General features: G+C 35.4%; 56 protein-coding genes and 5 pseudogenes. 35 read left to right on the top strand and 26 right to left on the bottom strand.

Annotated elements, in window-relative coordinates; all coding sequences use genetic code 11:
- Together BM012_RS07530 and BM012_RS07525 are read left to right on the top strand one after the other, a co-directional pair.
- Positions 1 to 309 (top strand): annotated as a pseudogene (locus tag BM012_RS07530) (hypothetical protein); the annotation flags it as partial.
- A gap of 112 nt (positions 310 to 421) precedes the next feature.
- A complete protein-coding gene (locus tag BM012_RS07525) occupies positions 422 to 853 on the top strand; it encodes a hypothetical protein (RefSeq protein WP_061804496.1) in 432 nt (143 codons plus the stop codon).
- Positions 854 to 1061: 208 nt separating this feature from the next.
- On the opposite strand, the gene BM012_RS07520 is transcribed toward BM012_RS07525, so the two are convergent.
- Positions 1062 to 1616, bottom strand: a complete 555-nt coding sequence (locus tag BM012_RS07520; protein ID WP_061804497.1) for a MerR family transcriptional regulator — start codon at positions 1614 to 1616, stop codon at positions 1062 to 1064.
- A gap of 1094 nt (positions 1617 to 2710) precedes the next feature.
- On the opposite strand from BM012_RS07520, the gene BM012_RS07515 reads away from it, so the two are divergent.
- From BM012_RS07515 to BM012_RS07485, 7 genes are all read left to right on the top strand, one after another.
- Positions 2711 to 3895: a ParM/StbA family protein gene (locus BM012_RS07515; protein ID WP_061804498.1), complete on the top strand. Its 1185-nt coding sequence runs from the start codon at positions 2711 to 2713 to the stop codon at positions 3893 to 3895.
- 4 nt (positions 3896 to 3899) lie between these two features.
- Positions 3900 to 4304: a hypothetical protein gene (locus BM012_RS07510; RefSeq protein ID WP_074842801.1), complete on the top strand. Its 405-nt coding sequence runs from the start codon at positions 3900 to 3902 to the stop codon at positions 4302 to 4304.
- A 73-nt stretch (positions 4305 to 4377) separates the two neighbouring features.
- Complete coding sequence (locus BM012_RS07505) at positions 4378 to 4632, top strand: hypothetical protein (RefSeq protein ID WP_061804500.1); 255 nt, start codon at positions 4378 to 4380, stop codon at positions 4630 to 4632.
- A 116-nt stretch (positions 4633 to 4748) separates the two neighbouring features.
- Complete coding sequence (locus BM012_RS07500; protein ID WP_061804501.1) at positions 4749 to 5381, top strand: HAD-IA family hydrolase; 633 nt, start codon at positions 4749 to 4751, stop codon at positions 5379 to 5381.
- Between the two features lie 36 nt (positions 5382 to 5417).
- Positions 5418 to 6395: an alpha/beta hydrolase gene (locus BM012_RS07495; protein ID WP_061804502.1), complete on the top strand. Its 978-nt coding sequence runs from the start codon at positions 5418 to 5420 to the stop codon at positions 6393 to 6395.
- A 5-nt stretch (positions 6396 to 6400) separates the two neighbouring features.
- Positions 6401 to 7777, top strand: coding sequence for a sensor histidine kinase (locus BM012_RS07490; protein WP_061804503.1), 1377 nt, complete (start codon positions 6401 to 6403; stop codon positions 7775 to 7777).
- Positions 7764 to 8342, top strand: coding sequence for a response regulator (locus tag BM012_RS07485; RefSeq protein WP_061804504.1), 579 nt, complete (start codon positions 7764 to 7766; stop codon positions 8340 to 8342). The genes BM012_RS07490 and BM012_RS07485 overlap by 14 nt, the downstream gene beginning before the upstream one ends.
- A 180-nt stretch (positions 8343 to 8522) precedes the next feature.
- On the opposite strand, the gene BM012_RS07480 is transcribed toward BM012_RS07485, so the two are convergent.
- Entirely contained in the window at positions 8523 to 8933 is a 411-nt protein-coding gene (locus BM012_RS07480; RefSeq protein WP_061804505.1) for a helix-turn-helix domain-containing protein, read from the bottom strand.
- 137 nt (positions 8934 to 9070) lie between these two features.
- Between BM012_RS07480 and BM012_RS07475 the strand changes: the two genes are divergently transcribed.
- From BM012_RS07475 to BM012_RS27040, 10 genes are all read left to right on the top strand, one after another.
- Positions 9071 to 9328: a helix-turn-helix domain-containing protein gene (locus BM012_RS07475; RefSeq protein WP_139210320.1), complete on the top strand. Its 258-nt coding sequence runs from the start codon at positions 9071 to 9073 to the stop codon at positions 9326 to 9328.
- Positions 9297 to 9545: a hypothetical protein gene (locus BM012_RS07470; protein ID WP_061804506.1), complete on the top strand. Its 249-nt coding sequence runs from the start codon at positions 9297 to 9299 to the stop codon at positions 9543 to 9545. Before BM012_RS07475 ends, BM012_RS07470 begins: the two co-directional genes overlap by 32 nt.
- 445 nt (positions 9546 to 9990) lie before the next feature.
- Positions 9991 to 10455, top strand: a complete 465-nt coding sequence (locus BM012_RS07465; protein ID WP_061804507.1) for a hypothetical protein — start codon at positions 9991 to 9993, stop codon at positions 10453 to 10455.
- 20 nt (positions 10456 to 10475) lie between these two features.
- Positions 10476 to 10727: a hypothetical protein gene (locus tag BM012_RS07460; RefSeq protein WP_167360138.1), complete on the top strand. Its 252-nt coding sequence runs from the start codon at positions 10476 to 10478 to the stop codon at positions 10725 to 10727.
- 20 nt (positions 10728 to 10747) lie between these two features.
- Positions 10748 to 11035 carry a hypothetical protein gene (locus BM012_RS07455; protein WP_019392498.1) on the top strand — a complete coding sequence of 96 codons (288 nt, stop codon included), beginning with the start codon at positions 10748 to 10750 and terminating at the stop codon, positions 11033 to 11035.
- 99 nt (positions 11036 to 11134) lie between these two features.
- Complete coding sequence (locus BM012_RS07450) at positions 11135 to 12271, top strand: hypothetical protein (RefSeq protein ID WP_061804509.1); 1137 nt, start codon at positions 11135 to 11137, stop codon at positions 12269 to 12271.
- A gap of 31 nt (positions 12272 to 12302) precedes the next feature.
- Positions 12303 to 12428 (top strand): hypothetical protein, encoded by a 126-nt coding sequence (locus tag BM012_RS27045; RefSeq protein ID WP_268801477.1) that lies wholly within the window; start codon positions 12303 to 12305, stop codon positions 12426 to 12428.
- Positions 12425 to 13108: a type IV secretory system conjugative DNA transfer family protein gene (locus BM012_RS07445; protein WP_061804510.1), complete on the top strand. Its 684-nt coding sequence runs from the start codon at positions 12425 to 12427 to the stop codon at positions 13106 to 13108. The genes BM012_RS27045 and BM012_RS07445 overlap by 4 nt, the downstream gene beginning before the upstream one ends.
- 731 nt (positions 13109 to 13839) lie before the next feature.
- The gene (gene ltrA, locus BM012_RS07435) at positions 13840 to 15669 is read left to right on the top strand and encodes a group II intron reverse transcriptase/maturase (protein WP_061805215.1); all 1830 of its coding nucleotides are present in this window, start codon (positions 13840 to 13842) and stop codon (positions 15667 to 15669) included.
- Between the two features lie 449 nt (positions 15670 to 16118).
- On the top strand, positions 16119 to 16250 hold the full coding sequence (locus BM012_RS27040) for a hypothetical protein (RefSeq protein ID WP_268801496.1): 132 nt from the start codon (positions 16119 to 16121) through the stop codon (positions 16248 to 16250).
- A gap of 273 nt (positions 16251 to 16523) precedes the next feature.
- Here BM012_RS27040 and BM012_RS07430 read toward each other — a convergent pair whose 3' ends face one another.
- Positions 16524 to 16697, bottom strand: coding sequence for a hypothetical protein (locus tag BM012_RS07430; protein ID WP_019395509.1), 174 nt, complete (start codon positions 16695 to 16697; stop codon positions 16524 to 16526).
- A gap of 279 nt (positions 16698 to 16976) precedes the next feature.
- Between BM012_RS07430 and BM012_RS07425 the strand changes: the two genes are divergently transcribed.
- From BM012_RS07425 to BM012_RS26680, 3 genes are all read left to right on the top strand, one after another.
- Positions 16977 to 17675: an endonuclease V gene (locus BM012_RS07425; protein WP_061805931.1), complete on the top strand. Its 699-nt coding sequence runs from the start codon at positions 16977 to 16979 to the stop codon at positions 17673 to 17675.
- Positions 17676 to 17883: 208 nt separating this feature from the next.
- Positions 17884 to 19146, top strand: coding sequence for a glycoside hydrolase family 18 protein (locus tag BM012_RS07420; RefSeq protein ID WP_061805930.1), 1263 nt, complete (start codon positions 17884 to 17886; stop codon positions 19144 to 19146).
- Positions 19147 to 19269: 123 nt separating this feature from the next.
- Complete coding sequence (locus BM012_RS26680; RefSeq protein WP_201030252.1) at positions 19270 to 19569, top strand: hypothetical protein; 300 nt, start codon at positions 19270 to 19272, stop codon at positions 19567 to 19569.
- A 69-nt stretch (positions 19570 to 19638) separates the two neighbouring features.
- Here the strand turns inward: BM012_RS26680 and BM012_RS07410 are convergent.
- Positions 19639 to 20088, bottom strand: a pseudogene (locus BM012_RS07410) (DUF1648 domain-containing protein).
- Between the two features lie 187 nt (positions 20089 to 20275).
- Between BM012_RS07410 and BM012_RS07405 the strand changes: the two are divergent.
- Positions 20276 to 20695 (top strand): VOC family protein, encoded by a 420-nt coding sequence (locus tag BM012_RS07405; protein ID WP_061805928.1) that lies wholly within the window; start codon positions 20276 to 20278, stop codon positions 20693 to 20695.
- A gap of 22 nt (positions 20696 to 20717) precedes the next feature.
- On the opposite strand, the gene murI is transcribed toward BM012_RS07405, so the two are convergent.
- The 9 genes and pseudogenes from murI to BM012_RS07360 form a co-directional block, all read right to left on the bottom strand.
- Positions 20718 to 21521 carry a glutamate racemase gene (gene murI / locus BM012_RS07400; RefSeq protein ID WP_061805927.1) on the bottom strand — a complete coding sequence of 268 codons (804 nt, stop codon included), beginning with the start codon at positions 21519 to 21521 and terminating at the stop codon, positions 20718 to 20720.
- Between the two features lie 134 nt (positions 21522 to 21655).
- Positions 21656 to 22837 (bottom strand): ABC transporter permease, encoded by a 1182-nt coding sequence (locus tag BM012_RS07395; RefSeq protein WP_061805926.1) that lies wholly within the window; start codon positions 22835 to 22837, stop codon positions 21656 to 21658.
- Positions 22834 to 23543: pseudogene (locus BM012_RS07390) on the bottom strand (ABC transporter ATP-binding protein). Before BM012_RS07390 ends, BM012_RS07395 begins: the two are co-directional and overlap by 4 nt.
- Before the next feature lie 92 nt (positions 23544 to 23635).
- A complete protein-coding gene (locus BM012_RS07385; RefSeq protein ID WP_040057838.1) occupies positions 23636 to 24178 on the bottom strand; it encodes a chromate transporter in 543 nt (180 codons plus the stop codon).
- A 22-nt stretch (positions 24179 to 24200) separates the two neighbouring features.
- Positions 24201 to 24812, bottom strand: coding sequence for a chromate transporter (locus BM012_RS07380; RefSeq protein ID WP_061805945.1), 612 nt, complete (start codon positions 24810 to 24812; stop codon positions 24201 to 24203).
- A 552-nt stretch (positions 24813 to 25364) separates the two neighbouring features.
- Entirely contained in the window at positions 25365 to 26027 is a 663-nt protein-coding gene (locus BM012_RS07375) for a CAP domain-containing protein (RefSeq protein ID WP_061805925.1), read from the bottom strand.
- A 143-nt stretch (positions 26028 to 26170) separates the two neighbouring features.
- Positions 26171 to 26371 (bottom strand): hypothetical protein, encoded by a 201-nt coding sequence (locus BM012_RS07370; RefSeq protein ID WP_061805924.1) that lies wholly within the window; start codon positions 26369 to 26371, stop codon positions 26171 to 26173.
- A gap of 230 nt (positions 26372 to 26601) precedes the next feature.
- Complete coding sequence (locus BM012_RS07365; RefSeq protein WP_061805923.1) at positions 26602 to 26928, bottom strand: AzlD domain-containing protein; 327 nt, start codon at positions 26926 to 26928, stop codon at positions 26602 to 26604.
- Positions 26925 to 27650, bottom strand: coding sequence for an AzlC family ABC transporter permease (locus BM012_RS07360; protein WP_061805922.1), 726 nt, complete (start codon positions 27648 to 27650; stop codon positions 26925 to 26927). The genes BM012_RS07365 and BM012_RS07360 overlap by 4 nt, the downstream gene beginning before the upstream one ends.
- 96 nt (positions 27651 to 27746) lie before the next feature.
- Between BM012_RS07360 and BM012_RS07355 the strand changes: the two genes are divergently transcribed.
- Positions 27747 to 28295 (top strand): helix-turn-helix domain-containing protein, encoded by a 549-nt coding sequence (locus tag BM012_RS07355; RefSeq protein WP_061805921.1) that lies wholly within the window; start codon positions 27747 to 27749, stop codon positions 28293 to 28295.
- Positions 28296 to 28359: 64 nt separating this feature from the next.
- Here the strand turns inward: BM012_RS07355 and BM012_RS07350 are convergent, their stop codons facing one another.
- Complete coding sequence (locus tag BM012_RS07350) at positions 28360 to 28557, bottom strand: hypothetical protein (RefSeq protein WP_061805920.1); 198 nt, start codon at positions 28555 to 28557, stop codon at positions 28360 to 28362.
- A 208-nt stretch (positions 28558 to 28765) separates the two neighbouring features.
- Positions 28766 to 29278 carry a DUF3231 family protein gene (locus BM012_RS07345; RefSeq protein WP_061805919.1) on the bottom strand — a complete coding sequence of 171 codons (513 nt, stop codon included), beginning with the start codon at positions 29276 to 29278 and terminating at the stop codon, positions 28766 to 28768.
- A gap of 330 nt (positions 29279 to 29608) precedes the next feature.
- On the opposite strand from BM012_RS07345, the gene BM012_RS07340 reads away from it, so the two are divergent.
- Both BM012_RS07340 and BM012_RS07335 read left to right on the top strand, forming a co-directional pair.
- Positions 29609 to 30841 carry a cytochrome P450 gene (locus BM012_RS07340; protein ID WP_061805918.1) on the top strand — a complete coding sequence of 411 codons (1233 nt, stop codon included), beginning with the start codon at positions 29609 to 29611 and terminating at the stop codon, positions 30839 to 30841.
- A 160-nt stretch (positions 30842 to 31001) separates the two neighbouring features.
- Complete coding sequence (locus tag BM012_RS07335) at positions 31002 to 31565, top strand: PadR family transcriptional regulator (RefSeq protein WP_061805917.1); 564 nt, start codon at positions 31002 to 31004, stop codon at positions 31563 to 31565.
- 59 nt (positions 31566 to 31624) lie between these two features.
- Here the strand turns inward: BM012_RS07335 and BM012_RS07330 are convergent, their stop codons facing one another.
- Positions 31625 to 32275, bottom strand: a complete 651-nt coding sequence (locus BM012_RS07330) for a response regulator (RefSeq protein WP_061805916.1) — start codon at positions 32273 to 32275, stop codon at positions 31625 to 31627.
- Positions 32276 to 32278: 3 nt separating this feature from the next.
- The gene (locus tag BM012_RS07325; RefSeq protein WP_061805915.1) at positions 32279 to 33094 is read right to left on the bottom strand and encodes a sensor histidine kinase; all 816 of its coding nucleotides are present in this window, start codon (positions 33092 to 33094) and stop codon (positions 32279 to 32281) included.
- 158 nt (positions 33095 to 33252) lie between these two features.
- Between BM012_RS07325 and BM012_RS07320 the strand changes: the two genes are divergently transcribed.
- Both BM012_RS07320 and BM012_RS07315 read left to right on the top strand, forming a co-directional pair.
- Positions 33253 to 34821, top strand: a complete 1569-nt coding sequence (locus BM012_RS07320; protein ID WP_061805914.1) for a copper resistance CopC/CopD family protein — start codon at positions 33253 to 33255, stop codon at positions 34819 to 34821.
- A gap of 22 nt (positions 34822 to 34843) precedes the next feature.
- The gene (locus BM012_RS07315; protein WP_061805913.1) at positions 34844 to 35464 is read left to right on the top strand and encodes a YcnI family copper-binding membrane protein; all 621 of its coding nucleotides are present in this window, start codon (positions 34844 to 34846) and stop codon (positions 35462 to 35464) included.
- Between the two features lie 38 nt (positions 35465 to 35502).
- On the opposite strand, the gene BM012_RS07310 is transcribed toward BM012_RS07315, so the two are convergent.
- Entirely contained in the window at positions 35503 to 36081 is a 579-nt protein-coding gene (locus BM012_RS07310; protein WP_061805912.1) for a phosphatase PAP2 family protein, read from the bottom strand.
- Positions 36082 to 36289: 208 nt separating this feature from the next.
- Here BM012_RS07310 and BM012_RS26340 point away from each other — a divergent pair, with 208 nt between their 5' ends.
- Entirely contained in the window at positions 36290 to 36448 is a 159-nt protein-coding gene (locus BM012_RS26340) for a hypothetical protein (protein WP_161939332.1), read from the top strand.
- Positions 36449 to 36531: 83 nt separating this feature from the next.
- Here BM012_RS26340 and BM012_RS27165 read toward each other — a convergent pair whose 3' ends face one another.
- The 5 genes and pseudogenes from BM012_RS27165 to BM012_RS07290 form a co-directional block, all read right to left on the bottom strand.
- Positions 36532 to 36723: an iron-sulfur cluster biosynthesis family protein gene (locus tag BM012_RS27165; RefSeq protein ID WP_328586485.1), complete on the bottom strand. Its 192-nt coding sequence runs from the start codon at positions 36721 to 36723 to the stop codon at positions 36532 to 36534.
- Positions 36724 to 36852: a hypothetical protein gene (locus BM012_RS27035; protein WP_268801495.1), complete on the bottom strand. Its 129-nt coding sequence runs from the start codon at positions 36850 to 36852 to the stop codon at positions 36724 to 36726.
- 95 nt (positions 36853 to 36947) lie between these two features.
- Positions 36948 to 37694: pseudogene (locus BM012_RS07300) on the bottom strand (alpha/beta hydrolase).
- Between the two features lie 63 nt (positions 37695 to 37757).
- On the bottom strand, positions 37758 to 38972 hold the full coding sequence (locus BM012_RS07295) for an MFS transporter (RefSeq protein WP_061805911.1): 1215 nt from the start codon (positions 38970 to 38972) through the stop codon (positions 37758 to 37760).
- A 263-nt stretch (positions 38973 to 39235) separates the two neighbouring features.
- The gene (locus tag BM012_RS07290) at positions 39236 to 39787 is read right to left on the bottom strand and encodes a site-specific integrase (protein ID WP_082802646.1); all 552 of its coding nucleotides are present in this window, start codon (positions 39785 to 39787) and stop codon (positions 39236 to 39238) included.
- Between the two features lie 45 nt (positions 39788 to 39832).
- Here BM012_RS07290 and BM012_RS26745 point away from each other — a divergent pair.
- From BM012_RS26745 to BM012_RS07265, 5 genes and pseudogenes are all read left to right on the top strand, one after another.
- Positions 39833 to 39970 (top strand): annotated as a pseudogene (locus BM012_RS26745) (epimerase); the annotation flags it as partial.
- Positions 39971 to 40042: 72 nt separating this feature from the next.
- Positions 40043 to 40516 (top strand): hypothetical protein, encoded by a 474-nt coding sequence (locus tag BM012_RS07285; protein WP_061805909.1) that lies wholly within the window; start codon positions 40043 to 40045, stop codon positions 40514 to 40516.
- Positions 40517 to 41746: 1230 nt separating this feature from the next.
- Entirely contained in the window at positions 41747 to 42196 is a 450-nt protein-coding gene (locus BM012_RS07275; RefSeq protein ID WP_061805908.1) for a terminase small subunit, read from the top strand.
- 112 nt (positions 42197 to 42308) lie between these two features.
- A complete protein-coding gene (locus tag BM012_RS07270; RefSeq protein ID WP_407719651.1) occupies positions 42309 to 42722 on the top strand; it encodes a phage terminase large subunit in 414 nt (137 codons plus the stop codon).
- 280 nt (positions 42723 to 43002) lie between these two features.
- Complete coding sequence (locus BM012_RS07265; protein WP_061805906.1) at positions 43003 to 44547, top strand: multicopper oxidase family protein; 1545 nt, start codon at positions 43003 to 43005, stop codon at positions 44545 to 44547.
- 261 nt (positions 44548 to 44808) lie between these two features.
- Here the strand turns inward: BM012_RS07265 and cotJC are convergent, their stop codons facing one another.
- The 3 genes from cotJC to BM012_RS07250 are packed head-to-tail and all read right to left on the bottom strand — an operon-like array spanning position 44809 to position 45901.
- Entirely contained in the window at positions 44809 to 45378 is a 570-nt protein-coding gene (cotJC, locus tag BM012_RS07260; RefSeq protein WP_061805905.1) for a spore coat protein CotJC, read from the bottom strand.
- A gap of 20 nt (positions 45379 to 45398) precedes the next feature.
- Positions 45399 to 45659, bottom strand: coding sequence for a spore coat protein CotJB (locus BM012_RS07255; protein ID WP_061805904.1), 261 nt, complete (start codon positions 45657 to 45659; stop codon positions 45399 to 45401).
- Positions 45656 to 45901, bottom strand: a complete 246-nt coding sequence (locus BM012_RS07250) for a spore coat associated protein CotJA (protein ID WP_061805903.1) — start codon at positions 45899 to 45901, stop codon at positions 45656 to 45658. The genes BM012_RS07255 and BM012_RS07250 overlap by 4 nt, the downstream gene beginning before the upstream one ends.
- A gap of 500 nt (positions 45902 to 46401) precedes the next feature.
- Here BM012_RS07250 and BM012_RS27215 point away from each other — a divergent pair, with 500 nt between their 5' ends.
- Complete coding sequence (locus BM012_RS27215) at positions 46402 to 46521, top strand: IS3 family transposase (protein WP_113754736.1); 120 nt, start codon at positions 46402 to 46404, stop codon at positions 46519 to 46521.
- Positions 46522 to 46595: the final 74 nt, after the last annotated feature.

The following is a 46595-nucleotide window of genomic DNA, read 5'->3' as shown; positions in this document are numbered from 1 at the left end:
ATTGCTTATGAATCTATTCATGCTTTATTTACATACATAAAAACGCGTTCTATGAGCTTTGAAGAGCAATGTAAGTTGGTGTATCGTATTGCTTTAAATAAATTTAATGAACTTGTGCAAACAGCAGATCAAAAAGATAAAGAAGAGTATGGAGTTGTAACTCCTCGTAAAATTGTGCGTAAAGAAATGCTTCCGGATTGGTTTCAAGAACAACAAGAAAAAGTAAAAGAAAGCACTCTTTCCATAAATGATGAATCACAAGAAGATGAAATGGCCAGAATGAAGGCTATTTTAGCACATTATTCTTAAACAAAATGTAAAATTACTGTGTTAGTAACAGACAGTAAACCTTGAATTTAAAGTCATGCTATTAAAGTGAAGGTTTGTTGAAGACGAATTCTTATATTTAAGGAGACAAGAAATGAAGGCAAATATACTTCTTAAATTTTTGATGTTGGTATTAGGAATAACATTCATTCTTTTTGGCTGTTCAACATCGGATGAATGGGAAGAAGAAGTTTCTAAGTCTCCCCCTCTGAGTGGAACTTCTTTTCTTACAAGCCATTCGCCAACTCTAGTACATACCATCGACTTTCAGGAAATGAGTACCAGAACTATAGATGAGAAGGATAAAAAGATAACCTATGGATACTCTTCCCTACGGATTTATTACGGAGAATATGGTAGCAAGTTGGTGAAATATAAAGAACTTACAGGGTTTGATTTAACGACAGTTGATAATTTTGAGGTTAAATGGCAAGGGGATAGTCAAGTTATGATTAATGTGTACCGAAAAGCCAAAAATGGAACTATATTTAAAGACGAGACTATTCGTTTAGACACTTCAATTTAGTCCCTGAATAACGGGGGAATTCAGAAATAAAAGCTATAATAGAGCAATGTTAGGCAATTGAGAGTTTTAATAAAGCAAGGATTTTAAAACAATCAACCTTTTTTGTGAAAAGTTAATCAATCCTATTAAATAAGAGCATGTTTGGGTTTGCCTTTTCCCAAAATATGCCCTTATTTTTACCTATAAGATTTTCTTTCTACACGCCTTCTTAAGAAAACAATCGAGCGAAAAACCCCTTCTTTTTAGTTGCAGCTACTTCAGATTTTGATTGTTGGGTTTCTTTAACTACGTCCAGAAGTTGTTGGTCCCTCTTTTCTAAGGAGTTCTGTATGTACTCTTGTTGTTTTTCTAATCTATTAATTAGTGCCTGGTTAAATTCTTCTTGTCTCTTTAAATGTTCCTTAATAACCTCTAGTTCCAACATAACGGGATCCTCTGGTGTCCTTGCAGGTTTTAAAGGATCATCACCAGTAGAAAGATAATGATTAATTTGTTTAATGGAATAACCTTGTTCCCTACTTAGTTTCTTAATTAATAATAACTGTTCAATTGAAGACTTATCAAAATAATGATACCCATTTTCTCCTTGTAAAGTAGGAATGTGATTTTTTAGTTCTTTCATCCAGTTGCGGACAACATGTACACTTTCATCAATCTTTTGAGCAGCTTCTTTAATAGTTAGTTTTATATCACCAGAGTTATCATCAATGTTATCTGAAGTTGGGTTTTCACTTTCCCTTAGGTTTTCGTTATCTGTTTTCACCTTTGTCTTCACCTACCTATAGAGATAATAAACTTATTTTATAAGAATTTAAAGTTAAGTTTCAACTTTCCTTACCCTTTTCCTCCCTCTTGTTTCTACTTAGTAGCTAATAGTAACTATGATATAAAAGGTTTATCCAAATAATGATATCCACTTTCTCTTTGTAAAGATAGAATATGATTCTTTAATTCTTCCATTCCACTCCTAAACACTTGTACACTTTCATCAATATTCTAAGCGCCTTCTTTAGTGATTAGTTTGTTATTACCAAAGTTATCCTTGAGGTTTTGTAAAGTTGGGTTTTCACTTTCCCTTAGGTTTTCACCACATATCTTCACCTTTGTTTACACCTACCTATAGAGATGATAACCCTATTTTACGAAGATTTAAAGTTAAGTTTCAACTTAACTCAACTTTTTCCTTCTGAATGTTACTATTCAATAATTAATAATAACATTTAGATAAAAAACTTATCAAAACGTTGATAGTTATCTTTTGATAATGTTGAGATATAAGTTTTTAATTCATTTTCCGGTAATATGTACACTTTTATCAATCATTTGGGCGGTTTCTTTAATAATTAATTTGATATCACTAAAGTTATCCTTAATGTTACATAAATGTAGGTTTTAACTTGCACTTAAGTTTTTATTATTTATAATTACCTTTGTTTACACTTATCTATAGAGTTTATAAGTATGTTTTATAAGGGTTTGAAGTTAAGTTTTAACTCTCCTTAATGTTTACACTAACTTATAACTACTTAGGTTTAAATTCACTATAGTTATTTAAAATCTTCTCTGTGAATAAAATTTTAAATGAAGAGTCATTATGCATTAATTTTATATAAAAAAGAAAATTAAAATTTACTAAAAATATATAATTTATATTTAAAATAAGTGTTTTGTACATTTTTATCTGAGTTTATATAATAATATATTAGTATTTATACAATTATTATATAAAAATTACTTCGTTTTATATTTTTGTTTTTAAATTATAAAAAAGGTATAAAAAATATATTTAAAATATTAAATATGTATGTATTTTATGCTACAATATATGAGAAAATAAAAAAGGAGTGGGATTTAATAATGAAATTGATCCTTGCTAATGATATCGGAAACGATAAAATGAAGATTCTTGAACCAGGCATGAAAGAGGTAGTGAAAGTTCCAAGTGCTTATAAAAGAATTAATCGAAAACCTTCAGTCCATGAAAATGATGTAAAAAAGAACGTAGCAAATCTCATTGACCAATTACTCGTACATATTTCAAGCTCATCCATTCGTCGTGATGGTTTATATATGATTGGAGAACGAGCAATTCAAACTACAGAAGGCGTAAGTAATATGGATATTGCCGTTCATGAAAAGCATAGTAGTGATTTACCTTTAATTAATACGTTAGGTTATGTGGCAGGAAGAGCTGTGCAAAAACATTATGATGCGGAAGGGAACCTTCCTCAATCCTTAAAAGCCGAAGTGGGTATGAGTAGTGCCATCCCAGCCAGTCAACACAATATAGAGACAGCGAGACAGTTAGAAGAGCGTTTTATGGAAACTTCTCATGTGGTCATTGTGTATGTAGGTCAAGAACAGGTAACCGTAGAATTAAACTTCTCACAAGTAAAGGTTACCAAAGAAGGTATTCCGGCGTTATATGCAATCTTTGAAGGACCAAATGATATGTTTAAAGAGTTTTGCAAAGAGTATGGAATGAAGAAAATCGATGGATCGCATTTCACAAACTCCAAAATTATGCATATCGATATTGGAAGTGGTACAACCGAGTACATTTATTCTGTGGGTGTAAATCCTCAACCAGAGCAGTGTACAGGAGAACGACGTGGAGTAGGGCATGCGGTCGAAGAAGCAATTCAATTAATGAAAGAAGAACGTAAAGGCCTTAATATTAATCGTCAGCAATTTGCGAAATATATTGAGCGACCAGATGAGTATCCTAAAGATCATGACTTAGCTGTTCATTACTTGCGTGAGGCTCGTATCAATCAAGTGGATTTCATTTTGGAAGATGTAGAACGTAAATACACAACAACACTCTCTAGTGAACCAGAATATCTAGCTTGCTATGGAGGAGGCTCCATCGAATTTAAAGAGGATATGTATAAATACTTAAAAGAATTTGCGGACTCTGTGGATGCGAAAGTCCTTTGGATCCCCGAACAATATGCTGTTGATATGAACGTGAAAGGATTAGATATCTTAAATCGCAACATGCTATTTACAGAAGAATACAAAGAAACTGTGGTGATGTAAAGGTATGACGAACGAAAAAAAAAGAAAAACACAGTATAACTGGAAGTTTAAAAGCAATGAAACCGATGAATTTTATGAGTGGTTTGAAAATCAAGATAACATTGCGCTTTCTTTACGTAAGATGGTGTATCATATGATTGAGCTATATGGGACGGAGAGCATTTTAAATCATCATGTCGATAAAGAAATGAGTCGGGATATGTTTATCTTAGAGGCCCTTAGAGGAAAAGATACCTTAACGGTAAAAGAAAGTATACTTTCGGGGGGATCTCTAGGAAAAGGTTCGTCTGCCTCTGAGAACCTGTATTCCTCTGTACAAAATGAACGTCCAATAAATGAAGAACCGAATAAACCAGAAACCAAAAGTAAAGTCAATTATCAAGAGGTTAACCCAAAATCGATTTTTTGATAACTTTTAGGGAATGAATGTTAAGCCTCTCATGGACCATGGGAGGCTTATTTCATTAAAGGGGGATGAGAAGGTGGAAGCTGTTAATCGCAGGATAAAACCGATTTTTGTATGCACCATCGTTCTACTATGTCTAATTGGGTTCTTTTTTTTCTTTAAATATGCTCTTTTGAAGATTTTAGGTTTGTTATTGCTTATTGGGATCTTTCTGATTGGTTCCTATCTTGTGTTTTGTATTCTGTTTGAAATTATAGGGTGTTTGGCTGTTTTGGCATTACCATTAATTGTGATTCTTATTGTTATAGGAGCCTTTGTTTACTTTATGTAATAGAAATAATTTGAATTTAAAAAATTGAAATCTATTGTATTACAGTTCATTACCTTAATTTGATATAATTGAAAAATAAGACCTATTTAACTGTAAACAATTTGGAAAGGGTTAATATGGATAAAACTATACTTTTTAATTTTAATGGTACTCTTTTAAATACTAAACATTTGGCTATTAATATATTTAACGAAATTGCAGGAAAGTATGAATACAGGAAGATTGCTGAGGAGGAAATTCCATATCTAAGTACATTGTCTGTACGTGATAGGTGTAGAGTATTGAATATACCAATATATAAGATGCCTATAGCAGGTATGAAAATAAAACAGAGATACCAACAATATCTCCCCGATTTAGAACCAGTAAAGGGGATTCATGGTGTTATAGTTCAATTAAAGAAAATGGGTTTTCAATTGGGTTTTTTGACTACGAATTCTCGAGATACAACTAGTAGGTTTTTAATAAATAATTCTATGGATATATTCGACTATGCCCATTATTCATTCAATCCATTTTCTAAGAAAGGGGAAATATCCTTTTTCTTAAAAGTTCATAATTTAAAAGCCGAGGATATTATTTATATAGGTGATGAACTAAGGGATATTAAGGCTGCTAAGCAAAATCAATTATATTGTATAGCAGTATCTTGGGGATATGATTCTAAAGAACTTCTAGAAGCAGGAGAGCCAAATCATATTGCCGATAGGCCACAAGATATATTAAATATTTTGCAAAGTAAATTCTAATTATATAGGCTAAGAAAAGAGTTAGGGGTAATGAATTTGTTTATTTCAAAATTAATTGATCATTATGCTTTATATGATTTACATAGGAGGCGTAGTGCAAATTCTCAATTTTCTTCTGTGATTAATGAAGTACCTTCTATAAAGGATAGGGAGAGCTTTTATCAATCATTTAAAACGGATGTAAATTATGATATCCAATATTCCAAAGAAGGATATGATGTAGGAAGCTTTAGTTTTCCAAGTCTATTTTCATCAGGCGATACACCTAATGACCTTGTAAATGGAGAAGTATTTCTTAATAACCATCATGATGAAGTGCCTAACGTGATTTTTATACACGGTTGGCGTATGAGTTCATTTGACAGAATAAAAAAAATATTCCATGAACGGATTGCCGAAGAATTGAAATGGAATATGTATTATTTTACGTTACCTTACCATTTCGAGAGGGAACCAGAAACATCACTTTATAGTGGCGAGTTTATGATAAGTGCTAATATCTCTAGAACTATTGATTCGACTAGGCAAGCCGTAAAAGATCTTAGGGCGCTTATTCAATGGATTAAAAAGAATAAAAAAGGGCCAGTCGTATTAATTGGCGTTAGTCTTGGGGGATTTATTACAAATTTGGTGGCTACTCTTGAGTCAGAAATTGATATTTTAACTTCCATTTTCTATGCTAATCGACTTTCTTATTCGATATGGAATACTATACCTGGAAAGTTTATACGAAAAGATTTAGAAGAGCATGGTGTAAACTATGAAGATTTAACCTCATACTGGAAGATAACGGATCCTAGTCAAGCTGTGCCCAAAATGAAAAAAGATAACATTTTGCTTATTTCCGCCAAGTACGATCAGTATGTTCACATTGAGGATGCAGATCACTTATGGGAAGCATGGGGGAGACCTCCAAGATACATCTATAAAGGTGGACATGCCGGTATTGTTTTAAATCGAAAAAGAATTGCAGTAGATACCCTTTCTTTTATTCAAAATAAGCTGAAGAGGTAGATAGTATGCTCATACTTGTAATACTGCTCTGGTTAATGGGAGCAATACTCCTTATTAGAAATCCTAAAAATGAAAAAATCAGATGGGCAAGTTATATTGGCTTTTTCGGAGGATTTGGTGGAGTAGGTGTTTTACTGGGAAAAGGTACAGAACGTCCAGAGTGGGCTCTGGTATTGGATGGTATATTTACTTCGATTGGACACTATTGGACTCCCTATGCCATTTTAATATTTGGACTAATATATTCTGACACAATAAGTAATCCTAAACATAAAAATTTGTATAAATGGTTGTTATTGATTCCGCCTATTATTATGTATTTTACCTTTCCTATATATCCAGAGTTTAGGGTGAACTTTGATGTACTATCTATTTGGATTGTTCCTTATGTCCTGATATCTAACTTTCTATTAGTCTATTCGGCTTGGAAAGAAACAAGGCTAACGATAAAGAGACAAAAGGCATTAACTGCTTTATTAATAGTACCCATGACTACATTTGCTGTTACCACTAATATTATCCTTGAAGCGTTTGGTTTTGTTGGGATATGGAAATACAATACATTGGTAATAATCCTTCAGTTCTTTGTGTTTTTTTATTTTGCTATTAGATACGGTATTTTAGGAGTACAAATTAGAGTAGAAAAAGAAAGACGTGATACTACCATGAAAGCCGTAGTATCGGGAACAGCTCTCTTGAATCACACTATAAAAAATGAAATAGCAAAGATTGATTTCTTAGTAAGCCAATTACGAGATCATATTCCTGAAAATGAGAAAGTCGCTGAAAATATTGATTTAACGTTGAATTCAACACAGCATGTTTTGGAGTTATCTACCCGAATCCAAAGTAAGTTGAATATTATGGATCTTAAAGAATCTACTTTTTGGTTGAATAGTATTGTGGAACGTACTCTTGAGCTATTAAAGCCTTATATAACGTCAGATATATCAATTATTAAGCAATACGAAACAAATGTTAAACTCGCGGGAGATGTTATACATATACAAGAAGCATTTATGAACATTATTAAAAATGCCATAGAGGCTATGGGTAAAGGTGGGTCTTTAATTATTAAGGTTTATCAAAGCCGTAATAAAGTTTATATAGATTTTAAAGATAATGGAAAAGGTATAGAGCAAGATCAAGTTCCACTTGTATTAGATCCCTTTTACTCTACAAAAAGACGAGTTGGAAATTATGGATTAGGTCTAACTTATTGTTATAACGTGATCCAGAAACATGATGGTGACATTTCAATAAAGAGCCAAGTTAATCAGGGTACAACAATTACTTTAATGTTTCCTTCAAAAAGAATTAGAAGTATGAACAAGCATCATAATTCACAATCAATGGAGGAGAAAGTCCATGTGTCCAATTAAGCTAATGGTTGTAGAAGATGATCCCGTATGGATGAAATGTGTATGTGAGTATGTAGAAAAAGAAGAGGATATTACTGTAGTTAAACAAGCTTACACAAAAGAGCAAGCTATCCAAGTTAATAACGAACAAGTAGATATAGTTCTAATGGATTTAAGCCTTACAAAAGATGAAGCAGATTTGAGTGGGATTGAAGTAGCAAGAAAATTATATAGTAAAGGCATGAGGAAAATTATAATGTTAACTTCATGGGAAGAAACGGACACTATTTTAGAATCCTTTGATATAGGAGCCATTAATTATGTAACCAAAACGTCCTATAGGGATATTCCTAAAGCTGTAAGAGATGCATATGAGGGGAAGGTAAGCTTACATTCAGATGTATCACCTATCCTTGTTAAAGAGTTAAAGAAAGAAAGGAAAATAAAAGTCTTAACTCCTACGGAACGAGATGTATACGAATTAAAAGAGAAGGGTTTAAGTCGAAAACAAATTGCTGAAAAACTATATAAGTCAGTTGAAACCGTAAAGAAACAACTGAAAGTAATAAGAAGCAAGATAAATTAACATTCTTTGTTGATTTGTCTTGCTTCTTTGATTTGATAATAAAAGGATTTTAGTGAAATGAGAAAAGGGGGGGTATTATTTTAACCCTCCCTTAATTTGGATAATACCCTTATTATGTAAGTAATCTTACTTATTCATTATCGAATTAAACAGTTCAGTTAAAAGCTTTTGTTATAGTTATTATTTATTATTAGCTATGGAACTGAGAAACATTGTCAGATGTTTCTTTTGAGTAGAATTTAACTCATTAATGATTCTCAATAAAGGCATATAGTTAATGACTAGATTTTCTATAAGTTCAGTATCACCTACGGATAGCCTATCTAAAATAATATTAGACTTTTCTTTAGATTCATCCGTCACCTTTAGATTTTTATTATATTCTGGGGGCAGTACATCATATAATCCCACTCCTAAGACATCACAGATATCTATCATGGAGTCAAATGTAACAAATCTTTCTCCACGTTCAAGACCACTAATAGTACTCTGAGAAGTTTTAGATAATCTTCCTAACTCTGCAGTAGTCATATTAAGGCTTTTTCTGTAACTTTTAACCTTCTTACCAATGTGATTTTTAAGTTCATCCATAATTATCTACTCACTTTAACATTTTCTTTTATTTTAACAAAAGGAAAGGGTATTTGTTAAAATACCCTCATATTAATAATTTATTTAAAAAACCTATTTACAAATTATTTGTTATTGAATATACTGTAATCAAGGAGGTGGAAAACATTAACATAATCAGGGTGAAGAGAGTGAGAAAAGGGTGGACTCAGTTAGAACTAGCCGAAGTATCAGGGGTTCCTCAATGTACAATCTCTCAAATTGAACGAGGAAGTCGAAGGTACCCTACGTATGATACGATTCGTAAAATCGCTAAAGCATTGGATTTGCCGTTGGAGGATTTCTCCTTCATGGAAGACCATAATGAAAAAGGGGCGGTGAAAGATGAAGACAGCGAAGCGACTAGCATTCTATGATATAGCTGGGGCTCGAGCTCAAAGTGCTAAAACCTTCGATGGAAAAGTGTATAAACTACAGGGAGCTGTTGCTGTTGAACATGAAACAGGAAGTATTAAGAGAGTAGCTGATATTTATTATGATATTCGTTCCGTCCGGGACCATAATCAACGCATTATGGCGAAGAGACGACATAAGGAAGAAGAACTCAAAGAAGTATCTCACAAAAGTAGTTAACCACTATTCTTTTTGTTCTAAATGGAACACATACAAGCGATTCTAAAACGTGCCGAAAGCACAAAATGATCCTCGACAATTGGATACAGCGTGCCTCCCCTTAACCGATCACAAGGGGATTCAGGTATACGATGATGATAAGGTTCGGTGAAGGCGTCCTCAAACTCACCGGTGATCGATGTGAAATTATTACAGTGTATCTCACTACCAGGGGATGCATAAGGTTCTTCGTACATGCCAAAACGTTGTGCATTGTTGGGCTTGGTGATTTTCATCATGCATGCCAACATAGGGTTAACCCTTTCCAGCCATAATAAGGGATATATTTTCCTTTCCTTTCCTTGTTATACTGAAAAGACAGAGACTGAGCTTATCCAAAAATCTTTCGGTAGGTTTTAGAATCGCTTAGTATGTCTGAATATTTAGAACAAAGGAGAATGAAAACATGAACCGTAAGTACGGGTTGATTTCACTCATTGCAGGTTTAGTCTTAGTCCTTGGCATAGGATCAGTATTTGTGTTTTCTCAAGGTTCAAGTGAAGTGAAGGGAAATGGAAACATTGAAGAATTGAGTCCTCAAGCTATGAAGAAGTTTATGAAAGAGAATGGAACAGGATTTGTTATCTATACATTTGATGAAGAGAATAGAGATACGTATCTTTATAGCGTGAAAAAAGCAATGGAAAACAATAATGTAGAAGGAAAGGAGCTTAATAGTCATCATCCTAGCTTTGATGGATCAAGGGATCAAATATATTATGGGGTGAGGCAACAGACTGATACTTTAGCTGTTTACAAAGACGGTGAGATGAAAAAACAAATTAACTTAGATAAATATGAACCTTCTCAACTAGAAGCTGAACTCGACCACTTCATTCAAGTGTCCAAAGAAACATATTTTACAGACTAATTTCTTCCTTTATGAAAGGAGTGAGGCGATTGTCCATAACACAAAAGGATTTAAAGAAATCCAAAGATCTCGTAGAAAAATTATTAAAAGTCCAAGGTCATAAATATAATGATTGGCTTCATCAACAACATCAAACGTTTATTGAAGACAATCAAGACTTAATTTTAGAGGCGTTAAGTGCTTTTACAGAACCCGATGGAGAGGAGGAGACATCTAAAAAAGATGCTCCTTCTAATGTTTCTTCTCATGAAAACCCAGTAGTTCATAATTAAGAGGAAAAGGGGAGTATAGAATGATTGATCTATTAAGCCAAATGAACGACTTGTCACTTGGTGCTGCCGATGGTATGAGTGGATTAATTGAAAGTGGAAAGTCTACCTTAAAGTGGGGACAACGTTTAGGACTTATTTGTGCAGCGATCGCATTTGCAATCGGAGGTTACTTGTTAATGCTTGGTGGTGACCGAGGGCGCCAAAAATGTATTGGATGGTTTATTGGTGGGGCTGTTGGTCTGGTGATTGTGATGGGAGCTTTAGGTATTGCGCAAGGGGTAGACAGCAACATTAAATTTGGAGGATAACCGAACTTATCATCATTTATAAAAAAGAGATGAGGAAGCTATGCTGCTAATAGGTATAGCTTTTTTTCATCTCTTTTTTTCATAAAAAGGAGGAAAAACATGTTTTTCGTGATGTTCCTGAAAAGTGAAACGAAAGAGGTTCTTACGTTTCAGAAAATCTCTTTTCAAGAAGCGTGTGAGAGAACACATGAATTAGAGCGTAAATATCGTCAACAAGAGAAAATAGCTTCAATTGACTTCCACGTACTGAATGAGGAAAACCAAGAGTTATATGCCGGCACGTATCAACTAGGCTCTCACTTTGCGATGAATTTACTCGATCACATCAAAAAACAGTTATCTAAAATGAATTTAAAACCACAACAAGAAGCCATCAAACAATTTTTTCTCAAAAAGCTATATCATGAAGTACCTTATCGTTTACATCCCGAAGCCATTGAGTTTCCAGAAGAGGAAGAAGTTGAATCCACTCTAATGACCGGAACTTCCTCGAAAGGAGGGTATACCTCAAAGCTTTCCCGTCTTCATCGAAAGATGATTTATGGAGGAAGTGCTTTATCCGTTTTACTTCTATCCATAGGGTGTTGGACGACGGTTTCAGCTTCTCAACAACAAAGTGATGAAGTGGTGCAACTCCAACAAAAATTGAGAGAAGAAGAAAAGTTAACAAACTTATATGAAACAGCTCTTCTAGGAGATACAGAAAAGGCTATAGAACAGCTTTCCAAAGAGAAAGGAAAGCAAGGTTCAAAAGTTCAACAAGAGGTCTATATGGGCCTTCTGTTAGAAGAAAAAAAGTATAAGGAAGCTGTGAAGGTAGGAGGTAAAAAGAAAGTAGAAGATCTATTATTAGAGAAAGGCGACGTGCAACAGCTAAAAGCATTCCAAGAACTTTTTCCTTCTGCTACAGGGACGTTTGATGTGGCCTATCTTGAGCAACGATGGGAAGATGTGTTATCCCAAAAGGGTGTAAGGATGACCGAAAAGCGTCAACGAATGAAAGGATATGCTCTTCTACGAACAGGTAAGGTAGAAGAAGCGAAGAAACAGGTCAACCACCTTCAAGATGAGCGCATTCATCAAAAGATTAAACAGTACGAACAGGTTCACCAAGAAATAAAGGATCTTCAAAAACAGATAGAGGGGGAGCAGCAAAAGGAACCAAAGGATGCAGGGGAAATTCAATCTTTAACGGAGGAGAAACAGAAGAAAGAGCGTACATTAAGTAGTATATAGATAAATCTGTTTAAATAAGGAGGAATAGAACATGGAATCCTACGAAGGATGGATTAGAGAACTAGATGGAAAAGTGATCAAAGTGAATCCTGAACTGAAACATATCCTCCACTCTCTTTGTTTAGAGGGAAATGATGAAAAGGAGGAACGGAGATGAGAGAATCGACCTCCATCAAATATAAAATAGCTAAAAAACAAGTACTCCTTCCAATGGGTGCTTGTTTTTTTATTCTCATCGTGTTGGGTGTCAATTTTATATTTAATATGATCTTAGATGTGCTGAAAACGAGTTTTAGTGATGTGTTGGATCCTCAACCGTTTCATCCATCCATTAAGGACGCCTATACGTTTCATTTTCTTGATTACCCTTATGTATATGGAGCTATAGGATTAGGAGCCACTCTTTTGACGGCCAAACTTATTTATAATATCCGTTCTAACTTTAAGGATTTAAACAGAAATCAAAAAGGGTCGAGTCGTTTTACAACACTAGAGGAGTTACAGAAACAATATCGAGCTGTACCAGAAAAAGGGAAACGATATTCCGGTGGAGGAGGGGTTCCTATTTCTCGCATGGATAAAGTTAAATTAGTTTCCAACTGGAAAACGTACAGTAAGGTAAAAGGCATTCAAAAATTATTACAGGCTCATCAGTTATTTAAGAAAACACCCTATGTACTGATTGATGATAGTCCCGTGAATAATTTAATCATAGGGATTACCCGAAGTGGGAAAGGCGAAACGTTTGTCTTTCCGGCCATCGATGTATACTCGAGAGCTGAGAAACAGCCTTCTCTCATCAACAATGATCCCAAGGGCGGTGCGACACGTTCCTAAGTGAAAAGCTTAGGCATTATTGAACTCATTAAGTTCAATAATGAACTGTTATTCCGAGAAGTCAAATGAGGGGGTAACGCCCTGAAGGGCTTCCTCTAATCCTCCGACATGCGGTTAGATTAGCAAGAATCTGACGGTAGGAAGCTCGGTGAAGTCGGCTGAGAGCTGTCGTAAATCTAATGATACGAAAGCTGTCCAGAGGTGGATGGTATAGCCTATAGGCCGGGAGTCTACAAAACACTTATGGTTAGAATGCATAATAAAGCAGTCACGAGCTCTGAAAATGCAGACGAATCTCTGATGGTACGGGTCTATATCGGGAGCATATCGAAAGGTATGCTGACACAAATAGTGTCGCTACTGTGGGCTAGTAAAACTCTCCTTTATGAACGTCCATATATTGTTATAGGCAATATCAAGGTAGCAGGCTCATAGGGGAAACCTAACAGTGTATATGTACAGATAGGAATAATGGAACGTGGTAAGCTACTAACGCTGAAGACTTGCTTCTTGCGAAGCGTTTCTAGGGAAAGTACTAATGAGATTAGTTAGTTATATAACCTAGATTTATAGTAGTGAAGGTGGTGGCACAGTACCTGTGAAACGTCTAATGAACGTGGAGGGATAGCCACTAGTCAATTGAAGGCTAATTAAGTTACCTACGGTTAACATGGATTCGAGTAAGACTAAGAGATGTAGTATTTCTCCTCATCGAAAGGAGGCTACAGCCCATGTTGAAGAAAACCAAGATAAGACATAGTGAATATTACAATATGCAAGATAAATATGACCAGTTATATTCTTCTAGTCTTAACGGTAACAATTTTTATAAGTTAATGGATATCATCGGTTCAGAAGAAAATATTAGATTAGCGTATCGAAATATAAAAACCAATAAGGGTAGTAAGACCGCAGGTGTTGATGGATTAACAATTAAGGATATCTGGCTTCTTAATGATATTCAAATCATTAGAGAAGTCCGTAAAAGATTGAGGCGTTATCAACCACAAGCTGTCAAACGCGTGTATATACCTAAAGAAGGAAGCGACAGTATGCGCCCATTAGGTATTCCTACAATATGGGATAGACTTGTGCAGCAATGTATCTTACAAGCTCTTGAACCTATTTGTGAAGCCAAGTTTCATAATCACAGCTATGGATTTAGACCGAATAGGAACGCCCATCATGCGCTCAGTAGGATGGTCAGCTTAATAAATATAGGAAGACAGCATTATTGTGTAGATATAGATATTAAAGGATTTTTTGATAACGTCAATCATGGCAAATTACTAAAACAATTATGGACATTGGGTATTCGAGATAAACCACTTTTATGTGTTGTATCCAAAATTCTTAAGTCGGAAATTGAAGGAGAAGGAATTCCTAGAAAAGGGACACCACAAGGTGGCATATTATCACCTCTATTATCCAACATTGTTTTAAATGAATTGGATTGGTGGGTTAGTAATCAATGGGAAACCTATAAACCTAAGAACTGCAAGAACCCTATCGGTTTCAGGTCATATGCACGACAGTATACGAACTTAAAAGCCGGTTTTATCGTAAGATACGCGGATGATTTCAAGATTATGTGCAAAACATACCAGGATGCCCAAAGATACTTTCATGCGACCATTGATTTCTTAAACAAAAGGTTAGGTCTTGAAATCAATAAAAGGAAATCTAAAGTCGTCAATCTTAAAAAGAATGCCTCTACTTTTTTAGGATTTAAAGTTAAATTAGTTCAACAGAACAAAGCAAAGTATGGGTTTGTGGCTAAAAGTAGTATGTCAGATAAAGCCGTGGTAAAGGCTAAACAAATCTTAAAAAGTAGAATCAAAGAAATACAGAAACATCCTATACCTGAGAGTGTCTTGAAGTTCAATCTTACCCTTATAGGAATACAGAATTACTATAAATACGCTACTAAGATTTATATAGATTTAACTAAAATTAACTACACTCTACTTAAATCCATGAAATCCAGGCTGAAAAGTAACGGAGAAATTATTCGATTTGATAGTACACCGAAGAAATTTCAAGCAAGAGCAAAAGGAATTAAACCCAATTCAAAAGTGTATTCTGTTTGTCATACCCCTTTACTTCCAGTTACAGGGATACATCACAAAAATCCATGGAATTTCTCTCAAAACATATGTAGTTACACCAAGTTAGGGAGAGCTAAGATTCATAGGAATCTAAAAACGATACCTAAAGAGGTCTTATATCAAGTTATGACGGGATATTCTAAGAATCGGAGCATTGAATACAACGATAACAGGATATCAAAATATATCGCCCAATATGGAAGATGTTATGTAACCAACGAAGTTATAGGAATAGATAGAGTACACTGTCATCATGAGGTTCCTTTGAAAAATGGAGGGTCTGATAAATACACTAACTTAGTCATAGTTGATAAATATATACATCATCTTATCCATATGACAAATGAAAAGAAAATCAGAGCTTCGCTCCTCTTATTGAAATTAAAATCAAAGCAACTAGACAAATTGAATAATCTCCGAATTAAAGCTGGTAATGAACCGATAATTTTATAAGTTAACTTGTAACTATTAGCTAGAGATGATGGGACGCCGTATGACGGGAAACTGTCACGTACGGTGTTAGGTGGGGGAAAAGGTGGAGATAATATCAAATCCTTACCTATCACGCACAACTACATGCCAAAACGTTTGATGTCTTATGTCTTGATCAACTCCACGTCTAAAGAGTTTGAGTACATGAACTAATCGTTACGTTACAAGAACAGAGATACGATGTTGAGATTTTATCCCATTACCCCTTGAAACAAAAAAGAGCAGCAAGCTATTATTCATCGCTCACTGCAGGGAAGAGTTGACTATTGAGAAAAGTAAAGCTATGTCGAACAATTTAATAATAACACATATTTCCTTTGAAGGAATAATTTAAAAAATAAACTATAAAAGAGAGTGAAGATTTAGGGAACAACTTTATATTATTCAGATGAATCGAAAAGGATATCTAGATGGCACAACCAGCACACACAGAAAGTGATTACTTTGGAACGGAGTGTGAAGATCCAGCCATAGGAGAGATGAAGTTAAAAGAAGAGTTAGAGAAGTATTTAGAGGTCGTTTATGATGTCAAATTTCCTTAAGCAAAATAAGAAAGAGCCCGTAGCTGGTACTACGAACTCTCAAATAAGGTCTATGCATTCCTAATTAATTTAATATTATCGCATTAATCTCTAAAAATCAAGGAAGTTGCTCATAGAGTTAAATGTCTTAGTTTCTACTCAAAACAGGGATTATGAAGAGTGGAAAGATATGAGGAGAAAAGGAATCGGTGGCTCAGATACCGCTGTCATTGCAGGACTAAGCATATGTTTTTGATGATTGCAGAAAAAGAGAGCACAAGCGCTCTCTTCTCTCTAACGACGATGTTCAACAAGGTCAATTACCCCTAATACAACGTGAGCTAAGCCAAAACCAAAAACCGTATTTGCGATCATCTTATTAGATCCACGGTTTTGTTTCAGTGCATAACCAGTAGCTGTTACAGCTGTACCTAATACAGTTGGAATCATACCTTCACGAATATCCATGGTTATTTCCCTCCGCATCGAAGTTAGTTAAGGTGTATAAGCACCAATTTTATTATGTTCTTACTGGATAAAAATATGTAATGGTAATGGAAAAAGAAATATTTATTTACATATTTGCAATAGGAAGTAAGAGGATTTAGCTCTCCAAAGAACTTTTTCTATGAAAAATTCTCAAATATCAGTGATTTGAAAAAGGGATTCTAATTGTATATATCCAGTGTAGAATAGTAAAATTAAAACGTAAAGACATAGAGGAAATAAAAGGGAGAGGGCAAAAAGATGAAAAAGGAAAATGAAGGGTTAATAAAACAGTTTACTAAGATTCAGGAGGAGCTGCTCCCTCAAGTTAAATTAGAAAACAACTTTCATAAAGAGGAGATAAGTTTAGTTGCAGGAGTTGATTTAGCTTATTGGGAGAATGATACTAAGCACTATGGAACGTGCTGTATTGTTGTCGTTGACTATCATACAATGAAAGTTGTTGAGAAAGTACATAGCTATGGCGAAATTATGGTTCCTTATATTCCTGGTTTTCTAGCTTTTCGAGAGCTTCCGCTTATTATAAAAGCCGCTAAAAAACTGAAAACAGCACCAACTTTATATATGTTTGATGGAAACGGCTATTTACACTACCGTCATATGGGCATTGCTACTCATGCTTCGTTTTTTTTGAAAAAGCCAACAATCGGAGTAGCTAAAAGTTACTTAAAAATAAAAGAACAAGATTTTGCAATGCCAAAGCAGGAGGCTGGCGCTTTCACAGATATTATGATTGATGAGGAAGTATATGGACGAGCGCTTCGTACAACAAAAGGGGTAAAGCCTATTTTTGTTTCATGCGGGAACGAAATAGATCTTGCTACAAGTACAGAGGTTGTGATGAACTTTATTAATAAGGAAAGTCGTTTACCTGTTCCTGTTCGTCTAGCAGACCTTGAAACACATAAAGTTCGAAAAGAGTTAAAAGATAATTTGTGAGCAAATGAATAACGAGCAGAAAGAGAAGGCAAAGGAAACTTGGCTTCTTTTTTTGTATTAAGGGATGTGAATCTTTTCATTATAGAAGACTAAGAAAATAATAAAATTACAAACTTTTTTATATAAAGGAACTTCTTCTTTCATATAGATAAGATGATGGCTTTTTATAAGAGGTTGGAGAGAGAAAAGAAATAAGGGAGGAACGCACATGTTTGTTCATGTGGTGCAGACAGGTGATAGCTTATTTTCGATAAGTAATAGATATCGTTATCCTGTCGCCCAACTTCGCGCTGTTAATGGATTAGAAACGGAGAATATTGTTCCAGGGCAGGCTTTGCTTATTCCCCTTTATGTGTATACAGTACAACCTGGTGATACACTCCGAACTATTGCTCAGAAGTCATATGTTTCTCAAGAACAGTTAAGAAGAGAAAACCCTTCATTCAATTTTAATGCTCTACAACCAGGAATGAAAGTGAACATCCCAAACACATCAAATTACATCGCAGGCACGCTTCAATACTATGGTGTGCGTAGTCCAGAGCTTGATCGTGATTTAATTAATGATTTTGCACCATACTCTTCTTCCATCGCTATTTTCGAATATCATTTTGGACCTAATGGAGACATTGTAAACAAGTTAGATGACTTAGTTGCCATTCAAACAACATGGCGAAATCGAGTAACTCCTCTTGTTACGATTACCAATTTAAAGACGAGTGGATTTGACACTGGCGTTGCTCGTCAAGTATTAAACAATCCAGCTGCAAGAACGAAGCTTGTAAACAATATTGTTTATCTAGTATCAACAAAAGGTTATGGAGGAGTCAATATTGATTTTGAACAAATCCGATTTGAAGATCGAGATTTGTTTACTGGCTTTTTGCGTCAGTTAGGAGATCAGCTTCACTCAAGGGGGTATGCTTTAACTATTGCAGTGCCAGCCAAAACAAGTGAAGATATTTCATGGTTAAGAGGGTATGACTATGGAGGAATCGGAGCTGTTGTCGATTATATGTTCATTATGGCTTATGATTGGCATCACCCAGGAAGTGAACCAGGTCCTGTTGCACCACTTACAGAAGTTCAAAATACAGTCCAGTTTGCTATTAACAAAGTGCCAAGGAGGAAACTCATTATTGGGGTACCTTTATATGGATACAACTGGACCATTCCTTATACACCAGGAACGGTCGCTTCTGCTATTTCAAACCAAAATGCTATTGAAACAGCAATGAAATACGGAGCGCCTGTGCAGTATTCTGAAACATATAAGTCGCCTTATTTTCGTTACAAGGATGAAAAGGGGCAGGGGCATGAAATATGGTTTGAAGATGTAAGAAGTATGAGTGAAAAGATGATGTTAGTAAAGAGATATGGACTTCAAGCAATAGGAGCTTGGCAACTTACGCTTGGTTTTACGCCAGGACCATGGCTTTTACGAAAATTCTTTACGATTAGAAAATTATGAAGCATGTTACATCTTTATCATCTTCTTTTATAAAAGATTCAACAACCTTATTTAAGACAGACATAATATGGATATAGGGTCATATATGTATTAAGAATTTACTGAAGAAATGGAGGAGAAGAAATGCAACCATCTTATTCATCAGGTGATTATCAAGGTTCTCCAAGACCAAGACCGCGTCCGCCGTATTATCCATCTTATCCGGGATATTACCCAGGGTATCATACATACCCTGTATATCCACCATATCCATACTATCCCGTATATCCATCGTATCCCGTATATCCGTATTATCCAAGACCATATCCATATTATCCGAGACCGTATCCGTATCGCCTTGAAGACGAACAGTTTGGCCAACAGTTTGACCAACACCAACAGTTTGACCAACAGTTTGACGAACAGTTTGATGAAGATTTGTAAGTAAAGACTACTATTGAAGATGTTTGAAAGAAGAAAAGCCATTGAAACTGTTTATTCAATGGCTTTTCTTCATTTAATATGTCTGCGCTCTAAAAGGCTTATAACGATTGGAAGAAGAGTGCTTATAAGCATAAATGGTAGGAACCATATCCCAATGTGGAATTCCCAACCTAGCGAAATAGAGACGGATTCAAATACAATAAGAGAAAATAAAATCAAACATATATTTTTAAGCATATTTACAAGCTTGCGACTGTTTAAATAGAATTGAGCGGCATTGTTTTCGTTAAAACGTGCTGGATAGTTATGAACGTTTGGGAATTTTTCAAGCAATGTCATCAAGATAAGAAGAAAAGTGCTTATGCCTGGAAGTAAAAGTAGCTCCCACTTTGATCCTCATCTGTTCACTTCTCCTGCTATATTGTAGTGAGCAGGAACTTTAGTGGGGATATCATACCAGGAAAAAAGTAAGAACAAAATAGAACCAACGTAAAACAGGGTTCCAACAGCATTCCAGATTTTCTCCCTCTTTGTACGAGGAATGTGTAAAAGCGGTCGATTTGATGAGTGTATATTTTTCACCTCCTTGTTTTACTATACGAACAAAGAAGCGGAATGTTTTCAGATTTTTATCCAAAAGAGTACTTGAGCTTTCCACTACGTTACCCTTTATAGTAGAAATATTTTAACTAAAGGAGTGATTGTAGTGAAAGCATACCCTATGCCATTGTTTGTAAAGCTTGCTGTTCAGGATATAAGAACGGCGATTCTCTGGTACGAAAATATTCTTCAGTTTAAGTCTGTATTCGAGCTCCCAAACGAAGAGGGAGAAATTATGATGGCTCATTTACGAGGTGAGAAATATCAAGATATTATGTTAGTACAAGAAAGGAATAAAGAGCCAAAGGGAAAAGGAGTTGTATTAAACCTTACTGTAGAACAAATTGAAGAGTATTATGAACGAGCTCTAAGTGAACGAGCGGTTATTGTAGAAAAACCAATTAAAAGATCATGGAATGCTTATGAACTTTTGCTAGCAGATTATGATGGTTACCTTATTACCCTTTCTATGAGACTAGATCAAGAGAAAGGGTTTGAGGAAATGGTTAAAGACGTGATAGGATAAGGAACTAAAAAACCAACCTTGTTTATACAAGGTCGGTTTTTTGAACTTTTTCATGTTTTCCTTCTTCAAGAAAGTGAAAAGCTTTTTTCATCTTTTGTTCGTATTCTTTTGCGCCGCTTGAAGATGTAAATGTTACACTTTGCTCACCAGCAGTGTTCAGCATATTGCGCTCCTTCAATACGTATTCTAACCTTTTAACAGTTCCGATACTGCCATCAATAAATTGAACAGATGGTGGAAACATATCACGAAGAAGTCCTTTATAAAAAGGAAAATGAGTGCATCCAAGCACAACAGTACCATATTGATGAAGATCTAGCCCTTGTACTTTCGACTGAAAATAGGCTTTTAATGTGTCCTGATCAAAGTTCAGATGTTCACAATATTGAACAAGTTCTTGAAGAGGAATGGAATCAATTAAAGATTGATTGTCAATTGTCTCGAGTAAATGCTTATATTTAGCTTGTTTGAGCGTTAGCGAAGTAGCAAAAACAAGGACTCGTTTATTTAAGGAACGACTAATTTCAAGCGCTGGCTTTGCAGCAGGCTCCATTCCAATAATAGGGATGTTATACGTAGCTCTTAATGTTTCAATTGCAATACTTGTTGCTGTATTACATGCTACAACGAGCGCTTTTACATCTTGTTTTATAATTTCCTCTGCTGCTTGCAAAACGTAAGACTTTACTTCTTCTTTTGTTTTGCTTCCATAAGGAACGTGCAGTGTATCTGCATAGTATAAAAAACTTTCGTTAGGAAAATGTTTTACAGCTTCATGCAAAACAGAAATCCCACCAAGTCCTGAGTCAAAGAAACCAATTTTCATTTTGTTCACCTGATATTTTTATAATATGATGTATAACTAAAATTTCCATAACTATTATACCGAAACATAGCCATGTTGAACAGTCGGACTTGCATAAACGGGGCAAATGAACTAAAAAGAATAAGCGTTTTTTCTTAGAAATCTTTTCTTTTAGCAAGAAAAAATAAAATGCCGTTTCCAATGAGGAACATAATGGCTTCTTTGAAAGAATAAAAAAGAACGGTTGCTGTTTCAAAAGCAACAAGCCCAAAGAAATAGGGGGTTACGGTAACTTTTAGGGCTAGTTTATGGACTTTTTGTATATTGAGTAGCGGTTGATCTTTTAAAGATTGAATAAATAAACGCCATTCGTTATTTATAACCTGTTTGAAAAGAAACAAGACAAACAGCAAGGAAATTTCTTTCATCAACGTATTTGAAATAACGGCAATGGCGATAAGTGAATACAACGCAATCTGTGCAATCATTCGCAACGTTTTGGAATTTCGAACCGTTGTTTTAATAAAAGAATCAACAATTGTATTTTCTATTGTTTCATTTCTAAATAAATACGTTTCTTTAAATAAACGGTTTGGCTTTGATTTATAATCAAGCGCATCTGCCTGCTGAAGAATGATTTCCCGAAGGCGATTGCTGTTTGACAATTCTCTTTCAATCTCTTTGTCAATGAAAAGGGGTTCATTCACTTTTACAATAATAAGCAATATAACAAGTAAACTGCCAAAGCCCCAAATAAAAGGAGAGAGGCTATGTATGTAAAGAATGATGTACAGAGCTAATGCAACCACAAACACTGTGGAGAGTTTTACTAAACATTGCACAGTATATCGCCATCTTCTCGTTTCAATCATGTAAAAACAAAGCGAACGGAAAAGTTGTAAAATCGCACCTGTCATAATATAAGCAGAGAGAGAAAGCGAATAGGAAAGATCACGTACAAAGGGATAGAGAAGCAAAAAAAGAAGAAAGTTAGTGAAGATAATCTTTCCATTTGAATATAAGACTCCAAAACTAACAATCTTTCTTATAAATGGTTTGTTGAGAGTTAAAAATACTTCATCTGGTTTCTCTAGGAAAGTGCGTATTCTCCCCCATAAAAGATAGAAAAAGAAAACAAAAAACAGATACTTATCCATAAAGTGAATAAAGTAAGGAGACGTATTTCCTAAGTAATACAGATAGAAAACGATGAGAAATAACATTCCAGGAATGAAGATGTATAACCAAACAGTCCAATCAGCAATCGTTTTTATAATAGACCTATAATAGCGTATCGTTTCACGTAGTTTTCGTCTAAAGAGAGCCAAAGCATTCAATTTAGGGCTCCCTCGCTTTCTTGGAGTTTGTAAAAGCATTCAAGAAGGGGTTTGGAAGGTAAACCCGCTTTTTGTCTAATCTCTTCAAGATTCCCTTGTGAAAGTATTTTTCCCTCATGGAGAAGTACAAAAGAGTCACAGTAGCGTTCAGCTGTATCCAACACATGAGTACACATTAAAATACAGGCTCCTCTTTTTCGTTCTTTTTCAATGAGATGAAGTAAATCTTTTGTTGCTTTTGGATCAAGTCCGATAAAAGGTTCATCAATGATAAAGAAGTCAGCTTCTGTTATAAAGGAGAAAAGCAGCATTGCTTTTTGTTTCATTCCTTTTGAAAAGTGGATTGGAAAATGATCAAGCTTTGTTTCTAAATTGAAAAGGGAAAGAAGATCTTGTGCTCTTTTTTCATAAACTTCCTTAGGAATGTGGTGGAGGGAGGCTGTTAAGCGAATATGTTCCCTTAATGTTAAATAGTGGTAAAAAGAAGGGTGTTCAGGTACATATGTTTGAATTTCATTTTCTGTTTTAGTAATCTTCCCTTTTAAGAAAGGAAGTGTACCAATGATAGATTTAATTGTTGTACTTTTCCCGCTCCATTTGATCCAATAAGTCCTATAAGTTGTCCTTTTTCAATCGTGAAATGGACATTCAAAATAATTTCTTGATTTTGTACATAACCCGCTTTTTCAATATTTACAGAAATCATAAAAAAATCCTTTCATTTCCTTTTTAACATTATTATAACAAAAATACTTCATAAGGTTATAAAAAAGAGACTTCATCATGAAGTCTCTTTTTTTATGAGTAAAGAGCAATACCTACAAGCCCCGATAAAATAATTACGTAAACCGGATTCCAGCGCAGCTTTAAAAGCGCAAATAGAGATAACCCACAAATCACGATTAAGCTTATCGTATGAAAGGAAGCATCTAGACTAACGAGGCCGTTTGAAACAGCGAATTTGATTGCTGAATAAATAATTAAGCTAACCACAATAGGGCGAAGGCCATAGAATACTGATTTTACGATGGGATGATGATGGAGTTTTTGAAACGCTAAAGCGATAATAAGAACCAGAATGACGGAAGGAAGAAGAATTCCAAGCGCAGAAACTACCGCTCCTTGTAAATTTGCCATCGAGTATCCTACAAGAACAGCGCTATTTGTGGCAATCGGACCAGGAGACATACCGGCAATTGCAATCATGTCTGTAAATTGTTGAGGCGTCATCCATTCGTGTCTCAATACTTCGGTTTGAATAACGGGAATAATGGCATATCCACCTCCAAAAGAAACTAAACCAATAATAAAAAATGTTTTAAAAAGCTGCCATAACAGCACAAATCTTTCCCCTTCCTGCAAGTTAAATCATATAGTGCCAGTATTTATCTTCTTCATCCTCTTCTTCTTTTTCGAACGTGACAGTATAACCAAGACGTTTTTTAATAGAAACAACAGCAATGCCTATAATGCCGCCTAAAAGAATAATTAAGATAGGATGAAACAGAAATAAAAGGGGAATCCCTACGATAAAAATGGCGATGGTTGTTTTGTCTAAAAGAGCTGTTCTGCTCACTTTTATAGCCGCGTATAAGATAAGTGCTACAACGGAAGCGCGAATAGCCATAAAAGCAGCTTCTACTTTTGGATTGTCTTGAATGAAAATATATAAAATTCCAAGTGCAAGAATAATTCCGAACGTTGGTAAGGAAACGCCAAGAGCAGCAGCAATTAGCCCTTTTACACCGCCAACTCTTTGCCCAATAAAAGTAGCTGAATTCACAGCAACAGCCCCAGGCACAGATTGTGAAAGGGCAAGAACGTCTGTTACTTCTTCTTTTTTTAGCCATTTTCGCTTTTCAACAATCTCTTTTTCGATAAGCGGAATCATTGCATATCCGCCACCAAATGTAACAGGACTAATTTTCAAAAATGCCCAAAAGATGTGAAAAACCTTTTTCCATTCTTCTTTCATAAAATGTCCTTCTTTCCTAGCAAAGAGTATGTAAATCATAATTTCTTTCCTATTATAACACTGTCCACTATAAGAGAGACAAATATACATAAAAAATAGGACATCCGAGTTGGAGTCCTATATGATATCTAAAATTTAGAAGTTAAGTTTTCAACAAAATAGGGTATAGTGAATAAACAAAGAAGTTTATTTAGCTTTTACTTTAATGATTGCTTCGCCGTAGCTAGTCATAGATTGTTTGTAAGACATTTTTAACATTTCAAATAGTGAGATGCATTTTTTCATGATACCGATCTCCTTTACGAAATAATCTTTTATTATTATCGAACATAACCCTTGCTTTTGACAAAGAGGGTGAAAACGGGTACATTTTCCATGAAAGCGAAAACATGAAGGGGTTTTTGGGGATATACTCTATTTTTCTTAATTTTTCGCGAAATTTCTCTTGATTTCATATGAATTTGGATTTTTCTTTTGAAAGGATAGCCAAATTCACTGAATAGTGAGTTTATAAAATAATAAAGAGGCCTTCTACGTTAGAAGGCCTCTTTATTATTTTCCGATAAACTGCTGTGTCCAGTAGTTTCCGTCTTTTACATATCCAACACCAATGTGAGTATATTTACTGCTTAAAATATTTGCTTTATGACCAGGGCTATTCATCCAAGCTTTCATTACTTCAGCAGGCGTTTGCTGACCTTGAGCAATATTTTCTCCAGCTGCTTTATATGTAATTCCAAACTGCTTCATCATATCGAATGGTGAACCATATGTAGGAGAATTATGATCAAAATAGTGGTTGTCATGCATGTCTTGTGATTTAAGACGAGCTGTTTTTGAAACTTCGTTATCAACTTGAAGTGGCTGTAAACCAGCTTTTGCACGTTCTGCGTTTACAAGTTTTACAACTTCTTGTTCATAGGCACTTACGCTTGATTGAGAAGAAGTTGTTGTAGTTGTATTTTGGTTTTCAGGTTTTAAACGAAGAATAGAACCAACTTTCATGTTATATGGATCAACATTTGGGTTTAATTTCATTAACTCTTTATAATCTAAACCATAACGTTTCGCAATAAAGTAGAAAGTGTCTCCTTTATCAACTTTGTATGCTTCAAAAGGTGGTTCCTTATACATTGTCATGGCACTTGTACTCGTTGCTGCAGCTCCGCCTGCGATAGACAGGGCCAAAGCAGATGCAATAATTGTCTTTTTCATTATGCTCTCTCCTTAGCTATGTATATTGTAATCTCGTTAATACAATAGCTTGGCTAAAGAGGGAAAGCTAGGTGTAAATCCTTCCAAGATTGGTACTTTGAATTCGAATAGGTACATTTTAATAGGTTAAAAGGTCTGCTTTGTTAATGTGTCTCACATGACGTTTTAGACATAAGAAAGAATGCTTCTCGTTCCATTATAACGGTGCCTTCTTGATTCAGACATGCTTCTCCAATCTGTTTATTCTCTTCATACTGTTCTTTCATTTGTAAGAATAAGAAGATCCCCGTTGCTAAGATTAAAAGAGAACTGCTAATAGAAAAATAGAGTTGTTTTTTCTTCATTTATCCTGTTCCTCCTATGTGAAATAGTGAGATGAGATAAGAGATATTATACCATTTTATATAACTTTGTAACTGTGAAAAAAGAGGTGTTGGGAATTATTGTGTTTTCATTTAAAAAAGTGGAAATAGGGAGAAGAAATGGAGAAAAAGGGGCAAGGATGATTTCTAAGTTTTACAAAGATAAAAAGTCTACAAAACTTCTTATCTTTGTAGACTTTTTATGGTGTATATTAAAATATAAAGTAGCGGATCACGGCCATAAGCAAAACACCAACGATAACAGTCAGTGATAAGCTTTTTGTCCAAATCGCAATAAGAGCGGTTGGCACAATAACGGAAATCACGGTCCAGTCTATTTTTAAACCTTGTTCTGTGTGAATAATAAAATTTTCAACAACAAGCGCTGTTAGAATACAAATTGGGACGTAGGAGAGCCATTTTAATACGGGTTGTGGCAGCGCAACGTTCCGCACTATAATAAACGGAAGAACGCGGGGAATAACGGTAACAATGGCACATCCTAAAATAATAAGAAGTGTTGTGCTGTTTACATTCATTTATCACTCACCACCCCGATTGTTGCTACAATAACCGTAGAAAGAATAACGGCTACATGTGAAGGAACAAAAAAGGAAAGAACAATCATCGCAATAACCATGTAAATCATCAATCGTAAATAATGTTTTACTTTTTCAGGGATAATACTTTCAAGCTGCAAGATAAGCAGCGCGATGAACATCGCTGTTAAGGCAAAATCAAGTCCAAACTTTTCAGGATTTGAAATTAAGTTGCCAAATAGAGCTCCAACAGTGCATGATAAAATCCAAAAGATATAAGCTGTTATATTTAGTCCATTCACCCAACGATCTGTTAGCTTTTCATTTTTTGCGATCTTGCTTGAAGCAACGCCAAATGACTCATCTGTTACAAGCATTCCAATTCCTATGTTTTTTAATAAAGAATGTTGAGAGAAGTGTGGAGCAAGCGTCGCACTTAAAAGAAGATGTCGTAAATTGATAATAAAAGTTGTTAAAATAATAGCAGAGATAGAACTATGTGAAGCAAGTAAAGCGCAAATAACAAATTGGGCAGCTCCTGCATAAACGAGTATAGACAAAAGTGCAACTTCCATAACGCTCAAATGCGATGCAACACCAACAACACCTGCAGCTAATCCAATACTTATGTAGCCTAAGAGAGTTGGAATACAATCTTTCACGCCTTGCGAAAAGGTGAGAGCATGACTCTCTTTATGACTTGCAGCTTTTTCAGCAATCAAATTATCGCCTCCTTGTATATTATATTATACATATATTCATCATACCGAACAATGCTATGTTATAATAAATTAAAATCACCGTAAAGGAGATTTCTAATGGAAGAAATTCAGCATATTATCGGAAACAACCTTATGAAATTTAGAAAGCAGCGCGGTTTGTCACTTGACCATGTTTCAGAATTAACAGGTGTCAGCAAAGCAATGCTTGCTCAAATTGAGAAAGGGAAATCAAGTCCGACCGTTACAACGCTGTGGAAGATTGCGAACGGTCTTAATATTTCGTTTTCAGAATTTATTAAAGAGGACAAGCCAGATGTTCAAAAAGTGCATATAGAAGATTTAAATGTGATCACAGATGACGAAGAAAAATACCTTGTATATCCGTTTTTTCCTTATCATCCTGAGAAAAAATTTGAAATTTATATTGTAACCCTTGAGTCTGGCTGTGTTCATGAAGCAAAAACACACTTAGGAGAAGAGTACTTATTAATGAAAGAAGGAGAGCTTACGGTAAAGTTCCAAGATGAAGAGCATTTGCTTTCATCAGGGGATGCGCTTAACTTTATGGGGAATCTTTCTCATAGTTATATGAATGCATCAGCACAACCTGCAAGCTTTTTCTTACTGATGTATTATTCTGAATAACAATCCTTTTAACCCGTTTTACATAAAACAAACAAGCGGTCTTACGAGCAGACCGCTTGTTTGTTTATTCTTTTAGATGTTGCATTTTGTGCTGCTTCCACGTTCTTAGCATACTTGGTACTCCGATCACCATACTAACCATAGCGCTCCACATCGCATAACCCCATTCTCCTGTAAATGCTGAGACTCCTATGAAATAGAGTAATTGCCCAAAGAGAGCAGATAGGGAAGCAATCCAAGCAAAAGTTAGATTCTTTTTCATTCTATTCCTCCTTACTTATTAGAGTATAAAGTTCAGGGAAGTTAAATGATAAAGACAGTAAAATGAATGAGCTTCAATATAATTACATTTTAACATATATTTCTAATTGCGAAAGTGTTTGTATCTCTTTTAAAGATTCGTTCTTTCTCTAAAGAACAGAAAAATAAAAAGTCACTCTTCTACTAGAGAATTAGAAGAGTGACTTTTATTAGCAATCTTTTTGCTTGAATGTATGAAGAGGGGGAGGAACTAACCAACCTTTTTCTTTATTAAGGCGTAAAAATTTTGCTCCAATTGTAGCTTTTTGCATATGAATTTGAGCAAACATCGTCGCTAAATCTTCTCGAATTGATTGACTAATAAGTTTGCTACAAGTTACTAATCCTGCTGCGATTTCCATTGCGACAGCAGCGGAAATCTCCATGTCTTGAAATCTTGCTCCGACTGGGATATCTTCTAAGCATGCTTCAGGACGTTCTGGTGGAGAAGGGGGAAGACCAACTCCGTTTTCTTTCAAAAGTGCTTCACCTTCTTTAATTTCTTGTTTACATTGATCAATCACTTCTAAAATGAGCTTATGTAAATCTTTATCCCCAATATGGTTTAAATAAGTTTGATAAGCTGCTAAACATCCTTTTGTGACACTAACGAACGACCATAATCCAAATACTTCTCCATAATGCATGGGTTCCTCTTTTGGATTTCCACTTAAAATACCCATTTTAATCCTCCTTATTAGGTTCATGAATTTGTTCCACCTTTAACAATTTAACGATTTAACAATTTAACAATGGACATATTTAGCTTATCCAAAAGCTTTGTTACTATTCTTTATTTTAATGTTTTCTATTCCACTCCTTCTGTGTAAAGCGGATTAAAAAAACAAGCAGTTATTTGACAAGAATCAAATAATTCAAGTATCATTATCTTAGTAAAGTACTCTAATTAGAGTACTTTATAATAAATAAACTATTAACCTTGTCTTATTAGCAAACGTGAAGAGTCTTTAGATGAAAAAAATCTTACTATTAAAATGTGAAGGGAGATTTTTATGGAAAAAGAAGTTATTGCACTTAAAGAGGTTATGAAGGCTAAGAAACGATCAGATGAATTTTTTCCAATTAATTGGTATAAGGAAAAGCTTGAAAAAGATCCTGTCTATTTTCACGAAGAAACCAACACATGGAACGTTTTTAAATATAAACATGTAAAAGAAGTGCTGAGCAACTATAAATTTTTCTCAAGTGAAGGAGAACGAACAACAATTTCTGTAGGTGCTAAAAGTAAAGAAGGACAAACTCCTGATAAAGTACAGCTCACAAGTGTAGATCCTCCAGCACATCGTAAAGGTCGCTCATTGCTATCTGCAGCTTTTACACCGCGAAGTTTGAAAGAGTGGGAGCCGCGTATTCGCCAAGTTGTTAGAAATCTTTTGGATAATATAGAGGAAAACAGTGAAAATGACATTGTGCAAGTGTTGACAGGGCCTCTACCAGCTGTAGTTATGGCTGATTTGTTTGGTCTTTCAGGCACTGATCAAATGTTATTTAAAAAATGGGTTGATATTCTCTTCCAACCGTTTGATAAAAACAACCAAGCAGATATTGAAGCACAAAAACAAAAGGCTGCGAAAGAATATTACGAGTACCTTTATCCATACGTAGCGGAACGACGCTTCAATCTTTCAGATGATATTATTTCGGATTTAATTCGAGCTGAAGTAGACGGCGAGAAGTTTACAGATGATGAAATTGTACGCATAACAATGATGATTTTAGGAGCGGGCATTGAAACAACAAGCCATATGTTAGCTAATACATTTTATGCGCTTTTATATGATGATCAGTCCATATACAAAGAATTGCGCGCTAATATAGAGTTAGTGCCGAATACGGTAGAAGAAATGCTTCGTTATCGCTTTCATATGTCACGAAGAGATCGTACTGTAAAACAAGATAATGATTTGCTTGGTGTTCCTCTGAAAAAAGGAGATGTCGTGATTGCATGGATGAGTGCTGCAAACGTTGATGAAGAAGTATTTGAAAATCCATTTTCGCTTGATATTCATCGTTCCAATAATAAAAAGCACTTAACATTTGGAAGTGGATCGCATTTTTGTCTTGGTGCACCGCTTGCCAGATTAGAAGGGAAAATTGCACTCGAAGAATTTGTCCAAAGATTTTCTAAAATTGAGCCTGTAGAAGGATTCGAACTAGAAGAAAATTTAACAGATTCAGCAACAGGTCAATCTTTAACACACCTTCCCCTTAAAATATATAAGTAAATACGAACAAAAAAGGAGCAGCTCTTTTGGGCTGCTCTTTTTTGAGCTATACTAATGTTTATTGACATGATAGAAACGCTAAGAAATTTAAGGTACACTGAGATGGAAATAATATTAATAAAAATTATTTGTTGAAACTGTTAGAAAGTGGGGCAATTTTATGTCACTGTCACTGGAGATTTTTATACTTGGTATCCTAAGTGAAGGTCACAGTCATCCGTATGAAATCAAGAAAACGATCTTGAAAAATTTAAGCGATGAGGAAAACCTTAAAATAAAAGACGGTACATTGTATTATCGATTTGATACGTTATTAAAAAAAGAACTTATTCAAAAAGTAGAAGTTGTTCGTGAAGCAAATCGTCCTGATAAAACAATGTACGCTATTACAGATAAAGGACGAGAAGTATTAAAAGAAGATATTTATAAAAGCTTTAAAAACTTTTCAAATATCAAAACAGTGTATTCATCCATCCTTTTTTTAAAACATGTAGATCTTCAAATTGTTATGTTCCTTGTTCAAGAAGCAATTGAAAAAGTAAAGAAACAAAGGGAACAGTTAATAAATGAAAGTGCTGCAGAATGGTGGGAAAGTAGGGAAACGGAAATAGACTATGGCAAAAAAGAAGATTATCATTTTGTTAAAAATCATTTTAACGAAGCAATAGATTTCAACTTAGCAGGCCTTGAAAAATTTCTCGCGTTTCTGAAACAAAAACAATAAAAAACGGCTCAACAATATGTTGGACCGTTTTTTTGATAAGTACAAACATTCAAGGAAGCTTAGGAATCCATCAGGCCTTGTTGAAATGCATAGCTTGTAAGCTGTACTCTATTTTCAAGGTGAAGTTTGCTTAAAATGTTTTTTAAGTGACTTTTTACTGTATGCTCTGAAATAAAAAGAGATTCCGAAATATCCCGGTTTGAAAGGCCTTTTGCGACAAGATGCAATACTTCAAGTTCTCGATTAGACAAAGGAATTTCTTTTGTCTCTTCCTTTTTATTTTGAGGAAATTCTTTTAAGATTTGAAAGGCAATTTCTTTTGACATTGGCACTTCATCTAGCGCAAAAGCTTTCAAATATTCATACCAAGAATCAGATTGAATGTTTTTTAACAAATAACCTTGAGCTCCTTGTTTCAAGGCATTAAACAAGTCTGTAATATCATCAGAAACGGTGATAATCACAATTTTTACATATGGAAATTGGAGCTTGATTCTTTTTGTTGCTTCAAGGCCGTCCATAACAGGCATTTGAATATCCATTAAAATAATGTCTGGCATTAGCTTTTCTGTTAATTCAAGCGCTTCTTTCCCATTTCGACCTTCGCCAACAATTAAAAAGTCTTCATATTCTTCAAGTATATCTCGAATGCCTTCTCTTGCATGAGCATGGTCATCAACAATTAAAATTCTAAAAGCTTGTTCCGCCATTTATTACGCCTCCTTTTTTAGTTCAACAATTGTTTCATCATTTTCCCGTCGCACTGAAAATCCCCAATTCATATCACGAGCTCGATTTTTCATAATTTGAAGTCCATATCCTTCGTGGATAGGGAGAGTAAAGCCTGTTCCTTTATCTTTTACATAACAAAACCAACCATTTTCTGTTTCTTTAGCAAGTATCCAAATTTCATTTGTTTTGGCATGCTTCATTACGTTTGTGACCGCTTCTTTAATACACGCAAAAAGCTCAACTTTTTCTTTAGAAGAAAGGGTATCTTCTTTGATTTTCCACTGAAGATGAACGCGCATAAAATGCTGATTTTCAAGCTCTTCTTTGTATTGATGAATACGCTCTTTCCAGCTAAAAGGAGTGTGGGTTGGAGCATATTTTAAATTCGTAATCGCTTGCCTTGTATCGTCGTGAACGTGCTGAAGCGTTTGTTTAATTTTTTGGAAATCTTCATTTTCTTGAAGGCCATGATGACGCCCAAATTTATTTACTTTTACAGATAAGAGAAAAAACGACTGAGCAATTCCGTCATGAAGCTCGCGTGCTAAATTTTCTCGTTCAAGCAAAGCCGCTTTTTTCGCTTTCTCAGTTTTTAACTCTTCATGCATACGTTCTAAAATCGTAAACAGCTTGCGCAAAAAGATGATTGTAATCATAAAAACAAACAGGGGGGAAAGAATATTTCCTGTCTCCATCGAAATATAGGGAAGCAAGAAAGCGTGACGACTATATTCCCAGAGACCGATTGCAACCGTTGGCAATATTAAAATTAGCCATTTAATTCCTTTATAACTCAAATTCTCACCTTGTTTCTTTTCAAATGTGTCTATATTTTATCATTTGTTGTAACGTTTGCTCTATTTTTTAATCAAAATCACTCTTTTGAGTTATTATTTTAATTTTTACTTTCTCTTATAATGAACAAGGAGTATTAAAGAGGTAAGGAGCAATAAATATGATGAACAAAAAAGTACCGCTGCTTTTATGCTTTTTGCTTCTGCTTGTATTTCATCCTTTAAAAACATCTGCACACGCTGTTCTTTTAAAGGCAACGCCAGAGGAGCAAAGTGAGCTAAAAGAAATGCCAGATGAAGTTTCGCTTACATTTAATGAACGACTAGATGGAGAAGTGTTTGATCTTAAAGTTCGAGATGACAAAGGAGAGGTTATTACAAAGAAAAAGGCTGTCATTAGTGAGGATCACAAAACAATTTCGCTAGACGTTCCAGATCAGCCAAAAGGGATCTACACGTTAAGCTATTCCATTATTTCAGCTGACGGACATCCTGTAAAAGGAACGTACATATTCTCAGTTGGTGAAAAAATAGCAGGTCCTGTACCGGACCGCAATGATGGATTCCAACAGGGGAGCGATGCGATTTATAACGTCTTGTTATCAATTGTGCAAGTTTGTTATTACCTTTTTCTTTTGTTATCGGTAGGATGGGTGTTGTGGAAATGGTTCATTCCGTTTCAAACTAAAGAAAATGAGGAGATTTACGGTCAAAAGCACAAAGGAATTTATTTAAACTACATGGTCTTTTTAGTGTTAAGCATTGTAGTGCAAGCGATGAATGTATTAAATGGTTCCTCCGCTTCTCAAATAGGCACGTTTATCTTTAGCTCTGCCACAGGACTTTCTTGGATTATTTCACTCTTTTTAGCACTTATCGGCTACTTTCTTGTTTCAAAGCACAAAGGATTTGATTTTGTATGGGCAGGGCTTGTTCTTTTAGTCAGTACATTAAACGGTCATGCTGTTGCAACAAACATACCGTACTACACGGTCATGCTTGATTTTATTCATCTCATTACAGCCGCATTATGGGCTGGAGGTATTGTATATCTTCTTCTTTTCTTTAAGAAGCATAGAGAAGATGTTCTGTTATTTATGCCGAAATTTTCAAAGATAGCACTCTTTAGCTTACTTTTACTAATCATAACCGGTATTTTATATACGCTGATGATTGTACCAAACATTAGCGTGATTTTTCATACGACGTGGGGGATTTTACTTCTTGTAAAAGTAGGGCTTGTGTGCATTGTGCTTATCATTGGAGCATTAGTCCGGAATGCATTAAAGAAAAATGAACAAACTAATTTGAAAAAGCTTCTTACTGTAGATGTAACTCTAATGGCCCTAATTGTGCTTATTGTCGGGATTATTACCCATTTGAACCCAATTCCGCAAAATAAACCATTGTTATGGAAAGAAGAGCAACAAGGAATGTACATCGTAACCAAAACAAGTACGTTGCAGCAAGGAAACTTTGCAATGGTTGTTAGTCCGTCACAACCTAAAGACGGTTCTTCCATTCAAATGGTAACAGCTACGTTAACGCCAAAAGGAAAAGGGAAAGAAGAATCTATTGAAATCCCGCTTGAAAAAGAAGACTCATCGTCTTACAAAACGAGTAAAGCTGTACTTCCATATGCCGGAGAGTGGGATTTATCGGTTAGAGTAGTCACAACAGAGTTAGATGAATTTATTATTCAAAAAAACATTCAAGTTTTTGATCATTAGAATAGGAAAGAAGGATAATATGATGAAGAAAAAAGTAACGACGATTTTAGCTGCTCTTTTACTATCAACTATTTCTTTTGCAGGAGCTGCAAGCGCACACGTTGTTGTTTATCCACAGGAAGTAACACAAGGATCATACGAAAAATTCACGGTCCGTGTTCCAACTGAAAAAGACATTCCAACAACAAAAGTGAAAATTGATATTCCAAAAGATGTGGAAATTTCCCGCTTTGAGCCAAAGGATGGCTGGACGTATGAGCTTGAAAAAGATTCTTCAGGATTAATTAAAAGTGTAACATGGACAGCAACTGGTGAAGGACTTTCAGCAACAGAGTTTGGAGAGTTTAGCATGCAAGGTAAAGTTGGCGATTCAGCGGAGAAAATTGCTTGGAAAGCGTATCAAACATATAAAGACGGATCTGTTGTCGCTTGGGAAGGACCAGCAGATGCAGAGTTACCAGCATCCGTTACAAAAGTTGTAAAGGGTAATACAACAACAGACGCACATGGTGTTGCAACAGAAGAAACAACAGATAACGAAGAAACTGAGGACAACTCAACTTCTAATGTTCCTCTGATCCTTTCTATAATCGCTGTTATTCTAGGAGCTGTTGCTCTTATGCGCTCATTTGTAAAAAAATAAATGTGAAAAAGAGACGCCTCTAAAGGGCGTCTCTTTTTTTAGAAGTTTCGCGTTGTATTTCTCCCGGAAAAAAATGTGCTTTCAAAAATAGGATTCAATGGTTTTAGCTTAAAGACAATATAGTGGGTGAAAGAAGCCATAATGATTCCGTTTAATGCTCCTGCCATAATATCAAGTGGATAGTGTACGCCTACCCACACTCGTGAAAGGGCAATTCCAATCGCAAGTATTCCCCATATGTAGCGAGTACGAGAGCCGCATAAAATAATGGTGAAAGCAATAGCAAAGGCAGCTGTAGCATGGTCGCTTGGAAATGAGGAGCTTGTGCTATGTTCAACTAATTGATGCACCTCATGTGATACAAAAGGCCTGTCTCGAAAAAAGAAAAAGCGAATTACACGGTTGACAGCAAACCCGAGTACAAGTGCAAACCCGGCTTGCATCGCGATAACGCGTGAGTAATTGCGGTTGATAAGAAATAAAACGACAAGCAATAGCGCAAAAGCATATTGCAAATAGTCCGCAAAGAAAATCATTATATGATCTAAAAACACATTGTGATCTGCTTTGCTGTTCACCCACTCAAACCACGAATAATCTAAATCTCCAATACTCATCCAAAAACCCCTTTAATCTCTATTACATTCTCTTGTTTAGCATCCAAGTAAGCCATTTTTTGTATTTATATAAAACAAGAGAAACAACAATTACAAGGACGTTAGAAAGGAAAAATGGTTGCAGTTTCTTTTAGAAAAAGTAAAATGTTTCTCTTATTTAAGTTATATAACCTGTAAGAGGGAATCATTCCTATAAGGGCAGTTATAGATGGAAAATAAAAAAGCTAAGCGTTTCGTTTTATTTAAAATTACAAAAAAGCTTGAAACCTTTGAGAAACGAAGAGTGAAATCGAACGGTACATCAGAAAAGGAGCAGGAGTTACGCTCCCTTTCTGGTGATGTTTTTATAGCCCGTACGAACAGGTGAGTTTAGCATTATTTACAGTAAGGAAGGCAATAAAAACCCCAACTTAGATATAGTTGGGGAGATAACTTTATTCTCTTATTTTTCTACTTGTTTTCTCTTCTTGTTAGACGAAGATTATATTTAAATGTTTCCTCGTCAGAAGAAAGTTTATATCCTAAAGTAGGATTATAGTCTACATATAACTTTTGGGGTAGGTACTTTAATGAATCAGTAGAAATAAGAAAAGGAATACCTTCCACTTCAATCTTTGTATCTTCTGTTTGTTTTTCATCAATCTACAGGTGATGATCTACATAAAGAGAACAACTTCCTACAAAAACAGCTTCTATACGAACTCCTTCCGTCTTGTTAAAAGACACTTCGTTTAATTCTTTTAATGCTGACGGTTTAACAATTAAATTCATATTTTATTCTTCTCCTCTTACTGTATTGTGAAAGAAAGGGTCTATTCATTTATATACCCAATCTAATTTTCGCTAAAGCAGCAAAATGCGTTTCTTTATTTTGTCCATGAAAGGGTTTCTAAAAACTGATAAACATCGTCATGAAGTTCTTCTTTTTGACGGTCTAATGTGATAACATGACCAGAATGCTCATACCACTTCAAATCTTTATGTACAGAAGAAATGCTATCATAAAGCAAGTTTGCACTATTAGCGTTAATCTGTTGGTCAAGACGTCCTTACACAATCAAAGTTGGAGCGTTTACGTATGAAAGTTCTTCTTTTGTGTAGTTTATAAAGGAGAGGACCGACTCTATTGTATCTTCAGCTTGTGTCTTAAAAGTATCCATCTCTAGTCTAATGCAATCGTCCCTTTTTCCTTCCAACTTTTTATATTTCTTGGCATAGTCAACAACACTTTGAAGTAGCACATCCTGACTGATAATATCTAAAGGTGCACACATTGATACAACACCTTTTACGTGAAGTTTTGTACTTAAGCTCAAAGAAAATAAAGCACCAATCGATAACCCTACAACAGCGATTTCATGATATCCTTCACTTCTTAGCGTTTGATATCCTGCTAATACGTCTTCCCACCAGTCTTTTGGTGAAGTATTCAGTAATTCTTCCGGTGGTTTTCCATGCCCTTTATAAAGCGGAGCAGATGATGTATACTCTTTAGCTTGTAGAAAGCGTCCTAATTTTTTGACGTGGCCAGTACGGCCTTTGAACCCATGTAAAAGTAGGACAGCACGAGGTCCGCTGCTAAAGAAAAAAGGTTTTGGTGGAATTAGCTTCATGTTTTTCACTTCCCCAATAATATATTTACAAAAGGCAGACTTTTATAAGTCTGCCTTTTCTCGTTAAATATGAGCCTCATGTGATTTAGGGACAGCTTTTTGCTCTGCTTTAATAAGAAAATACGTAAGCAGAAAGGCACCAAGAACGAAGCAAAGTACAAGACCCACAACGCCTTCCCAACCAAAGTAAGGCCATAGTACACCGCCTACCGTTCCTCCAACGCTAGATCCCGTATAGTAGAGGAATAGATAAAGAGAGGAGGCCTGTGCTTTATTGATTGCAGCACGCTTTCCAACCCAGCTGCTCGCAATCGAATGGCAGCTGAAAAAGCCATATACAGAAAATCCTAAGCCAACAAGCTTAACAACCAAGTGTCCATTGATTGTTAGAAAGGCACCAAAGCATAGAAGAAATAACCCAAAAATTAAGGTTTGACGACGACCATATTTTCCGATCATCCGCCCTGATATAGCAGAGCTAAACATTCCTATAATAAGAAGAAGAAATATCCAGCTCACCGTTGATTGACTAAGAGAAAAAGGCGGTGCCACTAATACATAGCCAATGTAGTTAAAAAGGGCAACATTGCTTCCCAGCAACAGAAAACCTAATCCGAATAAGCAAAGAAGGCCAGGGTCTTTCAAGTGATGAAAAAGCGAGCCTGTCAACGTTGAAAGTTTCAGAGGCCTGCTTGTGAAGTTCTTGGAGTTTGGAAGGTTTCTCCAAAAAATCACACTTGCAATAAAGCTAATAATTCCAACAATCAAAACGGCCCACTGCCAGCTCATAAATTCGGTTAACAAGCCAACAATAACGCGGCCAAACGTAGCTCCAACCGCGTTCCCGCATATATAAAGCCCCATTGCAGAACCTAAGCTTTTCGGCTCAATTTCTTCACCAAGGTAAGCCATAGCAATTGAAGGGAGACCAGCTAAAGAAATGCCTTCAATTGTCCGCAAAATTAACAGCCAGTGAAAATTCGGACTAAACGGGGTCAGAATACAGATAACAGAAGCAGCAATCATGGAAATCACCATGACAGGTTTCCGTCCCCATGCTTCTGAAAGTGATCCAAATATCAACATACCAATAGCAAGTGAGATTGTTGAAAGGGAGAGTGCTAGGCTCGCCTGTGCTGGTGTAATATGATATTCTTCTGTGAAATGTGGGAGAAGAGGCTGCATACAGTATAGAATCGCGAATGTATTAAAGCCTGCCGCAAAAAAAGAAAAATTTGTTTTTCGATAAACTGCTGTTCCTTTTTGAATAAAGCCCATTTTATACTCGCACCAACCTTTTAGTGTGGACGATATTTATCATTGTTCTAACAATCCTTTCAGTAATAAAGGGCCCTTTTGTAAAAAAGTGTAATATAAATGCTGACTGAACACATACTCGAGTTTGCTTCTTCTTCTATGTTAGCACTGAATTTCTATGATGTATAATGTATTATAAAAATGAGATTGATGCATATTAGTTATCAATGTTTCTCGGCATTTACAGTAGAAATTGACCACATTTTGACCACGTTTGTTTCGGGTTATAGAATTTTTAGGTTTTTGGAGAAGATTTGGACGACTTCTTCTTGCATATCATCTAGTACGTGAGAATAAGTGTCTAACGTCATATGAATTGTAGAGTGACCCAATCGTTCAGATACGATCTTAGTATTCGCTCCCATTTTTAATAGAAGAGTAGCATGGGTATGACGCAAACCATGAAGAGTGATTTTAGGTAATCCTATTTCTTTGATATACAAGTTGAAATAGTAATTTAAACCTGATGGAGCATATAGAGAACCATTGGGGTGTGCGAAGATAATACCTTCCTCATTTTTATAGGCAGACCCATATTGCAATTGCATTTTTTTATTATATTTCATCTGATGACTTAAAATGGATAATAACTGATCATCTATAGAGATTCGTCGTCTCGACGAATCGGTCTTCACATCACTGAGATATACATGCCCCTTTATGTTTGCAACATTCTTGATTACACTAATTTTTTTATATTGAAAATCAATGTCTTTTTCACGTAGTCTCAACACTTCTCCTTTACGCATACCGGTTAAAGCAGCAGTTGCAAATATTCCATAATAAAAAGAATTCCTCTTCTTAACAAAATCAAGAAATGCGAGGGAGGATTTATTCTAAGTGGAGAAAAATATGAAAATAGAATAGGTGAAATTATAGCTACACCTTATAAAGATGGTTTAAAAGAAACATTAAACTTTTTGGTGAAAAATGAAATAAAACAGAAGGAGAACGTCTAAATTCTAAATAATAATGAGAATAAATATTTATCTAAGGGAAACACTAAACTAAAAACATGAACGGAGGAGTGTATGAAGCAGCCTGATTTCGATTTAGGCCAGGGATGGTGGTACCCTGCAATTCTTGGTTCAGTTTTATTTTTAATCGTGTTGTTTATGCCGAAAGTAAGAATAAATTGGAAGGAAATTTATATAACTTTCGGGATAATTGGTTATATTGTTTGGATGATTGACACAACGATAGCTGTTCCATTTGACATATTTGATATAAATCATCCTAAAAAAACAGGATTATCTGAGATTATACTTTACGGTGTCATCCCCTCATGTTTATCCATCATTTATTTAAATTTATATAAAAGGGAAAAGAAGTGGACTTTGGTTACGTTCTTTGTCATTATATCCTTTATACTTGAATGGCTAACAAGTAAAGTGGGAGTAATGAAAGGAGCATGGCAGATATGGTGGTCAATACCTATTTTTTTGGTTGCTTATGCTTTTTTCTTACCCTGGCATCTAAAGTTTATACGAAAAAAATGGAATTGACAGGATTATCATTGCTTAATAAAGGTGAACAAAAACCGGACAAATATCGGACAAAACGGGTACCTTTTTATTTTGGGAATAGAGGTAACATTTTCTTATAAGCGATTGATCTTATGGGAGAAGCGCCTTTCCCTTATCAAGACGTACTCGAAGATGTTTTATAGGGCTGTGAAGGATACAAAGCTATTACGAGGGGGGATCTGGGGTCTCAAGCGCGCTAGTCTAAAAACAGGATTATATCTCATAATCCTGGCGATCCAACCTTCGGGGAACTAATTAGAGGTTCTTTTTCTAATTCAAGTTTCGCAATCTCAGTCTGTCCTCTCGAAGTATTGAGGAATTTAAATTAATTATAAAGCAATTAGCGTGATGAGATAGTAAACGTCTCTTATGTATTTTATTTTTGCTAATTATTATGCATGTGTTGAATTTTTTCAACATAGGATATTGTATAAAAGAAAAGGTTACTTTAACATGCCAGTGTCAAAGCAACCTTCAAATAATAATTATTGCAGGTATTCTACAACATGTAAGATGAAATCGAGAACACTTACTATGACACTTACAATGCAGAGTGGAATTTCTTTGTGCTTCATTAAACTCCTCCTTTCTAGGAGGGAGATTAAAGGGAGTTAGGGCCTCCCTTTAATTGATTTATATGATTTTCAATTGTGGAATATTCGTATATTTGAATATAATCAGCACCCTTTCGAGGGTGTTTTTTTCAATTGTCCAAGCTTTCGTGCATAACTTTGAGAAGGATTATAAGTTGTTGGACAGCCTTATCAGTTATAGGTGAAGAATAATCAAAGCGTTTTACGCAGCGTCTGTATCGAAGTTGTGTTTGATTGAGGAATAATTGAAGTTGTTCCAAATCGTTCATATTTCACCTCCTTGTTTAAAAGTTATATCAGGATATATGTTCAATAATTGTAATAATTACGTAAATGTTCCTCTTTGTCCGGTATAATAAATGAAGGGGAGGTGAGAAAGTGAAGCTTTCAGTTACGTTTGTTTTTGAAGAGAGGAATATAAGACAAGTATATATCGAAGATAAAACAGCCGAGGAATTATAGGAGGAAATCTCAAATTGCAAAGGCTGGTATAGATACGAAAAGAACAAATGCACTCATGCTGTGAATATGAATCTTGTTACTTATTTTAATATTAAATAGTTTGATAAAGGCGTCCTTTCGGGGGTGCTTTTTATTTGGAGGCGGTAATGATGTAATGACTAAACTGACACCAAAACAACAAGCATTTGCTGATTTATATATAGAAACTGCAAATGCTACAACTTCATACAAGAATTCTGGCTACAGTGTGAAAAGTGATAAGGAAGCCGCTGTAGAAGGGAGTAAATTACTTAGAAATCCTAAGGTTAGAGCTTATATTGAAGAAAGAATGGATCAAAAAAGTGCTCAAAGGGTTGCTAAACAAGACCAAATCCTCTCTTTCCTCACTCAGGTTATGCGTGGTGAACTCACTGAACAAGTTCCTATTGGAGTAGGAGAAGGAATGCAAGAACTAGAAGACAAAAATCCTTCCCTCAAATATCGTGTAAAAGCCGCTGAATTACTTGGTAAACGATATTCCATGTGGACGGAGAAGAAAGAAATCGAAGGGAATATGGGAGTTACTATCGTTGATAATGTGGGTGATGACTTTGAACATGATTAAGATTAGCGACATCATCACGCCTCATTTCTAATCCTTCTGGAAAGCTTCCAACAGCCGAAAATACCTCAAACTTGTATTAAAAGGTGGACGTGGTTCTGCCAAGTCTACCCACATTGCTCTTAAACTTATTCGAGACCTGATGAAATATCCGGTCAGTACCTTATGTGTTCGTAAAGTTGCTCGAACCTTAGAGGAATCAGTATTTGAACAGTTAAAAGAAGCCATCGACATCTTAGGTGTGGAGACCTATTGGCATGTCAACAAGTCACCGCTCAAACTAACCTATTTACCAAGAGGAAACAATATTATCTGTAGAGGAGTGGATGACCCAGCTAAAATTAAATCGATTAAAGTTAGCAAGTATCCCGTGGCTTTTCTCAGGATAGAAGAGTTAGCGGAATTTAGAACAGAAGATAAGTATCGAACATTGAGAACTCGGTTTTACGTGCCGAATTGCCCGATGGTCTTTTTTATGCCTTCTATTACTCTTACAATCCACCAAAACGAAAGCAATACTATAACCTAAGCTTTTTCTACTTTAACTCACATTTAATATATGTGTTAGAGACAAGTTAATTGAATTCATCTTTTATCAATGCTAACAATAGTCCAAAATCTCTCGTCCATCTGAGATTAACAACTGATGTAGGGACTACAAAGATTAGGAAAACCAGAACGGTTCACTACCACTAAGCCTTTTAAGAAGATAAAAGAATTCAAAAACCAATTAAAAGGCCCAATCAATAATAGGAATTTATCATCTAATATATTAAATTTCTAACCTAATCACACAGGAGATGAAATCCATGAATCTCATGAAGTTTGTGGATCAGCTACCACTCATGAACACTGCAAAACCAGAGCGGAAAAGCAAAAAGGAATCTTATTACGAAATTCAAATGGAAGAATTTTATCAAAAACTGCACAGAGATTTACAACCGACACGTCTATGGGGCTATAATCGTCAGTTTCCGGGCCCCATCATTGATGTCAATCAAGGGGAGTGTACTCAGGTCAAATGGACTAACAATCTTCCCAATACGCATTTCCTTCCAGTTGACCGATCGATACACCATGTTACCCATCAACCAGAAGTACGGACTGTTGTCCATTTACATGGAAGTGAGACTCGACCATCTAGTGATGGCTATCCAGAGGCATGGTTTACCAGAGGATTTAAAGAGGTAGGTCCTTCTTTTGAAAGAAAAATATACGAATACCCCAATCATCAACGGGGTTCAACACTCTGGTACCACGATCACGCTATGGGCATTACAAGACTCAACGTCTATGCTGGGCTCGCTGGTATGTATATCCTTCGCGATGAAAAGGAAAACTCGTTAAATATACCAAAAGGAGACTACGAAATCCCACTTATGATTATGGACCGATCATTCAACGAGGACGGTTCCCTTTTTTATCCGGATCAACCCAACAATGCTTCTGAAAATATACCGAATCCCTCAATTATTCCGGCTTTCCTAGGAGATACCATTCTTGTCAATGGAAAGGTATGGCCATATTTAGAAGTGGAACCACGCAAATATCGATTTCGACTACTGAATGCCTCGAATACACGGGCTTATCAATTGTATCTTGATTCTGGGCAATCTTTTCATCAAATTGGTTCAGACGGAGGCCTGTTACAAAAGACCGTACACTTGAAAAATTTTGCAATTGAGCCAGCAGAACGCATAGACTTTATTCTCGATTTCTCTAAATATGAAGGAGAGACCATAACTTTAAAAAATAATCTTGGTCCTAATGCAAACCCAGATGATAGCACGGATGAAGTCATGCAATTTAAAGTGATCCTACCTCTACAACGAGAGGATAAAGCTGTCATTCCGAAATACCTATCCCACATTCCTTCTCTTGAACAAAATGAAGTAAAGACAATTCGAAACCTGAAACTTACAGGGTCGACCGATAAATACGGGAGGCCTTTGCTGCTATTAAATAATAAAGCGTGGTCGGCACCTGTGACGGAAAAACCGTGTTTAGGTTCAACGGAAACTTGGTCATTAATCAACATCACTGGATTTACACATCCAATTCACATTCATTTGATTCAATTTCAGGTTTTAGATCGCCGTCCATTTGATCTTGACCTTTATAATCAGGATGGCCAAATTGTATATACCGGCCCAGCCATACGACCGAAAGACAACGAAAGAGGATGGAAAGACACTATAGCAGTTCCTTCTGCGCAAATCACACGTGTCATCGCCCGGTTTGGTCCCTACACGGGAAATTATGTTTGGCATTGTCATATTTTAGAACATGAAGACTATGACATGATGCGTCCATTTATGGTTATAGATCCTAAGGATTTGAATGATGATAAATAAGGAGATCAGATGAGTGACTGATTTTCGTTGGTGAGATAACTAGATAAGCCGCGTGTGAAAATGAAGGCTGTGTGCCCCCTTATTGAAAACAACTTCTCTTATAGGGAATATCTCACTATAAACTAACTTTGGATATCGTATACTATCTTAGTTACATGATTGTTATTATCAAAAACAAAATAACAAAGAGAGTCGCATCATTACTAACGACCTTCTCTTTGTTATTTTTAAAAACCTACAATAATGCCTTAATAGATAGTATTAAAAGATTTTCTTTTTATCCCTTTCCTCTTTTAATATTTCTACGGCTTCACGAAAACGTTGAGAATGAATAATTTCCCTTTCCCTTAAGAACCTCAAGCTATCGTTTAAATCTGGATCATCTGATATATCAATTAACCATTGATATGTAGCTCTTGCTTTTTCTTCTGCTGCTATGTCCTCATAAAGATCTGCAATTGGGTCTCCTTTTGCTTGGATATATGTTGCTGTGAAAGGGACTCCTGCAGCATTACTATAGAAAAGAGCACTATCATGATTTACATAATGCTCTGCCAATCCAGCCTCCCTTAATTGTTCTGGTGTAGCATCTTTTGTTAGTTTATAAATCATTGTTGCAATCATTTCGAGATGAGCAAATTCTTCTGTACCTATATCATTTAATAATCCCACAACTTTATCTGGGATTGTATAACGCTGATTTAAGTAACGTAATGCAGCAGCTAATTCCCCATCAGCTCCACCATATTGTTCCATAAGGTATTTTGCTAGCGTCGGATTACAGGTACTTACTTTTACTGGATATTGCAATTTCTTCTCATAAACCCACATAAGATTTCTCCTTTACTAAACTATATTTGCCATGGCCAAGGCATTGTTCCCCAACTCCATTTTGCATCTGTATAGCTATTTCCATATTGCTGAAGAGGACCAAACTTTGTTTCAAAACTTCTTTTAAGTTTCTTAGCATATTTTGCATATTCATTAAACTGCAGCATTGCTTGCTGATCGTTTGGATGTGTATCTAGATAAAGGGTTAATTCTACAAGTACAAAATCAATAGCTTGAATTTCTTCTAATTCTTGATAGTACTCTGGAGGTAATTGTTTCATTCTTCATCCCTCTTTTTTACTTTATACGGATTCTCATAGTAATCCCAAAATGCAGGCCATAATGTTCCTTTTTTTAATGCTTCTCTAGGAGAAAATTGTTGCATATTTGGTGGTTGAAACCCCATATATAGTTGAGGAGGCGTAGAATAATACTTAGTACCAATCGGTCTGCAAGGATCATACATACTATGGAAAGGTTTATACGTTTTTAAAGTTGTAAATGTTGATTTTTTATTGTGCATTCTGAACCCTGAACCCCTTTCTCTAAAAAACATTATGATTAATGATATGCATATTTAAATATACTAATGTTAAAAACAGAAAAAATTCCTGACTAACCTACCGGAAGTTTTTTGCTTTTAGAATGCATACCATATTTACTCTTAGTTCACATAATGGATTTCAAGAAAGCTAGAAAGCCCAGATCTCTTTTATGACAAGGGATCTGGGCTTTTTTATTTTATTTAGGGTGTTATACGGCATTGTTACTAAAGTATTTTGCGCTTAGGAGTTTAGAAACACTTGCATAAATAATATATTTCATTTGACCACAAATGACCATGTGAAAATCAAGAGTTCTTTCTAATGAGAAGTGGTAAATATCAACGATTAGAAAGAGACACAGACACAAATAACTGTAAAAAGGAATCGTGGTATATAATGTATTATAAAAATGAAATTGACGCATTGCATCTTTCTTTTCACATCTTAAAACAGAAAATATCTATTTTTTTGTTTTAAGATAGAAAGGAAAACTTCTCAAGCTATTCAGGATTATATTTGGTTTTATAATCACGAACAATTCCGGAAAAAGTTAAACCAGTGTGCCTCGATACAATATCGAAACACACTGGTCGCTTAGTCTTTTTTATGACTGTCTAATCGACAGGGATAACTCTACGCCACAGCACCACCCGTAGGTCCAGTCGGTCCAGC

It is taken from the genome of Priestia endophytica DSM 13796 (assembly GCF_900115845.1).
Classification (GTDB): Bacteria; Bacillota; Bacilli; order Bacillales; family Bacillaceae_H; genus Bacillus_I; species Bacillus_I endophytica.
Note: the sequence above shows the minus strand (reverse complement) of the source record. Positions and strands in the feature narration are given on the sequence as shown.

Excerpts from the sequence above, each read along its gene's own strand:
- BM012_RS07345 (WP_061805919.1), bottom strand. The coding sequence starts at position 29,278 with ATGGGTATTTTAAGTGGAAATCCAAAAGAGGAACCCATGCATTATGGA.
- BM012_RS07490 (WP_061804503.1), top strand. The coding sequence starts at position 6,401 with ATGCTCATACTTGTAATACTGCTCTGGTTAATGGGAGCAATACTCCTT.
- BM012_RS07445 (WP_061804510.1), top strand. The coding sequence starts at position 12,425 with ATGAGAGAATCGACCTCCATCAAATATAAAATAGCTAAAAAACAAGTA.
- BM012_RS07470 (WP_061804506.1), top strand. The coding sequence starts at position 9,297 with ATGAAGACAGCGAAGCGACTAGCATTCTATGATATAGCTGGGGCTCGA.
- BM012_RS07430 (WP_019395509.1), bottom strand. The coding sequence starts at position 16,697 with ATGGATATTCGTGAAGGTATGATTCCAACTGTATTAGGTACAGCTGTA.
- BM012_RS07285 (WP_061805909.1), top strand. The coding sequence starts at position 40,043 with ATGAAGCAGCCTGATTTCGATTTAGGCCAGGGATGGTGGTACCCTGCA.
- BM012_RS07370 (WP_061805924.1), bottom strand. The coding sequence starts at position 26,371 with ATGAAGAAAAAACAACTCTATTTTTCTATTAGCAGTTCTCTTTTAATC.
- BM012_RS07265 (WP_061805906.1), top strand. The coding sequence starts at position 43,003 with ATGAATCTCATGAAGTTTGTGGATCAGCTACCACTCATGAACACTGCA.
- BM012_RS07310 (WP_061805912.1), bottom strand. The coding sequence starts at position 36,081 with ATGAGTATTGGAGATTTAGATTATTCGTGGTTTGAGTGGGTGAACAGC.
- BM012_RS07340 (WP_061805918.1), top strand. The coding sequence starts at position 29,609 with ATGGAAAAAGAAGTTATTGCACTTAAAGAGGTTATGAAGGCTAAGAAA.
- BM012_RS26340 (WP_161939332.1), top strand. The coding sequence starts at position 36,290 with ATGGAAAATAAAAAAGCTAAGCGTTTCGTTTTATTTAAAATTACAAAA.
- BM012_RS27045 (WP_268801477.1), top strand. The coding sequence starts at position 12,303 with ATGGAATCCTACGAAGGATGGATTAGAGAACTAGATGGAAAAGTGATC.
- BM012_RS07485 (WP_061804504.1), top strand. The coding sequence starts at position 7,764 with ATGTGTCCAATTAAGCTAATGGTTGTAGAAGATGATCCCGTATGGATG.
- murI (WP_061805927.1), bottom strand. The coding sequence starts at position 21,521 with ATGAAAATTGGTTTCTTTGACTCAGGACTTGGTGGGATTTCTGTTTTG.
- BM012_RS07465 (WP_061804507.1), top strand. The coding sequence starts at position 9,991 with ATGAACCGTAAGTACGGGTTGATTTCACTCATTGCAGGTTTAGTCTTA.
- BM012_RS07365 (WP_061805923.1), bottom strand. The coding sequence starts at position 26,928 with ATGAATGTAAACAGCACAACACTTCTTATTATTTTAGGATGTGCCATT.
- BM012_RS07335 (WP_061805917.1), top strand. The coding sequence starts at position 31,002 with ATGTCACTGTCACTGGAGATTTTTATACTTGGTATCCTAAGTGAAGGT.
- BM012_RS07515 (WP_061804498.1), top strand. The coding sequence starts at position 2,711 with ATGAAATTGATCCTTGCTAATGATATCGGAAACGATAAAATGAAGATT.
- BM012_RS07350 (WP_061805920.1), bottom strand. The coding sequence starts at position 28,557 with ATGAAAAAGAATCTAACTTTTGCTTGGATTGCTTCCCTATCTGCTCTC.
- BM012_RS07500 (WP_061804501.1), top strand. The coding sequence starts at position 4,749 with ATGGATAAAACTATACTTTTTAATTTTAATGGTACTCTTTTAAATACT.
- BM012_RS07315 (WP_061805913.1), top strand. The coding sequence starts at position 34,844 with ATGAAGAAAAAAGTAACGACGATTTTAGCTGCTCTTTTACTATCAACT.
- BM012_RS07425 (WP_061805931.1), top strand. The coding sequence starts at position 16,977 with ATGAAAAAGGAAAATGAAGGGTTAATAAAACAGTTTACTAAGATTCAG.
- cotJC (WP_061805905.1), bottom strand. The coding sequence starts at position 45,378 with ATGTGGGTTTATGAGAAGAAATTGCAATATCCAGTAAAAGTAAGTACC.
- ltrA (WP_061805215.1), top strand. The coding sequence starts at position 13,840 with ATGTTGAAGAAAACCAAGATAAGACATAGTGAATATTACAATATGCAA.
- BM012_RS07320 (WP_061805914.1), top strand. The coding sequence starts at position 33,253 with ATGATGAACAAAAAAGTACCGCTGCTTTTATGCTTTTTGCTTCTGCTT.
- BM012_RS07250 (WP_061805903.1), bottom strand. The coding sequence starts at position 45,901 with ATGCACAATAAAAAATCAACATTTACAACTTTAAAAACGTATAAACCT.
- BM012_RS07355 (WP_061805921.1), top strand. The coding sequence starts at position 27,747 with ATGGAAGAAATTCAGCATATTATCGGAAACAACCTTATGAAATTTAGA.
- BM012_RS07480 (WP_061804505.1), bottom strand. The coding sequence starts at position 8,933 with ATGGATGAACTTAAAAATCACATTGGTAAGAAGGTTAAAAGTTACAGA.
- BM012_RS27035 (WP_268801495.1), bottom strand. The coding sequence starts at position 36,852 with ATGAATTTAATTGTTAAACCGTCAGCATTAAAAGAATTAAACGAAGTG.
- BM012_RS07330 (WP_061805916.1), bottom strand. The coding sequence starts at position 32,275 with ATGGCGGAACAAGCTTTTAGAATTTTAATTGTTGATGACCATGCTCAT.
- BM012_RS07375 (WP_061805925.1), bottom strand. The coding sequence starts at position 26,027 with ATGAAAAAGACAATTATTGCATCTGCTTTGGCCCTGTCTATCGCAGGC.
- BM012_RS07420 (WP_061805930.1), top strand. The coding sequence starts at position 17,884 with ATGTTTGTTCATGTGGTGCAGACAGGTGATAGCTTATTTTCGATAAGT.
- BM012_RS07380 (WP_061805945.1), bottom strand. The coding sequence starts at position 24,812 with ATGAAAGAAGAATGGAAAAAGGTTTTTCACATCTTTTGGGCATTTTTG.
- BM012_RS07275 (WP_061805908.1), top strand. The coding sequence starts at position 41,747 with ATGACTAAACTGACACCAAAACAACAAGCATTTGCTGATTTATATATA.
- BM012_RS27040 (WP_268801496.1), top strand. The coding sequence starts at position 16,119 with ATGGCACAACCAGCACACACAGAAAGTGATTACTTTGGAACGGAGTGT.
- BM012_RS07295 (WP_061805911.1), bottom strand. The coding sequence starts at position 38,972 with ATGGGCTTTATTCAAAAAGGAACAGCAGTTTATCGAAAAACAAATTTT.
- BM012_RS07455 (WP_019392498.1), top strand. The coding sequence starts at position 10,748 with ATGATTGATCTATTAAGCCAAATGAACGACTTGTCACTTGGTGCTGCC.
- BM012_RS07255 (WP_061805904.1), bottom strand. The coding sequence starts at position 45,659 with ATGAAACAATTACCTCCAGAGTACTATCAAGAATTAGAAGAAATTCAA.
- BM012_RS07525 (WP_061804496.1), top strand. The coding sequence starts at position 422 with ATGAAGGCAAATATACTTCTTAAATTTTTGATGTTGGTATTAGGAATA.
- BM012_RS26680 (WP_201030252.1), top strand. The coding sequence starts at position 19,270 with ATGCAACCATCTTATTCATCAGGTGATTATCAAGGTTCTCCAAGACCA.
- BM012_RS07510 (WP_074842801.1), top strand. The coding sequence starts at position 3,900 with ATGACGAACGAAAAAAAAAGAAAAACACAGTATAACTGGAAGTTTAAA.
- BM012_RS07450 (WP_061804509.1), top strand. The coding sequence starts at position 11,135 with ATGTTTTTCGTGATGTTCCTGAAAAGTGAAACGAAAGAGGTTCTTACG.